Source organism: Candidatus Kryptoniota bacterium (assembly GCA_036567965.1).
Classification (GTDB): domain Bacteria; phylum Bacteroidota; class Ignavibacteria; order Kryptoniales; family JAKASW01; genus JAKASW01.
Genome location: DATCTN010000017.1, coordinates 115,343 through 173,013, shown reverse-complemented (window position 1 = coordinate 173,013; position 57,671 = coordinate 115,343). Strand labels below are relative to the sequence as shown.

The window sequence follows — 57,671 nt, the reverse complement described above, 5'->3', positions numbered from 1 at the left end:
TTTGTAGTCATGCACAAAACAATTTCCGCTAACGTCTCGCGGGACAAAGTCGTGCCGCGCTCCTCGCAGCCTATGATCTGTGCGCCGTGAAGCCTGTCCGCCGTCCCGCAAGGCGGGACTTGCGGAAGGCGGGCGAGTTCCATTTATACGAATGACAAGCGTCTTTGTCCGGCTTGTTGGGCGCCAGCAGCCACCTTGTCCTAGTTGGCAGAAGTCCTGCTCGATTTTCCACTCGATAAAAGATTTGTTGAATCGCCGTGCGGCATCAGGTCATATCTAAGTACTTACAGATTCGTTTCACCATTTTAGGGTAGCAGCTAAGTTAATTATTTTCCAGGGTTCGCACGTAACGTCATTTGTGAAGAGAACAAATCCGAGATGTTCATCTGGATACAATTGAATTTTCGTAGAAAAGCCTGGGCCGCCGCCGTCATGTGTAAGAACCCATCGCCCGGATTTACCATAGATTTGCCAACCGATTCCCTGCCTGCGGTAATTTAGCGAATCATCATTCTTTGACCCTATTTGCCACCGATACGTCATTGTTGCTATTGATTCCTGCGAAAGTATTCGTCGGCCATCCAGCACTCCGCCATTCAGATATGCAGCGACCAGTCTGGCTGCGTCTGTCGCGGACCCAATGAGACCCGTGGGTGGGGTTTGGTCTGTATAAACTCGTTTCATCCAGAGATGGCTCCAATGGGTTTCCCGAATATATGATGGCGCCATGATATAAAGTAACGGAGTCATCAAATTAAATGTCGGATGACTGCCTGCCGCTTCATCCGATTCTGTTTTTTTCATGTAAAGAAAATCTGTGTGATTCATTCCAAGAGGTTGAAGAATATTTTGACGAATATAATCTTCATACGCCATGGCAGTTACTTTTTCAATAATGGCACCCAACACCATATAACCGATGTTGGAATATTCAGAATGGTCTCCAGGCTCAAACTTCAGCTTAGAGTAATCCGGAAGCTCTTTCATTATGAAATCAGTTTGATTAACAGGAGGATCTTCGTCGTGATGAACCCAGCGAACGAATGTAAACGCGGACGGGTCCGGTAATCCTGAAGTATGGTTGAGGAGATTCAGAATGGTTACCCGCTTGCTGGTGTCGGAAGGATACTTTACTTTGAAGAATGGAAGATACCGCACGACCGAATCATTTAAAGAGAGCTTTCCCTTTTCCTGAAGTTGGAGGATGGCAATTGCGGTAGCAATTTTTGTGCATGACCACCAGTGATACACTGTCGTTGGCGTAGCGTGGATTTTCCGTGGTTCGTCAGCCCAGCCGAAACCTTTGGCATAAACAATACTGTCGTTCTTCACCACCACTAAAGACATCCCGGGAGGAGCACCGGATTCTACTAATTTGTTCATGTAATCCTCAAATTCCAAAATATTTTCGACTTTGTCGGGTAGTTTAGGAATGGAAGCGCAGGAACTGAACAGAGCAATAACTATTGCGAATGAAATGCGTGATAAGAATTGATTCCTCATGTTAACACGTACCCTCATAGATTTCATAATCGATGAACAGTAGTATACTCATTGTGATGGTCCTGGTTGAATAGCTGCTGGCGCCTAACGCGTGCCGCATCACGCAGTGGCGCCGTTCCATGAAATATTAAATGACGGCGGCATGGAGCAAGAACTATATATAAAATTGACCTGCCCCCGACTAATGTACCAATTTGAAATTAGTGATCCGGTCAGGCATTGGCAACCTGACGCGGATAAAAAGCTTGTGGAGCTGGTGGTCAGTAACCAAGTGAACTGTGTGGTCTGACGGTGTTGTAATGACACGCTTTCGCAACTCGACTTATAGATATGGGAGTGGACGTGTTGACCGTCAGTAAGATTCTTGGTCACTCTGACATAAACACAACCATGATCTACGCAAAAGTCAGAGTCGAAGCGCTAAGGAACGCAGCAATAATGTTTGAGAAAAAGGAACTACCGGTTAGGAAATGGTACATAGGAAATGGAAACAAGGATGGAAAAGTAGAGAGTGCTTAGAGAAACCCACAGATCCGTTCAAATTTTCGTGCCCGGGACAGGACTCGAACCTGCACAACCTTGCGGCCACTAGACCCTGAATCTAGCGCGTCTGCCAATTTCGCCACCCGGGCTTCAAGCATAAAAAGAAAACTTCCGACCATATGTTGCTGTGCTCGGAAATTGTTTCGTAATATAGCCCTCCCGTGCCCTTCAATCAATATGGTTCTGCTCCCCCTTGATTTGAACGAACGCGACTTATTAAACTCTTTTGTTCCAAAACATCTCAAAGTAGAGTTGGTCGCCCGAACAGAATTTCATTTTATCCTAATGAACAGGAGAGTTTTGATGCATCGTTTGAGATTCGTTTTCATCCTCTTGCCAGTGGTACTGGCTTACTCATTGACCGGCTGCACAAGCATGCTCCTCGTAAAGAGCGCGTGGAACAGCAACCAGATCGTCGTCGACGGGAAGGACAACGACTGGGGAGACACGATGTTTTATATTTCCGATGCGCAGATGACAGCCGGGGTTCGCAACGACAGCAACTACCTTTACGTGATCCTGAAGGCAACAAACCGTCAGCAGTCATTCCAGATAATGGGACTCGGACTGACCGTCTGGCTTGACCCTTCGGGCGGCTCTCACCAAAAATTCGGCATCCACTTTCCCATCGGGCGGCGTGAAGGCGGAAATTACACTCCACCTCCGAATAATGGTCAGGAAAACGGCCAGGAAAATTCGGGCGGGTTCATGGAAAGCTCACCCAACGAATTTGAAGTCTTAGGTGTAAATGAAAATGGTCCCGTCAGGCTCAGTATCGCCGACGCCAAAGGTATCGCGCTTCAGATCGGCAACAACCGCGACGGGCTGACGTACGAACTCCAGGTCCCCTTGCACTCCTCACCCGAACATCCATATGCAATCAATGCCGATGGCTCGCAGGTTGGAATTGGCATAGAAGGCGGCAAGTTTGAACAGCGATCCGGAGGTGAACGAACGGGACGCGGCCGCGGAAATGAAGGAGGAGAAGGTGGTGAGGGAGGCGAAGGTGGAGGAGAAGGAATGCCCGGCAATGAAGGCGGCGGTGGAATGAGGGGCGGGCGCGGAGGATATGGCCGCGGGAACAGTCAGACGGAAAGACCGAAACAAATAGACTTCTGGCTCAAAGTTAACCTGGCGCATCAATAGCGGCTCGCGGAATCAGAATCGTCCGGAAATTTTCTGTACCACTTCGCGATAGATTGGATTCTTAGAGACCGTCTCATTCGCTGGCATCTTCTCTTTTTCTTGATACTCGATCGCCCGAGCGCGAACCAGTTAGTCGGCATTTCTGGAAATTACGTTCCATGTACCTGTTTTCTTTAAACATTCGATTTGTTATTTTCATGAAGTGAACAGAGTCGGTCCAAACCAAACGACAGCAATTTCGGCTGTTTATGATTCATACGGGTCCTTGGTGTCTTTCCACAAAGGAAACATCTAGTGGTTTCTATTTACGACCGCCTCCGCCTGAACATTCTCCTTGAAAACCTGACGGACGAACAATTCCAGGCTGTTAAGCCGCGACTTCAGGAGAGACATTATCTGGCGGGCGAAGTAATACTCGAGGACGAAAGCGAGGGAAGCGAACTTCATCTTATCGCTGAAGGCCGGGTGAAGGTAACTAGGCGAACGAGGTTCGGAGATGAATTCCGGCTTGCCCTCCTCCACAGCGGAGACTTCTTCGGCGAAATCTCCCTCATCGACGGCCGGCCTCGCACCGGAAAAGTTTCGGCGATCGACGACTGCACGACTTTTGTTCTCGGGAAAAGAGATTTCGACTGGCTCCTCGATTCAAGTCACCCGTTTGCGCTCAGGCTCCTTCTGATCACTTCGATAAGGATGAGATCGCAGAACAATCATTTCATCCAGGAGCTTGAGAGGAGCACCCGCCATCTCGTTACCGACGTCAGGAGACTCGAACGAATCATAGAAGCTTCAAAGCTGATCAACTCTGCTCTCGATCTTGACGAGCTCCTGAAGATTATCCTCGAGACTGCTCTAAAGATTGTGGATGGAGACGGCGGCACTGTATATCTTGTCGACGAGAAAAGACAGGAGCTCTGGTCAAAGGTTCTCGAGGCATCGAAGCCCGTCCACATCCGGCTTCCTATCGGCAAAGGGATTGCCGGTTTCGTCGCAGCTACCGGCGACACGCTGAACATTCCTGATGCGTACCTCGACGCGCGCTTCAACCCGGAAGTCGACAAGAAGACGGGTTATCACACCAAGACTATCCTTTGCATGCCTATGAGGAACAAAGACGGAAAGATAGTCGGGATTTTTCAACTTTTGAACAAACGTGACGGGACATTCACAGCCGAAGACGAAAACGCGATCAACGCCCTTTCCGCGCACGCTGCGATCGCGATCGAGAAGGCACGACTGTACGAAGAGGAGAGAAACAAGCTCGCACTCGAGAAAGAGCTCAACGCTGCTCATGCGGTTCAGGTGGGACTCCTCCCCAAGGAGCTTCCGATCCTTGAAGGCTACGAGTTTGCGGCCAGATCAATTCCCGCTAAAACAGTTGCCGGTGACCTTTACGATTTCATCCCTCTCGAAGACGGCTCTCTCGCGATTTCGCTCGGTGACGTTTCAGGAAAAGGAATGCCCGCGTCCCTCCTCATGGCGAACGTCCAGGCGACAGTCCGGGCGTATTCCAGAGTAAACACGACGGCAAACAATTGTGTGAAGCACGCGAACAATCTCCTTTTTAAATCGACTGCGTCGGACAAGTTCGCCACACTTTTCTACGGCATCATCGACGCCGGCAAAAATACTCTTCGCTACACGAATGCCGGCCACGAAGAGCCTTTCTTCCTGAGAAAGGCGCACGACACGGTGCGTCTGACGGCTGGCGGAGTGCCGTTGGGTATTGTCGACCATTTCCCGTACGAAGAGGAGACGGTCCACTTCAAAGAGGGCGATGTGCTGATCATTTATTCGGATGGGGTTCAGGACGCGACCAATTCGAAGGATGAGCGGTTCGGGCAGGAACAGATCGAGACGCTGGCAAGAAACTCTTTGGGTCTTTCCGCCGGCAAAATCTTGGAAGAGATTCTAAATGGCGTGAACATCCACGTCGCAGATACTCCCCAGTTCGACGACATGACGCTCCTCGTTGTGAAAAGGAAGAAGTAATTCCCCTTACATCAGGAAAATTGCTGTCACGGAATCTTTCCGGGATCAATCATCCGTCTGAAATGTCAGTTAAATGCTCACCCTTGCAAGTCGCATTTAGATTGTTGCTATCACCGTTCTAATCGAGGTCCGATGAAGTCGTTACTTCGCCGCAACTCTCTCTTTTAATGCGACATAATCGTAAGCAGGTTTAATCCGTTTATCGAGAATGAAAAAGACTGTGGCGGCGATCAGCACTACGGTTGTGCCGACACCAGCTTCTGGTCCATATCGCCCACCTGTAAACCAATCGGGACCGAAGTCAGTGGGAACGAATATCGTCCTGTTCGTCAGGAGACCGCTGACAGGCAGCGAAAGGAAAAAGCTCTGCACTAAATTCCATGCGAAGTGGGCACCGAATGGGAAATAAAGAGTCCGTGTTTTCAAATACGCGACGCTCAGCCAGACGCCCGCCAGAATTGTGTTCGCGGTCGAGAACACGGTGGCTTCCGGATTTCCCGAATGGAGGAGCCCGAATATCACGCTCATAAAGATTATCGCGCCGACATTTCCCATCCCTTCGATCAATGCCTGGAATGGGTATCCTCTGAACAACAGCTCCTCACCGAGGGCGAAAAATCCGAAGAAGAGAAAGCTGAGACCGAAATTTCTCACGAGGAGGATGATGCTCAAATTGGATCGGAGACTCAGCTTCACTGCCCCAAAAGCAATCTCAAATCCGCCCACGAGGCAAATCATGACCGTTCCGATCAGGAAGCCCAATCCGATCTCGCGGAATATCGCACCATGATACGGGAATCCTACAGACACAAACCGGCGGCTGTCGATATACTTTATCATAACGACGGTCGAGACGAGAACGGCAATGTAAAAAAGGAAAAGGATCGATGGTTCCGGGACAACACGCGACAATCTTGCGAGCGATACGAGCAGAGAGTTAACGACAAGTGAAATCACAAGAAAAATAATTACCCGCCATCCACTTCGAAGATGGCGGTCAGGATTAAGAAGAAGATTATTCCCCGGTGCCAGCTCGTCGGGTAATTTCTTCATGAGGAGGAGCGCGCTAATCGCGAAAATTCCAAAAATAATCCCGAGTAAAAACCAGTTGCCCTGGTCTCTCTGCTTTGTCCGCGCGATCACAGCGGATACCAAAGCGGAAATTATGCTATAAGAAACCGCGATATACCAGAACCATTGTGAAAAATCAGATTGGTGCATAATTAATTCCGCTTTTGATTGTCGATCTCGCTGAGGTGTTGAATTAACCGGCTCCTTGCGCTCGCGATCCGGAATTGCACGTCTTCAACCAAGGAAATTGGGTTACACGCAACGACTTCGAGCATCGGGATTAAAGGGCGAATTCAGATTTTCCTGTCTTTACCGGGCGAACCGCGAGACGATTCTCCGGAACCGCCGCGCCCTGACTGTGTCTTGGGTGATACTTCGCTGACGCCAGCCCCGCGCCCTTCTTTCGCTGAGAGTATTCTTCTGGCCTCCTTCAAGATCTCCTCCTGCCGGCGGTCATCTTCCCGATCGTTACGGTACTCGCGGTAAACGGCAACACTCCCGATAAACCAGATCGCAAGAGGAAGAGCAGTGAGGATTATTTTTGCTTCGAGGGGTATCTCGCTCCTGAAGAGGACATAAAATGCTATCGCCATGAAGACTGCTGGCGAAAACCAGGCGAGAATTATGATTCGGTTCATCTTATCCCGGGGGCCATTTCATCTGCCGGCCTCCGATAAGGTGCAGGTGGATGTGGTCCACCGTCTGGCCTCCCTCTGCGCGGCAATTCCAGACCAGTCTGAATCCACGGCCGGAAATATTCACTTTTTTCGCGACGATGACGGCTGTGGAAATCATTTTTGAGATCAACTCTGAGTCGCCATCAACATCGACTAAAGACGGTATATGCTTTTTGGGTATGACAAGAATGTGGACGGGTGCAACAGGATGCGCGTCGCGGATAGCGACAACTTCATTGTCTTTGATTACGAAATCGGCGGGCGATTTCCCTTCTGCAATATCACAGAAGACACATCTCATTTTCAGTCTTCAGGTTGAAACTTCCCGACTTCTTCGACCACGGCGTCGACAATCTCTTCTTCTTTCACGCGGCGGACGACTTCGCCTTTTCTATAGAGGATTCCGACTCCCTTGCCGCAAGCTACACCGATATCTGCCTCGCTCGCTTCACCGGGCCCGTTCACGACGCATCCGAGTAGCGCGATCTTAACAGGCTTCTTCATCCCGGACAGCCGGTCTTCAAGCTGTTTCGTAATCGAAAAAAGATCAACATCCAAGCGGCCGCAGGTCGGACAGGCGATCAACTCTATATTCCTGGTCGCCAATCCGAGAGAACGCAGGATTTCTTTTCCCACTTCAACTTCTCTTACGGGATCGTCAGTTAATGAAACTCTTATTGTGTCGCCAATCCCTTCGGCGAGCAGTGTCCCGATCCCGACCGATGATTTTATGGTCCCGACTCGCGTTGGTCCCGCTTCCGTCACGCCGAGGTGTAGCGGGTAATCGGTCCTCTGTGCGATTAAGCGGTACGCTTCGATCATCAATCTCACATCCGTCGACTTCACGGAAATGATCACGTCATGAAAATCATTTTCCTCGCAAATTCCAGCATGCCTCATCGCGCTCTCGTAAAGAGCTTCCGCAGTAGGATATCCGTGTTTCTCAAGAATATCCTTTTCGAGTGAACCCGAGTTCACACCGATCCTGATCGGTACTTTTCGTTCCTTGGCAAGATTCAGCACCTGGCGGATCCTGTCGACACTGCCGATGTTCCCCGGGTTGAGACGGACTTTCGCGACTCCGCCTTCCAGCGCCCTGAGCGCAAATACATGATTGAAATGGATGTCCGCGACGACAGGGATAGGCGACTGTTTCACGATCTCGCCGATCGCTTCGGCTGCCTCTTTGTCGTTAACAGTAACACGTACGATGTCGCATCCAGCCTCGGCAGATTCGACAATCTGTTTCACCGTCGCGTCGATGTCGGAAGTTTTTGTCTTCGTCATCGTCTGGACAGAGATCGGAGCACCTCCTCCGACCGGTACGTTTCCAATATGAACACGCCTCGACTTGCGGAGGGGAAACTTCTGTTGAACCTCGTAGACTTCGTGTGATTTATCTGAAATGACAGGCAGATCTATCATCATATCCTCTTCCCTCTATGGTGCTTCAATTTAGTTTCTTGCTCGCCTTAAACAAAATATTCTTTTCCTCTTCCGAAAGCGAGTCGTAACCAGACGCGCTGATCTTGTCGAGTATCTCGTCCAGTCTGGATTGATCCACATCCTTATCAGGTTTGCGTCGCTGGCCCACATCCCGGTACCTGACATCTGAAATTACCGTTTTGTCGCCGTAAGTCTTCCCCTGCCTCTTGAAGCTGTTTCCGAGATTCCTACCCGATCGCTTCAGGAAATCGGAGAGCCTGTCGAACGCCGGAATCGATCTGCGATAAACCAGAAGATAGATGAATCCGACAAGGGCCCCTCCCAGGTGAGCAAAGTGAGCAATACCGCCCTGCGCACCGGTTACCCCGGTCCACAATTCTATCGCGATGAAAATCGAAACAAAATATTTTGCTTTTATCGGGAAGAGGAAATAGACAAAGACCGGTGCGTCGGGAAAGAGCATGCCAAACGCGAGGAGTACCCCGTATATCGCTCCTGAAGCTCCGATTGTGGGCTCGGGCGTAGTGAACAACGGCGTGATCACCAGGTTCGAAATACCTGCACCGACACCGCAAAGAAAATAGTACGTAAGAAATCTCTTTGTGCCCCATATATTTTCAAGCTCGACGCCGAAAAACCACAAGGCGAGCATGTTGAAGAAAATGTGGAAGAAACCGCCGTGGAGGAACATATAAGTGACGAGCTGCCATACAAGAAACCCATTGCCCAGCGGGTACAGCGCGAAAACTCTGAAGAAGAAATCATAGAGGACAAAGTCACCAATCCGAAATCCGAGTTCCAGGAAAAGTTGAAACAGGAATATGACGACATTCGACACGAGGAGGAACTTCATCCCTTTCGGGAAAAATCTGAAACTGGACGGAGGCGTGTAATAGCCCGAATAATTCGTGTTATAACTCATATTTCCTTCACGTTAGTAAACAATATCGCGTCTCCATCCGTTTCAAACCAATTACTTATTGTCAAGTGCCGCGACTCCCGGAAGAATTTTTCCTTCGAGGAATTCGAGTGACGCTCCGCCGCCCGTGGAAACGTGAGAGACCTTGCTCTCGAGACCGAACTTCGCGATCGCAGCTGCGGAATCTCCACCTCCGACTATTGTTGATGCGCCTTTCCTGGTCGCTTCGGCCATCGCTTCCGCTACCGCTCTAGTCCCGGCCTCGAAGTTCGACATCTCGAATACTCCCATCGGGCCGTTCCAGACCACGGTCTTCGCTTTCACAATTTCGGCCCTGAATGTCTCGATGCTCTTCGGTCCGATGTCCATTCCGAACCAACCTTGTGGAATCGAGTCGACGCTGACCGTTTTCTTCGCTGCGCCGTTCTCGAACTTCTCGGCAACGACACAGTCGGTCGGGAATAAAAGCTTCGCGCCGCCTGATTTCGTCTTGGCGATCAGTTCCTTTGCAAGATCGACCTTGTCTGCTTCGAGAATCGAATTGCCGATCTCTTTCCCCATAGCTTTGTAAAATGTGAACATCATTCCGCCGCCGATGATAAGGGAGTCCACTTTTGAAAGGAGGTTGTTAATGACGTCTATCTTCCCGGATATCTTCGCTCCGCCGATGATCGCGACATACGGCCGTCCGGGATTTCCAACCGCCTGGGAGAGATAACGTAGCTCCTTCTCCATCAAATATCCGGCGACTGCGGGCTTCAGGAATTTAGTTATTCCTTCCGTGGAAGCGTGAGCGCGATGGGCACTTCCAAAGGCGTCGTTCACGTAAATGTCGCCGAGTGACGCAAGTTCTTTGGAGAAATTCTCGTCGTTTGCCTCTTCTTCGGCATGAAACCGCAGATTTTCAAGAAGCACAACATCTCCCGGTCTGGCGGACGATACCACTTTCTTCGTCTCCGGTCCTACGCAATCAGGAGCCATCGTGACCTTCATGGATAGAAGCTCACCGAGTTTCTTCGCAACCGGAGCAAGCGAGAATTCAGGTTTCGGTTTTCCTTTCGGCCGTCCGAGATGGCTCATCAGGATAGCAATTCCGCCGTCCTTGAGGATTTTCTTGATCGTCGGAAGTGATTCCACGATACGCTTGTCATCCGTAATGTTTTTGTTTTCGTCGAGCGGCACATTGAAATCCACTCTGACAAGAACTTTTTTGCCCTTCACGTTCACATCGTCGATAGTCTTTTTGTTAAATGTCGTATTCATTTTCTTCACTCCAGGTTGAAGTCTGTTTGTTCAATTACGATTTTTATTGTCCCGATTTTCAGAAACAGAAATTTCGGCATCGTCTGGATTTCGCTCCTGACAAGTACCGGTATTCCCCCCTGCAATTCCGCAAAGTCGCTGAACGACCTTACTTCTGCGATCCCGCGTGTCCCGCTGACTGAAAAATCGTGATACGTTCTGACCGGAAACAGCGTGGCAGCGTCTATCCAGATAATTCCCTCACCTTCCGCGCTAAGCGAGTCTCCTTCAGCATCGAGCTCGAAATGGATCTCGTAGCATCTCTTCCCGGCCATCATGGAAGTGTCCGATACGATTTCTGCGGTGAATGTTTTCTTTTCATTTGCCCGGGCGAGATATCGTTCCCAGGGGTAAGCTGATTCAAATGTGCGGAAGGCAGGTTTGTCCAGTCTGCGCTCAGACTCGCGCGCGAGGAATTTTGTAAATGACGAATCTTTGTCATCGCTCTTCTCGATGAGTTCGTTCCTCGAGTCCATCCCGTCGGTAACGGTGATCCTGTAGACGGCTGAACCACTGGAGTGCCTTCCTATGACACTCGAAGCGAGGTTCATTGAGGTCTTCAACGTACCGTTCAGGTTCCAGGATTTCTTGTCGCTTTTTTGCGTGAGAACTTCCGACCGTGCGATTATGTCATTCGCCGGAAGAGATTGGGCAACTCCCTCAAAACTGATTGAAAGTCCCGTAAGGAGAGCGAGAAGAGTTTTCACAGCTGTCTCAGATCGCCGTTCTTGATTGTGATCAACGCGATCTGACCTTTGAGGAAGAGAAATCTCGCGTAGACATGCATGACAATATTTTCCGGAAAGTAGACGCCGAGCTTGCTGTCGTACGAGACGTCCACGATATCGCGGAACTCAACTCCGAGCGGGAGTCCGGTGAGTTTTTCCTCGATGTGCTGAGGGGCGTAAGTGTACGCATTGACCGACGCATAAACGGTACTGAGCGGATCATCGGAATCGGACGACTTCGAAAAGCTGAAGTTGAGCCCGTAACACTCGTTGCAAACGGGTTTGTCGAGCTCACACGACGATAGGACCTTGTCGCCTTTGGAGAAATACTGGGACAGCAGAAACATCTTGTCGAATGCCTCATAGCCGCCGTTGAATCTGTCGCCGTTGGCCACGTCGCTTGACACCAGTTCCCTTTCGAAGGCTCCGTGTCTTATCGTAACCTTGAACACGAAAGTGTTTTTGTCGCCGCTCCTCGATTCGAAAATCATATTCTGTGTAAACTGGAGATCCCTGCCGGTAAGAACGCTGTCGTTCTCCGCGGCGCGCGATATGCATTTATCGAAGACTTCGCGTGCAGTATACGTTTTGCCGCCGGAATTGATGTGGGGAGCGAGGAAAAGCGACGCAACCAGAATGAAGTTCAATCTGCCCTTTCCCGATGGATGCTTGAGAAATGATGCATCCGTCCCGGGAATAACCCGGGACGGGATACATTAGATTAGTTGAGTTTCGATCCGACTTTCTTGACGAGGTCGACTACGCGATTGGAATAGCCCCACTCGTTGTCGTACCAGGAAATGACCTTGACCATGTTGTCTATTACCATCGTGCTGAGTGCATCCACGATTGACGATCTCGGGTCTCCCCTGTAGTCGATCGAGACAAGTGGCTCTTCGCTGTAGCCGAGGATTCCCTTCAGTGGTCCGTCGGCCGCTGCCTTGAGGGCTTTGTTGACGTCATCCTTAGTCGTCGGCTTTTCAGTTTCGACGACCACGTCCACGACGCTGACGTTCGGGGTCGGCACTCGCATGGAGAAGCCGTCAAGTTTGCCTTTGAGGTCCGGCATGACTAGACCGATCGCCTTTGCTGCTCCGGTTGAAGTGGGAATCATTGAAAGCGCCGCCGCGCGTGCCCGGCGTAGATCGGAGTGCGGCATATCGAGGATTCGCTGATCATTCGTGTATGAATGTATCGTGGTCATCAGACCCTTCTTGATACCAAACGAATCGCGCAGAACCTTTATGACGGGAGCGAGACAGTTCGTCGTGCAGCTCGCATTTGAAATGACATTGTGTTTCTGAGCGTCGTACAATTGATCGTTCACCCCGAGGACAATGGTGATGTCGAATACCTTTGCCGGCGCAGTAATGATGACTTTCTTCGCCCCGTTGGCAAGATGTGTCTTAGCTTCGTCACCGGCAGTGAATTGCTTCAGCCCGGTCGACTCGACGACCACATCGACGCCGAGATCCTTCCAGTGAAGGTTATGATGATCTTTTTCGGAAAAAACCTTAAAGCTCTTTCCGTCGACTGAAATTTCATTTTCTTTTGCTGCCACATTTCCCGCAAATATCCCGAGTATCGAGTCGTACTTCAAAAGATGTGCAAGTGTCTTCGCATCAGTGATGTCATTTACCGCGACAACATTGATGTCTTTGCTCTTGTAAGCAGCCCTGAAAAAGTTTCTTCCAATTCGTCCGAAACCATTAATACCGACATTAATTGCCATGTAAATCCTCCAGATTTTTCAATAGAATTTAGCCAGCTACGGCGTAATATTCAATCTGCGCCCGATTCATGAGAACTGGAGTTCAGGAAGACAGGTTTCGATCCGGATGATCAACTCAGGTATCGTGTTACAAAATCAGATAGAATGCTAATAGAAATCTAACCTGAGATCCTCAGGCTAGTGTCGAGAGTACTTTTTCAATTCCATCCCTCGCTGAACACTCAAGTGTGTTTACTGCTGTACCCCTATGGAAGTTGCGGGCATTGAATTGCTGCAGTTTCGGTTCTATATTTTTAAACACAACAGAGGTCATTCCCGATGCGTGAAATTGAATTTGTCCGCTCAACCAAGAAGCAGTACCTTGAGTATCTCAGGTCAAAATTCCCGATATTCCATCTTTCCAACGTTTTTTACCGCGATCTCCGGTACGGGCTGAAGTATTACCTTAAAGAAAACGGATTTTCGATTTCGGATGCGGAACTTGAAAACACACTGAATGCGTTAGTATTTGAAATGGTAAAAGATTCAATTCTGAAGCCGGTTTCATCGGGTGTATGGACGGTTAATTATCCGGAATTCAAGACAAAGACGAGCGGGAAACCGGTATCATCATAATGGATTTGTCTACATATAAATCATCAGGAGGAAAAAATGGCTGAGGTCGAAACAGCCCAGTTCGAAATAAACATTTCAGATAGAGCGGCACAGGAAATAAAGAAAGTGATGGCAGAGAACAATGTACCCGACACTTTCGGATTGAGAATGGGAGTGAAAGGCGGAGGGTGCAGCGGATTCTCATACGTCCTCGGCTTCGACGAGAAGGCAGCCGAGACAGACAAGGTCATCGACACTAAAGGAGTCAGAGTGTTCGTGGATGAGAGAAGCCTTCCCTACCTGTCCGGAATCAATCTCGACTACCAGGACGGGTTGAGCGGAAAAGGATTTACATTTGAAAACCCGAACGCGACAAGGACCTGCGGCTGCGGCCATTCGTTCAGTGCATAGTCTTCGTTCCGTGCGGACATCGGTGAGCACACGCGAGAAAGGGAAAAGAGCGCGCAATTTCTTTTTCGTTAGATGTCAACGGTCCAATATTTAAAAGAGAAAGGAAAAGAGAATGGCATACCAGGCCAAGAGTTACAATCACCTGATCGGGATGGAAGGATTCTCGAAACAGCTTCTCGAAAACCACTTCACCCTGTATAATGGTTACGTGACAAACACGAATAAGCTTGCGGACATACTTTCGCAAATGTTGAAGGACGGAAAGACCGGAACGCCGGAGTACGCGGAGTTGAAGAGAAGGTTCGGCTGGGAATTCAACGGGATGAGGCTTCACGAGTTTTATTTCGACAACCTTGGAGGGAAGGAGCCCATAGCCGGTAAATCGGCTCTCAATGCCGCGCTCGAAAAACAATATGGAAGTTATGCAAACTGGGAAACCGATTTCAAGGCGGCCGGGAGCATGAGAGGAATCGGCTGGACTCTTCTTTATCTGGACACGACAAACGGCGCGCTCTACAACGACTGGATTAACGAGCACGACATGGGACATCTCGCCGGCTGCACGCCGATCGTTGTGCTTGATGTATTTGAACACGCTTTCATGATCGATTACGGATTGAAACGGGCCGATTACATCGCAGCGTTCATGAAGAACATAAACTGGAAAGAAGCGGCGGCCCGCTACGATAAGGCGCACTAATAGGAATCAAACCAAACCGGAGGAAACGATGAGATATATAAAAGTGGCAATGTTCGTCTTTGCGGCAGTGCTCGCGACCGCCACACTGAGCAGAGCGCAGGACATGAAGGACATGAAAGACATGCACATGTCGAAGGACAAGACTGCCAAGACAACTATCCAGGGCGAGGTCATTGACATGGCATGCTACATGACCAAAGGCGAAAAAGGCGCGGCTCATGCCGATTGCGCTCAGATGTGTATAAACAACGGCTTGCCAGTAGGTGTCCTCGATGCCAAAGGTCACGTGTACCTCTGCATGACGTCGACTCACAAGCCCGCCAATTCCCTTCTCGTGCAATACGCGGCGAAGCAGGTGAAGATCACCGGAACAGTCTACCAAAAAGGCGGAATGGATCTTCTTGCGGTAGACACAGTAGAGCCGGTTGGAGGCGATACGAAGTAAGCGAAAGGAATCCTATTTTAAGAAGAGGCGGCTTATCGGCCGCCTTTTTTATTGGGCGAACAAATTACATGGTGAGAGGGACAGGGAGTAATCTCAAGGAGATTTGCGATTGGGAAATTATCTATCCGGTGTTCCGCATCCCTGCGGCAATCCCGTTGACTGTTGATCTGAGGAGGTCCAGAATTGACTGCTGACTTTCGCCGTCAGTTCCCTTTTCACGGAATTTTTCGAGAAACCTGATCTGCACCAGACTGATCGGGTCTATATACGGATTTCTCAACCTCAACGAGCGCTGAAGAGATGCGTTGGAGTCCAGCAGGTTGGTCTCGCCGGTCACTTTCAACACTGCCTCGGTGGTTTTCGCAAATTCCTTTTCGATAGATTCAAAGATCTTCTCCGCATTTTTCTTTCTACTGCAAAGGCGCAGATACTCTCTCGCGATCGTCATGTCCGCTTTCACGAGGACCATCTCGACGTTATCGGTGAGGGCTTTGAAAAATTCCCACTCTTTGTACATCTTCCGGAGATTCTCCCATGAAACGATCTTACGGCGCACGGCTTCTTCCAGCGCACTCCCGTATCCGTACCAGCCGGAGATCAGCTGCCTGTTTTGGGTCCAGGAGAAAACCCAGGGTATAGACCGGAGATTTTTGAGATCAGAACCCTGGCTTCGCGAGGGTGGCCGCGAGCCGATCTCGATCCTTTCGATCACGTCGATCGGGCTCACGCGCCGGAAATATTCTAGAAATGAGGGCTGAGCAACGAGCCTTCGATAGTGCTCCATGGCAATGTCGGAAATCTTGCCGAACTCCCTAAGGTACCTGTCACTGTAGTTTTTTTCGCCGGATTTATATCGTGCCGTCGACATCATGACCGCCGAAGTCATAAGCTCGACATTCCTAATCGCGAGTTCCGGCATCGAGTATTTCATGAAGATCATTTCGCCCTGCTCGGTGATCTTTATTTTGCCTTCGATTGTCCCGGTAGGTTGAGAAAGTATTGCCTGGTTCAAGGGGCCGCCTCCGCGAGACACGCTTCCTCCGCGCCCGTGGAAAAGGATCAGCTTCACACCATATTTATCACAGATTTTCTTGAGATTTATCTGCGTTTTGATCAGCTCGAAACTTGACGTGACAATCCCGCCGTCCTTGTTGCTATCTGAATACCCGAGCATAATTTTCTGAGTCGATGCGCGCAGCTTCAAGTGCTGGGAGTATGCTTGGTTTCTAAAAAGCTCCTCGAGAACGAGATGAGCCCGTCTCAAGTCTTCAATGGTCTCGAAGAGAGGAAGGATGTCGACTCTCGTGCTGGTGATCGCCCCATCTTTGACCTTCACGAGACCAGCCTCTTTCGCGAAAAGGAGAGAGGTCAGCACATTGCTCGCCACAGAGCTCATGCTAATGATATAATCCTCCGATGCCTCCTCTCCTGCCTCTTCTTTACCGAACCTCATCGCTTCAAATTCCGATAAGACTTCGTCTGTAACATGGTGATGAACCATATCGGAGTTCACCAGCGGTCTGACCTTGAGCAGCTCCGCCGTCAACAGGCGAGTCTTGGCATCCTCACTCCGCTTTCCGAAATCACCATCGACTTCCGCAGACCTGAGAAGTTCTGTCACGGCTGTCAGGAGCACCGACGCATCCTGGCGAACATCGAGAGAGGCGAGGTGAAATCCGAACGTCTTCACCTTATAGATAAACGGAAGGATCTGCGCCTCCGCGATCACTTCGCCTTTATTCTCGACAAGGCTATCGTACATCATTTGTAAATCGCGAAGCAGCTCGTCCGCTGATTCATATCCGGACTTCTTTCCTTCTAACGCGTTCTTCAGTTTGTTGTAGATCAGGAACACCTTCACCCTGTAGATTTCCGATTGATCCTTCAGGTCGCTCTCTTTAACCTGCGCGGAGAGTTCCTCGATGTCGGCCTTTACGGAGTCCGACAGCTCGCGGGAAGCGCCTACGAGCCTGGTTGAAGTGCTCATGGTATCGTACAGCGCGTCTGTGTCTTTGCTATACAACGAGAGTATTTGCCTCTTATGAAGAAGGAAAGTGTTTCTCGTAACTTCAGCCGTGACAAAAGGATGGCCGTCACGGTCGCCGCCGATCCACGATCCGAATTTGAAAACCACCGGCGCTGCCAGCTTCGAGCCGAACACGCTTTCAATCGTCCTATTCAGGCGGTCGTAGAAGACGGGGATCGAATCATATATGACCTCCCTGAAGAAGAACAATCCGCGCCGAATTTCATCGTTCACTGTGACTTTGTTCTGCCTGATTTCATTCGTCTGCCACAAAGTCGTGATCTCAGTGTGGAGTTGTCTCCTCAGGTCGGCGAGCTCGTCAGGCGTGAGCGCCACCGTTTCGCGGCGTAGAAGCAGCGTGCTTATGTTGAGGATTTTCTTCAGTATGGTCTGGCGAGTCGCTTCAGTCGGATGTGCCGTGAACACGGGCACTACATTCATATCGGTCAACAGCTGTTTCACGAAATCGAAGGAGTGCCCTTCCCGTGACAGGTTAGTTATCGCTTCATCCATGGAGCCCCGTTGAGCCGTACCGTCGGTCAACGCATGGGCGCGCTGTCGCCGTATCTTGTGCACTTCGTCAGCCGTATTGCTAAGGAGAAAATAGAACAGAAAGGCGCGAACTATCTTGCTTGCCTTCTCAATGTCCAGCGAGTTGATGAGAGAGTCGATCTCGAGTTTAGTCTCGAGCGAATGCTTTGACCGGAGCGACTTGGTAAGGGCCCGAAGTTCCTCTTCAAGGTCGAAGAACTCTTTCCCCTCCTGCTCAATCAGTACTTTTCCGAGGATCGCGCCCAGTTCCCTTATGTCCCGATGAAGAGGCGCGTCTTTCGCCGCGTCATCGACACCCCCGACGGCTCGTTTAGTTTCCTCTGATGTTTTCAAATATGTTTGTCTCAATTCTTCCTGCATTTCCGCCATCGGGTCAATCAATAATTTTAGAATAGATTTATACTGACTCTGAAGTCATTACTAACGATCACGAACCGGACAAGAGCGATGCGATCTTTATGGCCGCCGTCTCTGATCTCAAACGGGATTTTCCCAATGAAAGTTCTGCATATCCATTTTCCTTGAAGAAGGCTATTTCTTCATCTGTGAACCCGCCCTCGGGCCCGATTAGCGCGACAACGGATGTTTGATTTGCCAACTGTCTTATGAAAGGTTCGGCAGGATCGCGTGATTTTTCATGGAGGACCACTCTTACGTTATACTCCCTGTCCCGTGCGACTAACTGTTCCATGTCATCGATCTTGACAATCGTAGGTATTCGGCTCTGTAGCGATTGTTTCATCGCCGATCTTGCTATTGCATCGAGTCGGGAGAGTCTCGGTCTGACCTTCTCGCTTCTCTTCGAAGGGAATAGCAGGAATCCGGCAGCTCCGATCTCGGTACATTTCTCTACAGCCGACTCAATCTTGGAGACGGGTTTTAGCATAGAAAGACCGATCCAGAATTTTCTCGCGGGCGAGTTCAGGTCCTGATACTCCTCTTCAATTTCACAAAGAGTATTCTCCCTGTTTATCTTCCGGATCGTACAGAGACAAGTGGTCCCATTTCCATCGGTCGCCAGGACGTGGTTGCCCGGCTTAACCCGCAGGACTCGTGATAAATGAAAATGCTCTTCGCCTTCGAGCACGATCGTCCCTTTTCCGGGTGGACCTGGAGAGCGATTTTCTATTCGATAGATGAACTCTTCCATCAGCTTGCGTTCAGAGGTCCTTGAGGGAACTTCTCCCCTGCTTCACCTGGAATGGCAGGGTGGCTTCGAAGACTGGCGCGACACATATGGATCGATCTCAGCACGCCGGCTTTTGACAATTTCGATTTGGATTTCGCTGAAGCCGTCACGAGAGTCTTCAGCGTAGAGACCAAGCACGCAACTAAGACGGCGGTCGTCTCGGTCATGATCAGAGTATGGGGATCTTGATTACCGCCTTTGTCCCTGCGCCATCTGAGGAGGACAATTCCAGCTCACAGTGATTGATTTCGGCGAGACCTTTGGCAATATAGAGGCCGAGTCCCGCGCCCTGCTGCTGCTGCTTTTCTTTATTCACCTGGTAAAATTTATTGAAAGCCTTGGGCAACTCCGTCTGCGGAATCCCACACCCGGTGTCAAAGACCTCGACCGTAGCAAGATCCTGTTCGCGCAAAGCACGGACCGAGACCTTGCCGGTTTGCGTGAACTTCACGGCGTTGGAGAGGAGCCTCCCGATCATATCGCGGACGAGCGTGCACGAAGCTGTCACGTACAGTTCGTTCGGGAGTTCCATTTCAAACCCGAGCTTCTTTGCTGCTGCCTCCGGCGCATATTCATTCTTGAGCGACACGAGGGTGTCTCGCAGGTTAAATGTCTTCTTGTCCGAGTCGTAAAACATTCGCGTATGTCCAGAATCTATTTGTATGGTCTCCAGAAAGTCGTCCATAAGATTCTTGAGCCGGTCGCCGCCATGGTGGATCAGGTTCGCGAATTCCTTGAGCTCACTTGTTGTAATCTGGGATGCGTCGCTTCCGATGATTTCCGAGAAACCAATTATATACGTCAACGGCGTATTGAGCTCGTGCGAAAGAGTTGAGAGAATCTGTTCCCTCAAAGTATCGAACTCGTTCTCCATTGCGCTTCGAAGCGATGCGGCGCGCTTGAGCTTGCCGCGTACGGTTGTGACAAGCTCATCGATATCAATCGGCTTTGTCAAATAATCGTCGGCCCCGAGCTCCTTTCCGACACGTACGTGATCACGGTCTGCCAGTGCGCTGAGGAAAATGAACGGGACCGTCCTAAGATCTCCCATCGCCTGTACCCGTTCGTAGAATTCGAACCCGCCCATCTGGGGCATATATATATCGCTTATAATGAGATCGGGTTTATTCGATTCGAGGAGTTCCAGCGCTTCCACGGCGTTCTTTGCAGCAAGAGTGCGGTATCCTTCGTTCTCAAGGATCGTGCAAAACAATTCGAGGTTTGCTTGCTCGTCATCGACGAGCAAAATGAGAGCAGACTTAGGCATCTCTTTAGGTTCGCTCTACTTCTGCGGCTGGGACTGATCCGGCATCTGCGGAACCTGCTGGGTCGGAAGGTTCTGCGAGCCCTGCTGTTGAAGCATGCTCTTCTGCTGGTTCGAGACTTTGTTCGGAAGGAAAAACAAGTTTATCAGAAACGCGAGCCCGATGAAAACAGATGCGAGGATTGTCGTCATTCGGGAAAGTATGTCCGCGGTCTTCCTGACGCCGAACATGTTTCCGAAACCCGCGCTAGCGCCGCCGAATGTACCTGCAAGGCCTCCTCCTTTACTGGACTGCATAAGCACCACTACCATCAGGAGAATGGCCACCATAAGATCAACAACTACAAGGAAAGTGTACAAACGTTCACCTCAGTTTTGCATAAAATTTATCGTTTGCGTGGAAAAAATGCAACGGCCAGTCGCTCACGAGCACAATCCGAAACGGCTTGTCATCCCTTTCCGGGACGATTAGCCATTAAATCTTCGGACGATCGACCGCGGGGTTCCCTGCTCCAGACAAGCGGGTTGAAGTTCGTATCCCGATCATAATAATCAGAGTTTTCGTTTCTTTTCAGAAAATTCACAATCCCATAAGTCAGCGGTGTGGCTGCGGCCTCGTAAAATGATTTTACGAGCCACTGGGACACAATGAGGTCCAATACTGCTCCCGCCGGCACTATTCCTGCAAATGCGAGCGAGACGAATAATGCGGAGTCGGCGAACTGGCCTACAAGCGTAGATCCTATCGTGCGAGTCCAGAGGTACCTGCCGCGAGTCGCGATCTTCATTTTCGCTAGGACAATGGAATTGAGAAATTCGCCGAAGAGGTACGCTACGAATGAGGCGGCGAGTAGCCGGGGAGTGAATCCGAAAATGGCAGAGTAAGCTTTCTGAGAAGATTCGGATGAACCGAGGACGTTCCATATTGGAGCGGCGGGCAGATATATGGAAATGCATATTGCGACGACCGCGAGAAGATTACAGCCGAAGCCGATCCAGATGACTTGTCTCGCCCGCGAGTAACCATACACTTCGGTAAGCACATCCCCGAAGATGTAAGAGACTGGAAATAGAATGACGCCTGCGGGAAGGAAGACGGGGCCGACGGAAAAGAGCTTGACCGCAATGATGTTCGAAATGACAAGAGTAGTCACAAACACCGCGGCGATTGCGGGAAGCCAGCGCTCTGTTCCCGTCCTATTCATCGCTTGCCGTGTTCCGCCACAACGCTGATCGCGATTCCGCCACGGACCGCGAAGTCGGCAGTCAGTTTGCACCAACGCGGTGAAAGCGCGTCGACGAGGTCATCCAGTATGACGTTCGCGAGATGCTCGTTAAAGACACCCTCGTTACGGAACGACCAGAAATAAAGCTTGAGCGACTTTGATTCTACTATCTTCCTGTCGGGAATGTATTCGATCTTTATCTTCGCAAAGTCGGGCTGCCCTGTCGCGGGACAGACGCACGTAAACTCGTCCGTCGTCAGGGTGACCACATAATCCCGGGTGGGATGGTGATTGGGAAATGTCTCCAGTTTCCTCTCAGGAACTCCCTTCTTTCCGAGCAACGTCAGATCCGCAAGGTCGGTCGGTTTAGTCATTCCCGCGATCCGTGTGTTACCCTTTTGTTTCTTTTCCGCCATATTGATCCTATTCTTTTCGATAAAAGTATCCACCGTCGAGGACGGCACTCGAAATTTAAGACCGTTCCCAGATAGAAGCCAGATTAGATAGAGTAAAACGCGTGGGTGCTCGGAGAAGGAGACGTGGTGAGGGGCTTTTGATAAGGTGGATTAATTCAAGGGACTCGTACCTTCACCACAACCTTGACGACTTCCCTTGGAGAATCGAGAGCAATTCCCGGCATGTGGCATTCACCTGGATGGAACACCGCAAATGTTCCTTCCTTGAGCATCAAGAAATCTCCGTCACCTTTCAAAGTGACGATGTCTTTTTCTTCGTTATATTCTTCCGCGATGGTAAGTCTTTCCGCCGGTGCCGACCCGATCTTTTCTATACCGCTCGCCACATAGTGCACGTCCGTAAATTTGCGATGTGATTCCCAGAGACTTTTGCCGCGCGGTTTACTCGAATACCGACCCACGACGGCATATATGTCCTTCCCTCGAATTTCATAGTTCCCATCCTGAACTTTAGAGAAATCAGTTCTCCTCAAATATTCGAGAGCGGTCCTCAGGTCCTCATTGATGCAAAAGTATCTCTCACAGCATTTCAGACTATCCATAATCATATCGGTTCTCCTTTTCTCCGGTTCGGCATTTGACAAAACCTCAGGATCATCCTCTCAACGAAGCACGCAGGAGCCGGCAGATCGGAACGCCCGGCTCCTTCTCACGAGGGTGATAACGCTGTCACCAGCCTTTTACAATTTGAGAAAAGCATTCGAGGCCGCTGGAGATTACACTTCCATATCCATGGCCGGGACGAGTCCAGGCACCCGCGAGAAAGAGATTTTTGATTGGTGTGTCGTGCGGCAGCCTGTTGTTCCCGGAGTTATCTACCGTCTGGTCCCACCCATAAATTGCTCCGCGATAATTCCTCGTATAGCGCACATTCGTCAGCGGCGTTCCGATTTCTTTCACCTCGATCGCGGCAGATAAACCGGGAAGCAATGTCTTTTCTGCCTTCTCAATCAGGATGTCAGCAATTCTCTCTTTTTCTTTCCGGTACTCAGTTTTATTACCGTTGAAATAATCCGATTCGTACGGTTTCCAGTGCTCGTATCCCTCGATTGTCAGGATGTTCAGAGTATTTTTCCCCTCAGGTGAATAGCCTTTGTAAATGTTGTCATAAAGAGAAACCGCGAAACCGGGATTATCCATGTTGCAGTTGACAGCCGACAGATAATCTCCTTCGATGTCGTACGATGGGTTGAAGAATATTTCCGAATCTTTCACGCCCGACCTACCGACAACATCATCTTTGAGTCCGAGAAAGATTTGAAAGCTCGAGAGACTGACGCTATACTTATCGAGTTTCTCCAAATATTCTTTGAGATACACCTCTTCATTCATCATTTTTCTGAACGTTTCATACGGGCTTGCATTTGAGACAACAACCTTTGACATGAATTTCTCGCCGGTCTGAGCCGTAACTCCGCATGCCGCATGATCCTTCAGGACGATATTCTCGATGCGCGTACTCAGCATTACCTTTCCGCCGTGAGCATCGATGTAACGAGCGAGAGCGTCGCTGATTTTCTGAGACCTTCCAATCGGATAATAGCCGCCCTGTGTCAAATAACCGATCGCAGGGAGAGCGTAGTAAAAACTCACGAGCTTCGACGGGGGGAGTCCATAATATCCCCATTGCGCGGACACAATCGCTTTCAGTTTTTCATCTTTCAACCTCGCGTCGACCATATTCTTCCAGGTCTTATTGTAGAACGCGAAGAGGTACGGAAAATCGGTCGGGAATCTACTCATGTCGATTTGGCCGTGCGCATTAGAAAGCTTCACGATATCGTTAGTCAAACCCTCCATGTCTTTGAACAATTCCCTGATCCCGTCTTTTTCCTGCGGGTAATAATTCTGGAGCATCTTGATATAGGCTTCGATGTCTTTTTGCGGGACTCTGATATCGTGTTCCGGGAAGATCACCCTGTACAGATTAGGATGCTGGACGAATTCCACATCAGTGATTTCTGGAAATCCCGAAATGAGATTGTACACTCCATTTCTTTCACCGACGCTCGTCGAATGTAGAGAAACGTCGAATGTAAATCCGCCAGGGCGCTGGAATGTTGTCGCGTAGCCGCCTGGACGATCATGCTGTTCAACAACGAGCACTTTATATCCCTGTCTCGCGAATGCGGCGCCACAGCTGAGTCCCCCGAGTCCTGACCCGATGATTATCGCGTCATACTCGTCTTCCTTCAGGAATGCTCCCGTGGCCCTGGGGAGAGAACTCCAATCGAGCGCCATGAGGGACGCGCCCCCGATAACATATTTCAGGAAATCTCTGCGATCGACTTTGCCACTTCCCACTTCACACCTCCTGTTCCCGGTTGATTCAAAAACATACCGCTGACGAAAATCAAATCACGACTCTACTGAGTTTAATAATTTGCAGATCATCTTGCAAATTTGCCGAGCCGGGTAGTGAAGATTAGAAACTGCTTTAGGCAGTTAACAGCGATGCATTCGTGAAGGCTTACAGAAGATTCATTGGTCCTCCAAGAGAAGAATCGGGCGACCTCGAAATGACAAATAAGAAATGAACCTTCATTCCGGGGAGCTGTTCCAGTACCGCCCCGGTGACGACGAGGAATCTTTTAGAGTACTCATCAACCAGTCTTTTCTTGTGTACTATAGAACTCTAATCCACTTTTCTGGCGACCGGATACGTAACATCGGTTCACCTTTTGATTTTATGTCACGGGATTTCTATAATTGACTGCGATGAAGAAAGAAGATCATTCCGTTTTTGAACTCTCGAAAAAGACTTTGAACCGACTGCGGATCGGCACATGCAGCTGGAATTACCCTGAATGGGAAGAAATTGGAATATATTCTCAACAGCAGAAGAGGCACTACGAATATCTGCCCGAATATTCCCAACACTTCAACACAGCCGAAGTAGACCAATGGTTTTGGAGTCTCGACTCACCGGATTCCGTCAGGCTTCCGAGAAAGGACGACGTGGAAGCATATAACGATCTGACGCCGGACGATTTCAAGTTCACTGTCAAGGCGCCGAACGCGGTCACGCTCACTCATTTCTACAAACAGGCCGACAAAAGATATGCGGAGAAACCCAACCCGCATTTCCTCAGCGAAAAAGTGATGGATGCTTTTCTAAAGGCGCTAAGTCCGCTGAAGAAGAAAATCGGGGTGATAATGTTCGAGTTCGAATACCTGAATCGAGAGAAGATGCCATCCATGTCGGCATTCTTCGACCATGTGGGACCTTTCCTCGACAAATTGCCGGATCAATTCAATTACGGCATCGAGACAAGGAATCCGAATTATCTAAAGAATGAATATTTCGAATTTCTAAAATCACATCACACGGGACACGTGTTCGCGGACGGGTACTACATGCCTCCGGTTGCGGCGGTGTTCGAGGAGCATGGCAAGTCGTCGCTCCCGACCAAAACCGTGGTGATCAGACTTCTGGGTGCCGATCGTCAGGGCATCGAGAAAAAGACAAGGAAGAGATGGACGAGGATAGTCGATCCAAGGGATAAGACACTCAAAGAGATTTCAGAATTTGTCGCGAGATTGATACCGGAGAAGTTCGATGTGTACGCCAACTTCAACAATCATCTTGAAGGCTCAGCTCCGCTCTCGATCTCGAAATTCGTCAGCTGGATGAAGAAGTTGGATTTTTAATTCGCATCCAGCAGGAAGTCCCGCCTTAAGAGAAAAACTGTTCCTGCCCGACCAAATCGAAGATTTATTTCTCCATGCCCGCTAGTTCTTGCGGGTGCCGTCCGATTCGGTTTTGAACTGGGCAGTAGTGGCCTGGAGCTCATCGGCCATATGGGCGAGTCCGGAAGCGACCCTTCCCACTTCCTCGGCTTCGTGCGTCGCCCGGTCGGTTTTCTCCGAAATATCGTTTATAGTCGAAGCGTTCTGCTCCGTTATGACTGCGACATTATTTATCATCGCAACCGTGTGGCTCACACTCGCGCTGAGCTCCTCAGTAGAACTCATGTTCTGATCGACAACCGCCGAGATCTTCTGAATCGATTCCAGCAGACGGGACATGATACGTGCTACCGAATTATTAGCGTCGGCCATCTCCGCTATTCGCTTATTCATGTTTTCGGATGAGTTCATCAATTTTCCAATTGCCTCGCCCGACTTATTCGCGAGGACCGTACCCTCGTTGACCTTATCTACTATAAGCTTGATCGATTTGCTGGCGTCCGAAATATCGCTCTGCACTTTGTTTATGAGTCCCGAGGTCTGTTTCGTCGCGGCTGCTGAGCGTTCTGCGAGTCCCCTGACTTCATCAGCAACTACCGCGAAGCCTCTGCCGTGCTCACCTGCTCGCGCAGCCTCGATGGCCGCGTTCAAGGCGAGGAGATTTGTCTGCTCGGCAATCTCTTCAATGTTCTCTATGATTTCCTCGATTTGCTCGGATTGTTTGGCCATGCTCTCGATCTTCGAGGCAAACTCACGGACGGTCTCGTCGATCCGTTTCATCTGCTCCAGGTTCTGCATTACAGTGTCCGCACCTTCCTTTGCGGTCTTGATGGCTTCGGAAGAAGCCGCGACCACGGCGTTGGCGCTCGTGTTGGCGGAATTTGCCGTCTGAGAGATTTCAAAAGCCGATGCTGCCACTTTCTCAACGGCTGCTTTCTGCTCATGAGAATCCCGCGCTATCGTCTCAATGGCAGCGGCGATTTGCTCCATGTTCGTGCTGGCAGTGTTCACGGACGACGCCTCATCGTTGAGGCTTGTCGCCATCTGTTTAATGACATTTGAATTGTAAACAGATGCTTCGACCGACTTGTGCGCGCTGTCTGCAAGGTCGTGACTCAGGTCGAGGAGGTTTCTCGCTCTATTAATGAGTGTCGTGAACATTCCACGCAGGCTGATCGGTTCGCTGTTGAATGTCGCGACAACGACACCTTTCTCAACTGCGCGGTTGATATATGGAACAAGATTCCTGTCGAAGATTCCCGTGCTGATCGCGTCGTAGTTTTGCTCGACGCACTTCTGGATCGTAGGACCGTAAAGCTCTGCGCTCACATTTATCACGCCATTGACGTGTGACCCCTTCGTGATTATCCAGTCGACCGTCCCGTTGAATTTCTTGAGCTCAGCGCCTGCAGCGTCGACACCTTTCTTGAAAGCTGTCCAGAACTTGTCGTCTTCCCGTCCGAGAATTGCGACTCTTACCAGGCGCTCAGACTTCTTCAACGGCTTCGGGCGTCTCGCGGCCGATACGGCGGATTCGATCACCCCCCGCCCCTCCTGCCAGAATTGAGAATAATTTTCTTTCGTCACAAGCTCCATGCTGGTGTATAGTCTCGACTGGCTCGGCTGCCACCCTGCGACGATATTGTTAAAAAGATGAATAACGGGATCGTGTCCTTGCGCGAATGCATCCTGAGACAAAGTTGCTGTTATGATTCCGTCCCTTATGCTCTCTATCGTGGAGTCGGCAAGATCGTGGCACACGATCCTGATCCTTCCTGCGTTACCGGTGTCCGCAACTGCCTTCGCCACTGCACTATCACCATACGTGACATAAATGCCGCTGAGATCAGGATATTTCCTGATAAGACTCTTCATGCGATCGTATGTGATATCAAAGTTCTTGTTAGTCTCCAATGTGTCGATGATAGCGATTGAAGGAAACTGCTCCCTGAGTATCGTTGTGAATCCTTTTCGCCTTAGCTCATGACCGATAATGTCAAGTTTCTCGACAAGTACCAGCACCCGTCCTCTTCCCTGAAGAGCTTTTCCCATCGCTTCGCCGCAGGCCCGTCCTTCCAAGTACGAGTCCGCGCCGACGTAAAACAATCTCTGGCATGGCTTGTCGGTCGCTGAATTGAATTCCTTGCTGGCTTCATCAAGACTATGAATAATTGCGTTCAGGCCTTGCACCATTGCGCCAATCCTGCCGTCGACGGACATCGCAATCTTATTGCTTTCAAGCTTGATCCCCAGTGTCAGATTTCCGCGCCCCATCTCGGTTAAGGCGCGTGAAAGCGATGCGAAGTCGTTCTCTGCCATCACTTTCACTTTACCTGAAAGTATGTCCATAGGCGCGTAGACGGTGAGTCTTTCGACGACGAGCATGAGAAAGACAGTGAGAATGCTCCCGACTAATCCTATTCCCGTGAGTGTCCTCGCATTCTGCAGCGCAACGGTACCCAACTGCCCACCTGAATTATTGAGCCGCAGGAAACCTGAAACTTCGAGGAACAGGAAAGCTAGAAGGATCACCACTCCTAACTGGAACGAATGCCTTATGATAAAACTTCTGATACGGCCAGTCATATTTCCATCCTCTGTTAGAGTAATAGCGACATTGCCGCGGACGATCGAAAAAACATCTGACGCGAAAACAGTCCCTTGGTCACTTTTTATGTCCCGACAGCTCGGTGGGCATCATCCCAATTTCACAACTTTATATCGGATAAAATCACCGATACTTTGGCCCGTCAGCTGCCTCGCCGTATTATAGCTCATGCCAGGAAAACATTCACTAACCCGCAGGGAGGATAACGGATCGATTATTTCTCAAATTCAAACGATTTTCTTTATCTTAAATTGATAAGCTGGAGGAACGATGATTAGAAATGTCGGGACGGCGGACGCGCCGGACATTTGCAGGATCTACAACAAATACGTGCTGGCATCTACGTTTACTTTTGAAGAGGATCCTGTCTCCGAGTCGGAGATGGAGAGCCGGATATCAGAGGTCACAAAAGAATACCCCTGGCTGGTTTTTGAAGCAGATAATAAGGTTGTTGGTTACACGTACGCAAGAAGATGGCGAGATCGAGCAGCATACAAGCACTCTGTCGAAACAGGTACTTACCTTGATGCCAACTATATGGGTAAAGGTATTGGGACTGAGCTGAAGAAAGCGATGATCGACGAATTAAAGAAGCGTTCCTTTCATTCCGTCATAGCAGGCATCGCGCTTCCGAACCCCGCGAGCATCGCGCTATCTGAAAAATTCGGATTCGCAAAAGTAGCTCACTTCAAGGAGGTTGGCTACAAAATGGGAAAATGGATCGATGTGGGATATTGGGAGCTGCTCCTGTGATCTTGTCCCGAAGATTCGGACGGGCTGTCCGGATCGGAGTCACCGCTAATTGTGCGAAATAATTCCGGTTGTCTGACATTCTTAAATGCTCTCATGCAGCCGTCTCAAGCGAACAAAGTCAGGAGGAATAAAATGAAATGCGCCATAATGATATTCGTGATATTTATTAGTATTGCTGGCGCTCAACAAACCAAGATCGAGGTGAGCACTCCGACGGCGCCCGGTGATTCGCTGCCGAACAGTGCCGCCGTTCCGGAAGTGTATGCCGTCGAAAATCATTTTCAGCGAGTTGAGGTGGTTCGCCTGAAATTCGGTTCCGACCTCCTCAAGGGACTGGAAAGGATAGTTGGAGAAGAGAAGATCGTGAACGGCGTGATCCTTTCCGGGATCGGCTCTGTAAGAAGCTATCATTTTCATTGCGTGAGCAACCGTGATTTCCCATCGAGAAATATATGTGTCGATAACCCGGCCTCATCTGCGGATATAGCGTGCATGAACGGGTATGTTATCGGCGGGCGAGTTCACGCGCATATCCTCTTCTCCGATTCCGACAAAGCATTCGGCGGGCATCTTGAACCCGGGACAAGCGTATTCACGTTCGCGATTGTCACGATCGGTGTGTTGAGCGACACCGTCGACTTGAGCCGACTCGACGATAAGACTTACAGGTGAAGCAATTCACGCCGGGTACGCGGTGGGTGAGGACTCCCAGACAGGAGATGATTAGAAAAAGAAGACGGCCACTCCCTCGGTCGCCCATCGCGCCCTGACTTTCACTGTTTCAGGATAGACGGCGAAGGGATCGGCGAATTGATAAGGAAAACTCTTCCCGCTGTAGTGTATCATCTCCGGAGGATGTTGGACATAAGCGCGAACGGAATACTCTGCCGCCGGAAGACGGTTGAGGACGAAGGAGCCGTCAGGTTTTGCGAGTGTGTAAAATCTCTTGCCGCTTCTTTCAATAGCGACAACCACTATGTTCCTGCCTCTCGGCGCATCTGTTACCTTTCCGTCCAGTTCACCGAGAGTAGCAAAGTCGACTGTCCTGAAATGTTTGATGACACTAGAATCTTTTGTTATTCCGGCGGTTGAATACTTGTAGGCCAACTTCAGCGAGTACCATTCGAGAGAATTGAGATCGGAGGTAGTCACAGTATAGATGCTGGGCGCGACATGGTGCACAAATTCGGGATGGCTTTTCCCGAGACTGTCGTTCAGCGTGACTTTTACGCTGAACGAGTCAATGTCGGCGCCTGTAGGCAAGATCTGGCAGAACAGTGTATCATAAGTCAGGACACTGAATGTCGAGTCTTTGAAGTTAAATAAATAACCTGGGACATCGACAGTCGCGCTGTCTGTGGTGAATGAGACGGTATCATTTCTAAGAGACACAGGATTTAATTGAAGGTCTTTCACGCTGTCGACGGCGCTGATCAGGAATGTTCGTCCATTGGGAAGCTTTCTTACCGGAACGAGAACAACCTCTTGCTTTTCAGACTCCATTCTCGTTGCAAATGCAATCGGAACTCTTTTCGTTGTAATCGAATCAGACAGGACAAAATAATCCGGTTTAATCGAGCCTGAGTCGATAGGTTCGCTGAATTTGAGGAGGAGTGATCCGTTCTTCGTGAGGTCCGCGCTGTAAAGCTGAGGAGGGGTAGTATCTTCAGTCGTCGTGATAAAGTTCACCCCATCGATTTCACGCTTCGCCGCGGAAATGGAGATATCTTGTGTCGCCGAGGAGTACATGTCGGCCTGAGGCGCATAAGTAAAATTTCTCATGTCGTCATTGAAACAAATCAGTCTGTATTCCCCATCCGCGAGTCCCTGGAGGAAGTAGCTGCCGCTGTCGTCGGACTGAGTCACATATTGAGCAACCGACAGGAACGGTCGCAGAGTATCGATCTTACTCGTAACGGGAAAAGCTGAAACGGTATACGGCTGCGCTTTATCGGAATATACTTTTCCCGATACGGTTCCTGTGTCTACGTGCGCTCCGGTCGAGAATACAAGATTGAAGGCCCTTCCGAGCGTATTGTTTCGCTGGTCGAGTGCGGGAGCGCCGATAGTCAGTATATATGTCTGGTCTGCGCGCATCTTCTTATTGACCCTGATGATGAAATCTTTTCCGGACCAGTCGAATGAAAGTTCACGTCCACCGAACGGTGGGAAATATGTCGCACTCTCCACGCTTCTGTGATTCATGTATTTATCGAATCTAACCGTGAGCTCGTAAGAATCGAAATTGAGTTGTTTCTGGTGAGGGGAGGAGTAAACGATCTGCGGAGGGTTTTTGTCCACAGGCCCTCCCGAAGGCGGAATCTGGCCCGCGCATCCGATCAGGATAAGCGGGACAAGCATGCAGATTCGCGAAATTACTTTTGCCAAGGTTCGAAAAGTCGTGCTTCAATTCCGAACAGCGACAGGATTCTGCCGGCGATGAAATCGGCGAGGTCTTCGATCGTTGTCGGTTTATGATAGAAAGCCGGCATAGCAGGTAGAATCTGCGCGCCGGCGTCTTCCGCCGCCAGCATATTCTTCAAGTGGATCCTGTTCAACGGAGTCTCGCGCGGGACCAGGACAAGTGTCCTTCCTTCTTTGAGCGTGACATCGGCCGCCCTCTCAATCAGGTTGCTGGAGAATCCCTGAGCGACTCCGGAAAGAGTCTTCATGGAACATGGCACGATGACCATTCCATCGGTCTTGAATGACCCGCTTGAGATAGAGGAGGCAAGATCCTTGTTGCTGTGTTTTACGATTGCACCGTCAAGAACACAGTCGCCGAACTTTTCTCTGAATGCATCGAGGATCGAGGGTTTCTTAATCGGAAAGTCCGTCTCACTTTCGACCACATACAACCCGTAATCGGATATCACCAGATGGACTTCGACGCCGTTTGCCAGGAGCGCACGCACCGTATGGAGGGCGTAGATTGCCCCGCTCGCGCCGGTTATTCCGACCACAATCTTTTTTCTGTCGTCAGACAATCAGTCTAATCCTTCTATTAACGATCCTGCGCGAAAGAGAAACGAGGATCGCCATAAAGATAAACGCAAAAACATTCAGCATCAAAAGACTACCGACCCGGGTGAAAGTGAAAAGGAGGCCTGCACAGACGACGAAGGAATAGCTGAACATGAAAACCAGGTTCACACCCTCCACCGGTCCAACCCTTGAATACGGAACTGAGAACGGGAGACTGCGCTGCATCACCGAGAACCATATTGCGGACGTCTGGGTCAGTGAAAAGAAAGTCAACGCTGCCAGGCACGACACAGTAAGGTTGTTATTAAATGCGACAACAAGGAAAATTAAACAACTCATCGGCAGCTGGACGCATACCAACATCGCCTTTCGGACTCCGGCTACAAAGTTCCCGCTATCGAAAGGGGCGTTGATCCTGATGGACCATGAGGCTTCTGAATTTCTGGAGGTGAGGATGCCCTGCGAGAGAAAATAATGCACCAGGATACCTGAGACGACGACTGACGCGAAGGGGGCGATGAGCTCCGCCTGCATCGGTCCGAAGGACGTCGTGATGTCGACAATTCTTGCATGCCTGACGGACCAATAGACAGCAACCATAACCGGGGTTGACGCGACTGCGATGGTGGAGAGCCGAAAGGAAGAATTGCGAAGGAGATTGGATAGGAGCAAAATGAAGCCCGCACGTTCTTCGTCACCGTGGAGACGGATGATACCGCGAACGTGGTCGCTCAATGAAACCAGATCGAAATTCCGGCGGGAGTCGATCGTGTTGAGATGTTCCTGCAATCTTTCGAAGACCGGGAGACAGAGCGGGATCAGCAGGAGAACGGCGGAAGCAGCGGCGAAAATCCAAATCAGCGTACGACTTTCGTAATTCGACCGCAGGTCGGTTGACAACTGGAACATCCCGACGAGCGCGATGGCCGTGAACACCTGTAACAGAGTGAGTATGAGGTTCATGATTCGCCGCGGGGCCGAGGCAATCACCAGGACGATGATCAGGTAACTCGCGAATGATGTAAGCGCGGCTGCTGCGATCGCCGCCGCCATCTGCCGCGGATGGGAGGCAGCGTACGGATTAATCAGCAGGAAAGGCAATGCCAATGAAAGGATCACTATTACATCCACAACGGCTATTACGACGGCCGAGCTCACCCTGAATGCGACTGTCGGCTGGACGAAATAGAACCGCTCCAGGTCGCCGCTGCTGTAAAAAAATTTCCTTGTCTCCACAATAAGTGTGAAGAGCGCGACTCCCATTGAGACGAGGTACAAGCGACCAAATGAGGTCGCAGACATCACGTCGACTGCGGAGAAAGCAAGAAATGCACCGACGAGGAAATCCGGGGCTAGGAACTTGATAATTCCCCTTATTCCCTCGCCGCCCATCGTTTGCTTGAGTTTGAGCATGATGAAGGAAAGGACCATCACCTCAGCCTATCGGTTCCTCAGGTGTCTTCTGTATGCTCTGACCGCTTTCAAGTGTTCGTCAAATGTCTTGCTGAATTTGTGACCGCCCTTGCCGGTTGCGACAAAATACAAGTAATCCGTATCTGCCGGGTAAAGCGCGGCAAGGATCGCCTTTCTTCCCGGGTTGCAGATCGGCGTAGGTGGAAGCCCGATCCTCTCGTACGTATTGTAAGGTGATTTTATCTGCAAGTCTTTGTAATAGATCCGTTTATGTTCCCCGATAGCGTACTCGATCGTAGGATCGGCCTCAAGGGGAATATTTTTCTTGAGACGATTGTAATAGACGCTCGCTATTATGGAACGCTCTGAGTCGACTCTTGCTTCAGCTTCGACTATCGAAGCGACTCTCATGATCTGCGAAATTGAATAGCCGATTTCCCCCGCCCGAGCCCGGAGCGAGTCGTTAAAGAATTCCCTGTACTCATCGACCATGCGAGTGAGAATCTCGTTCACATCAGTACCATAGTAGAAATCGTAACTCTCCGGAAACAGATAGCCCTCGAGACTACGGGAAGGTATATTCATCGCAGATGCGGCCGAATCGCTGAGCGCGACTTGTGCGAACGCCGCCGGATCGGTTCCGAGTTCTTCATGAAAGATCGGTGCGATCTGCCTGATGGTGAGTCCCTCCGGGATCGTCACTTTTACAAGAAGGTTGCTTTTCCCCGACGCAATCAAATTCATAACCTGCAGGTCGGAAAAATGTCCTGTGAAAAGGTATTTGCCCGCCTTAATTCTGTGATCCACCGAAAAGATCTTCGCGACTATCTTGAAGAACACACGGTTCGTCACAAACCCATCGTCAGCCAGCTGAGAGTAAACTTCGTTGGCGCTCATTCCCCGGTCGATGGTGAGTACTTTGCCTTTTCCCGGAATGTAGTGAAACGGAATCGTGAAGACAGCAAAAAGGACTACGACGACAGAGGCTATAGCGGCTATCAGAATTGCAACTTTACGCCTTACCGATCCCGTTTCAAGATTGTTTAGTCGGAGGAAATCCAGTAACCGGTTCATGCCTTTGTGCCTGTTTTGAAATGAGATCCTTCTTTCTTCTGCGCTCTCACGCTCAAGCCGTCTTGATTCGTCGATGACTCTTTCGTAGACACGCTTGACAGCTTCTGAAGTGAGCGGTCCCGGATTTTCGCGGCTGACATTCTCGATGACCTGTTTCTCACGTTCAGGTGAATATACCTCGAGTCCTTCTTTTTCCTTTATCTTTCCGATATCGTCCGCGTATTTCGCACGCCTGTTGAGAAGCTTGACGATCCGCTTGTCGAGCCGATCGATCTTCTTCCTCAGCGATTTCATGTCTTTCATCTGTCAATCGCCGCTCGAAGTGTCCCGAGAAATCTAAAGGCGTAATCAGCTTCTTCTCCAGCCGGCGCATCGAGAATCTGCTGGACAAGTGCAGATCCCACAACTACGCCATCTGAATGTTTTGAGATTTTCGCGGCGGCCTCAGGAGTCGAAATTCCAAATCCGACCACAAATGGTTTTACGGAATTCTTCCTTACACGATCCAGAAATTGAACGACTTCATCACTTACAAGATTATTTCTCACACCCGTCACGCCGGTGACCGAAACGCAATAACTAAAGTATGAAGAGGACTCGCTGATCTTTCTTATCCGATCATCCGTTGAGGTCGGCGCCATCAGGAAAGTGATGCTTAACCCGGCGGACTCGATCTTGTTCTTGACTTGTCCCGATTCTTCGAGCGGCAGGTCCGGTATTATCAAGCCGTCGGCACCCGCGTCCCGGATCTCCTGCGCAAAATTATCGCCAATGCCGTTAATGAACGAATTGAAATATCCCATTAAAATGATAGGCAGTTCTGACCTGCGGCGGATTTCTCTTAGCGTTCGAAGTATCGATAACGCGTTGGTTCCGTTCGCGATCGATACTTGAGATGCTCTCTGGATAACCGGCCCGTCTGCCAACGGATCACTAAATGGGACACCGAGTTCGACAAGATCGACTCCTGCTCTTTCCGCCGCGGCAAGCATCCCGACAGTGACACCGGCATTGGGGAATCCGGGAATGATGTAGGCACTCAACACTTTCTTCCGCAGGGTGCCAGCACCGTTCCCCGCGAAGAGTCGTGATATTCTATTCAAACTGCATTTCCAGGGGTAAATTCGGCACCGGCTTCAGACTCAGGTCCGTGATCATCCCGTACTTCCTGTACTTGAAGTCGGCGGCAATACCGATCATCGCGGCGTTGTCCGTGCAATAAAGTGGTCTGGGAAAATATGCTTTTGCGCCGATGGATTCGGCGCGCGAGACGAGCGTACTTCTTAATTCCCGATTGGCCGCGACTCCGCCCGCCACTGAAATCGAGTTCACGCCATAAAGTCGGGCGGCACTTATGGTTTTCTCGACGAGGACTTCAACGACCGCCCGCTGGAATGAGGCACAAATATCTTTGACGAGCTTCTCGTTTTTATTAGGTGGATCGTACCTGAGTTCTCGAAGCAGGTACAGGACACTTGTCTTTATTCCTGAGAAACTGAATTCGAACGAATCTCCGTTCATAAACGAGCGCGGGAATTTAAAGGCGGTTGGGTTTCCCTCTTTGGCCAGTTTATCGATTATCGGACCGCCGGGATATCCGAGTCCAAGCAGTTTAGCGACCTTGTCGAATGCCTCGCCCGCCGCATCGTCTCGTGTCTGACCTAGAAGCTCGTGAACGTACGGTTCTCTAACATGAATGAGCATAGTGTGTCCGCCGCTGACGATCAGTGCGACGAAAGGGAATTGCGGCTTGTCGTCTTCAAGGAAGCTCGAGTAGAGATGACCCTCCATATGATTTACACCCACCACAGGAATGTCGCGTGAGGCGGCGAACGCTTTAGCAAAACTCAATCCCACTATGAGCGAGCCGGCAAGACCCGGGCCATAAGTTACCGCAATACCCTGCACCTCTTCTTTCGGGATAGCCGACTTCCTGAGTGCTTCTTCGACCACAGGGACTATCAATTCTACATGAGCGCGAGAAGCGAGCTCGGGCACAACGCCGCCGTATTCGGTGTGAACCAATTGAGATGAAATGACAACGGACTTCAGCACGCCGTCCTGAAGTACTGCGGCAGAACATTCGTCGCACGATGTCTCAATGGCCAGTATATTCACGTTTAAATAATAAACTTAAGAATAAACATTTACAAGCTTGAATATATGACGTGTTAGCAGATTTGATCGCATAATGATCCATGACAGTCGCTGTTCAGTTGTGCGCCACATTGAATCGCCAGCATTTATCCCGCAGTATTCTTTTTGAATCTGACCACAGAGCCACGAAGGCCAGTGAGACACACAGACGAATTGATATCTTCGTCGTGTCTACGCATTCTGTGAGACTTCGACTGGTAATGCAATCGGTCTATCGCGGTTCAATTCCGAAGTCGGAAGAAACCAGGAACCATAAGATTGAGAATGGCCCGGTATCCGCGATTTGATTTTCCAATCATCATTAATAATTATTTATATTCTCCGGAGATCGATCTTTTGTTAAACTCGATGCGTTATCTTTTTGTCCATAATTTCAAATGACGGACAAACAAAATCGATAAAGTCCGAAGAAAGGAGCACCATCATGAAGAGATCGATATTAATCTTGGCTACCTGCCTTGCGTTAGGAGCGGCAGGAGTCGCGAAAGCCCAGGATCAACCTGGACAGCAACCGGCGAAAAAACCGGGAGAAGTTACGAAGCGTCAGATAAATCAGCAAAGACGAATCAAGCAAGGCGTTAAGAGCGGACAGCTCACCCCGCGAGAAACCCGGAACCTTGAACGTCAGCGGGGGCGCATACAGCGGAGAAAGATGGTCGACAAGGCGAAAAACGGCGGGACGCTGACGAAGAAAGACAAGGCGCAGCTGAACCGGATGGAAAATCGCTCAAGTCGAAACATCTATCGGAAGAAGCACAATGCGAGGATTCAACACTAAGGCAATCCAAGATCGCGCGTTTTTTCTCCACTCACGGGATAAAATCTGGGGACGGTTCCTACTTCAGCAGCATCATTGCCCTGCTGCTCTGGAAGCTGCCCGCGGTCATGCGGACATAGTAGACTCCGCTAGAAAGTCTTGACGCATCAAATGCCACTTCGTGTCGTCCGGCGTCTAGCACAGCGTCCACCAGAATCGAAACGCGCCTTCCAACCGAATCGAATATAACAAGAGAGACTTTCTCACGCGATGGTATACTGAACCCGATCCTCGTTCCCGGATTGAACGGGTTCGGGAAATTCTGCTCGAGCCGGTATCCGGTCGGTTGGCCCGGAGAATTTTCCACGCCGGTCACTTCGACGCTGTCGAGAACGACCACGTAACCTCTGTCTGTGTTTCCGGAAAATTTTGTGCAGAGGATTTCGGCACCCGGGTCGTAATAAAAGCCTGAGCTTTCGGCTTCGAGCGAATCGTAGGTCGGAAACTGCTGCATCGCGACGCTTCCGAGCAAGACCTCGGCAGGAAGATACGACACTTTGTGGATCTCGCAGAGATAGACGCGGTTAAAAGATTTTCCGCTGTAAGTTCCGACCGCGGGCCCGATCGAGATACTGAATTCCTCTGCGTTTGAAGTACCGCTCCACGTGCCCTCAAACTCTGTCGTGGAGAAGTAGCCGGCCTGATAAAGAGGCGAGCTTCCATCATCTTCGTAGAGCTCGAATGAAGAAGCGACGGTGGGATCGGGATAAATCGCGAGCAACAGAGTGTCGGCGGAATACTCTCCGATATAATCAGGAACGGGTTGCATCGGGATTATGCTTCCCGATTTTACAAGAAGCGGCACCTGGTCGATTGGGGCAGGGACAGTGACAGTGGTGCCTCCACTGTAAACCTTGTCACTCCAGTAATCGATCCACTTCCCGGCGGGCAGATAAAAACTCTGGCTCGTCTGACCTGACTGCACGACGGGCGATACTATGAAGTCATCCCCCCACATGTAGGCTGAACTTTCGTTGTAAACATTCTGATCGTCTGGAAATTCGAGTGCAAGCGGTCTCGCCAATGGCATCCCGGCGAGATAAGTTTGGTGAGCCGAAGTGTAGTTGTAGGGAAACAGCGCATAACGCAATCTGATCAGCTCTCTGACTATGTTTTCAGTCGCCGCGCCGAAGGTCCACGGCTCGGTCCCGTTGTCGCCGTCGTACCCGTGTGCGCGCATCACTGGACAGAACGCGCCGAATTCCATCCATCTCGTGTAGAGTTCTGCCGAGGTCGAACCCGCATCGAACCCGCCGATGTCCGAGTTCTGGTATGCAATTCCCGACATACCCATGTTCAGAAGGAAGGGCAGCTGCACAGCGAGACCTCCGAATGTTTTCGAAACGTCACCCGACCAGGTAACCGTGTTGAACCGCTGGATTCCAGCGTAACCCGACCGGGTGAGGTTGAAAAGTCTGCGGCTCGGGTAATCAGCGTTAAATCCATCAAAGAGAGTTTTCGCCCAGAGAAAATCGTAAATGTTGTGAATTGCCGTATCGGATCCCAAGCTGAAATGCATGTCGGAATAATCGCGTTCAGGTTCTCCGAGGTCCGTCCACAAGCCGGTAACTCCGGTTGAGAAGATCGACTCATACTTGCTCCACCACCACGCCCTCGCGCTGTCATTTGTAATGTCGAGCAGACCGGCGTTGCATCCGCACGACCACCAGCCGCCAAGAACATAACTCTGGCCCGAACCGTTCTTCGCAAGATAACCGCCGGCGTCGGCAGCGGAATAATTTGCGGAACTCTGGATGATGTATGGTTCAGTTATGACGATGGTTTTGAATCCCTGGCTGAGAAAATTCGACGTTATCAGCGACGGATCTGGCCATAGCGAAGTGTTCCATGAAAGATCGCCCATATTTTGGAACCAGTACAGATCGAGTATGATCGCATCGCACGGGATACTATCTGTCCTCATATGCTGGATCATTGCTTCCGCATCGGACTCGTTCCTGTAGCCGAACTTCGATTGAATGTATCCGTATGCCCACGCAGGAAGAAGCGGTGCCCTTCCTGTGAGCCATGTGTATCCTGCCAGGACCTCCGCCATCGACATTCCGTGAATGAAATAATATGAGAGCTCGCCGCCCGACGAGGTGTACGTAAGGACGTTCGGCAATGATTTGCCGATATCGAAATGTCCTCTGTATGTATTATCGAAATAAACCCCATAATCGTCCGTCGATACGACGAACGGGACATTGACGTTCATTGTTGACGGAGGCGGCGAGCTGTAACCGCCAACCTGCGTGTTATAGCTGTCGAACGCCAGTCCGCGTAAGTCCAGACGGATCCCGCGTTCACCCGTGCCGTAAAAGTGATCTGTCGACTGGAATGAAAAATTTGCGAGCCTTGAAGCCGATGCATTTCCAACTCCCCCGCCGGACGGTTCGAACAGGAGAAGCTTGTTGGTCACTTCATAGAACGAGACCCTTACCGGATATTTCGCGACGACCACTCTCAGCGCCGCGGTCGTCATTGTCACGCTCGAGTCGCCTTCAGAAATGTAAAGGGACACGTAAGTCGACGTATCGCGGATAACAATGAGCGACGAGTCGATCTTCGTGGAAAGAGTCGGGAGGTAATCGACCCGCACTATGTCCGAAGTGTAAAAGGTTAATCTCAACGCTGATGGTCCAGCCTGCACGGTTATCGCCTTCCCGGCCGCCGTAAAAGAAGTGAAGTTGCTCAAGTATGTTTGCGCCTTAAGGCCGGTCGATGACAATAGTAGTGCTGCCCCAACAAACGCCATCGCCGCGAATATCTTCTTTAACATTCGCCCTGCCCTGCTGATAGATTCCCATTCGAGATCCGTTTCATGTTCTAAAATATAGTCATTAACCTGACATGATTAGAGTCCCCGGTGAAATGGAATTATATCCGATGTTTCTTATTTTGTCGTCGTTAAGGAATGTCGAATCAAGCTCTTTTCCGAAAAAGGTGAATAAATGAGGATCAAATCCACTTCCAGGAATTTTGCAGCATTTCTTGAGCTGATATCGTTTCTCGTCGTGGCCCCGATAATTTTCGCAGCCATGTCGCCGGCAGTAGCTGTATCCGGATCGCCTCAAGGAAACAAAGCACTCGTACTGATGTGTCTGTCGGCCCACCCGGACGATGAGGACGGCGCGACATTGGCATACTACTCGCGCATCCGTCACATAAAAGCTTACAGCATATTCTATACGAGAGGCGAAGGCGGCCAGAACGTTACTGGACCGGAACTCTACAACGAGCTCGCTGAACTTCGTACTGAGGAAACGATGAGCGCAGCAAATATACTCGGGACACAAATTTATTTTCTGGGCTTCTCGGATTTCGGATTTTCAAAGACTGCTAGAGAGACTTTCAGAATGTGGGGCGGCAAGGACAGCGTGCTTTCGAGAATCGTTTATATGATTCGCGCCTTGAAACCCGATGTCATCATAACCAATCACGATACAATCACGACACTGCCAAACCGACAGCACGGCAACCACCAGGCTGTCGGCATTACAGCATTCGAAGCATTCGACAAAGCTGCAGACCCGACCTATCATCCTGAACAGCTCGGTCGTGGAATCACACCCTGGCAGGTGAAGAAACTTTATTTCAGAGTCCTGAACGAATCGAAATTGAAAGACGATTCACTTGTCGGAATAGATACCGACAAACGTGTCGGATCGCGAACAGTCCAGCAGATTGCCTGGGACGCACTCAAGCAGCACAAGACCCAGGGAATGGATCTACTCGACTTTAAAGATCTTCCGGATGTATTTCGTCGGCCCGTTTACAAGCTTGTCAGGCAGGATATGAACTATCCATACGATGCCCATGATTTGTTTTCAGGTCTGCATCCCACGGCTCATCCCCCGGCCGAGCTCCCCGCGAGATACTCAGTCGTGCTGAATCCGTTTTCCATTTTTGTTTCTCCGAAATATTCCTTGATCCGTAAACAGGATACAACCGGCGGTGGGTATGAGTTAAAGTTTCATCTGGATACTTTCAACCACACTGGAAAGTATCTCGAGTTCAGTCTCATCATAATCTGGAGCAGGCAAAGACTTTACGTCGAGCACCAGGTTCTGGGAACACAAGTGCGAGACGGCCTGTCAGTAACCGTAGACTTGCCTGCTGCTGTAGCCGACAACGACTCATTAGTTTTCAATGCTGTTCCGCACCTGAAGGAGGCAATACCCGGTTTGACTACGATGAGCGATGTCGCCTATCTGAAGACTGTCAGCGCAAAATTCGATTCGAGCGACTACATCGGGTTGGTTGGCACATACGACAACACGCTTCAAAATGTCCTCGAGGAATTCGGAGTGAAGCACGAGATGATCGACTCATCGACACTCGCTACGGGCGACCTCGGCAAATTCACCACGATCGTGCTCGACATAAGAGGATATCTCTACAGGTCCGACCTTGTTAAATACAATTCCAGACTCCTTGATTACGTTAGCAACGGTGGAAATGTAGTCTGCTTTTATAACAGACCACCCGAATGGGACGGACACAACTATGCGCCTTACCCGATTGGCGTCACGGAGGAGCGTGTAACTGAAGAAGACAGACCGGTGACAATACTCGATCCGACTAATCAGCTGTTCCACTACCCGAATGAAATTTCAGCTTCAGATTGGGACGGGTGGGTGCAGGAACGGAGCATATACCTCCCGAGCGGCGACACTGCGCTCACTTCAGCCAAATATGAGAGACTTCTCGCGATGAGCGACGAGGGTGAGACGGAGCCCTCGACTTCTCTTTTGTGGGCAAGATATGGCAAGGGGAGCTACGTCTATACATCACTCGCATTATACCGGCAAATCAAGGACTTGAACAACGGAGGCGTAAGAATGCTTTTTAATCTGATATCTGAAAAGAAAAGATGAAGAGGCAAAAGTAGCAAAGGATGAGAGACCGGTTTAGATCTCGCTCATTGATATGGTGCCGTTGATTCCGCGGACACTTTCTTTGAATTTCAAACACATGCGCATAACTTCATCGTAGATTGGGTTCGAATACGAGCAAAGATTCCGCGTCGTCTCCACAACTCATTCGCGGCCTGACGCTCTCAGGTGCGGTTTCGCTGAACATGATCGACATGATTGGTGTCGGTCCATTCATCACTATACCACTAATAATTTCGGCGATGGGCGGCCCCCAGGCGATGCTCGGCTGGATATTCGGGGCAGTGATCGCGTTGAGTGACGGACTCGTGTGGGCCGAACTCGGCGCTGCGATGCCCGGGTCGGGTGGGACATACCGGTATCTACGTGAGCTCTACGGTAAGAACGGGACCGGCAAAATGATGTCCTTCCTTTTCATCTGGCAGCTCATATTCAGCGCACCACTCTCGATCGCGTCGGGGTGTATCGGCCTTTCCGAATATGCTTCTTACTTCTTTCCTTCGCTCCGGGCCGCTTTCCTTCACGTGGATATCCCACTCGGCGGGCACGCCGCGATAAGTGCGACCGGCTTGACAATCATCGCCATGGTTGCATGCCTCGTAGCGGTCATCTTGCTATACAGGAAGATCGCAATAATAAACAAGCTCGCGCGGTATCTCTGGATTGTCGTAATGGCGACGGTAGGCTGGGTAATATTCGCGGGTGTGACCCATTTTAACGCGAGCATCGCGTTCGATTTTCCAGTCGGCGCATTCAATCTTTCTAAAGAATTCTTCCTCGGACTCGGCTCGGCGATGCTGATCTCCGCCTACGATTACTGGGGATATTATAATGTTTGCTTCCTCGGAGGCGAGGTGAAGGAACCGGAGAAGACTATTCCGAGGACGATAATTATCTCGATCCTTCTCGTCGGCGTCATCTATGTTGTAATGAACATTAGCATTATCGGTGTGGTCCCATGGCAGGAACTCGTGAGCGGTGGAGGATACGGCGAGAACCGCTACCTCATCTCTGCGCTGATGCAAAAATTATATGGAAGCTGGGGCGGATCCCTCGCGACGATACTTATTATGTGGACTGCTTTCGCCTCCGTTTTCTCGCTTCTCCTGGGGTATTCGAGAATACCATATGCCGCGGCTCTGGATGGAAATTTCTTCAAGATATTCGGACGCGTCCATGACAGACACAAGATCCCGTATGTTTCACTCTTGACGCTCGGATTCGTCGCAATTCTATTCTGTTTCCTCAGCCTTGCCCAGGTTATCGCCGCGCTCGTGGTAATCAGGATAATCATTCAATTCATTTCTCAAACTGTTGGGCTGGTCGTCTGGCGCGCATCCCACCCGGAGGCTCCACGCCCATTCAAAATGTGGCTCTATCCTCTCCCCGCAATTATTTCACTCGCCGGATTTCTCTTCATACTTTTTTCACGGAATAATTTTTTGGTCGAGATACGCTACGCCGCGATTATAATTGCCGCGGGAGTTGCAGTGTATTTTGGTAGAGAACGATTGCTCAAGGCACGCGAAGCTTAGCGCGTCCAATCGCGCAAATGGTTAGTTGCCCATGAGCTCCGGGCCACCACCTGACAAAGAGGCCGATCCATCAACGCCGCCCTGACTCAGATCCTGCGTCTTTCATATTGACTCTTCACGAGACCATTTGAATACACTTCCGTTCGCAGATGTATGAAACGCAGGCCTTGCTCGAGATCGCCGAAGAGAGGGATGCCTTCTCCCAGGAGAAGAGGTACTTTGGTAATGATCATCTCGTCGATCAGATCTTCCCTCAGAAAACTCTGTATGACTCTTCCTCCATCAACATAAACACGAGAGAAACCCTTCGCGGAAAGATGGTCGAGTACTTCCTTTGGATTCATGGATAGAAGCGACGCCTTCTTCTTGAATTTTTCAGGCAACTCCTTGATGGTTGTACTCAACACGAAAACCTTTCTGTCATAAGGCCATGTAGGGTACGCGAGTACGGTCTCGTATGTCCCCCTTCCGATCACGATAGCGTCAATGCCATTGATGAACTCGGCGTACGACCGGAACACCTCCTTGCTCTCGAACTCAGATAGCCACGCAATGTCGCCATCCTTCCCGGCTATGTAACCGTCAAGACTGGTGCCGACGTAAACTGTCGTCCTCATTCAGGCGCCAGTCCAGGCAATCCGAACCCATATCGAGACTTCGATTGTGCGGACCGCGATTTCATTTTGCCGAGCTGTCCGCTTGAAAGACACCGAATGTGTTATCTTCCGTGTCGATGAAATAACCTTGCCAGCAGACTCCGGTGACAGCGAACTTTTCGAGCGCGACCTTTCCTCCTTCTTTCGCGATTGTCCGGGCGGTGGCATCGAAATTCTCCACCTCCACGGAACACACGAAAGCGTTCGTTCCGCTACCGAGTGACGGTGCCTTTGCAGGCCGTTTCAGAAGTCCGCCCATCGTACCACCCGTTTGTATCCGCCAATACTCGATCGGGATACCGGGATCTCTTTGAAATTTCCAGCCAAAAACCTTCGCGTAGAAATTCGCCGCGCGTTGCAAGTCGTCCGCCTGTATTTCAAAATATATGTGGCCGTTCATGTTCGATTCCTGTTATCGTGATTCAGTTTGATAGGTCTGAAAATCGTCAGGTTCAATTGGTGTGAATGCGCGCGTGGTCGTGGAGGCTGAATCTTTGAGCCGAGCAGACATCAACTAATCGGTTGTCTGAACCGAATCGTATTTCCATCGGGATCGTCTACGTAGAACTCTCTCATTCCCCAGGTCTGGCGCACCGGTCGACGATGTACCGGAGAATCTTCTCTATCGGTTGTGACCAATCCTCTCGCGATAATCTCCCTGTACACCGCATCGACATCGTCTACAAGGACATTCACTGCGGTCCCGAATTCGCCGTCACCGTCAAGAGTAGAAAGTTGAATTTCAGATTCGCCATTGACTATGTCGATGACTGGAGGATGAGCTTCTGGGTACTTCGGGATAAATCCAAGCACTCGCGTGTAAAACTCGAGCGACTTCTGCATGTTCCTGCATTTGATGATCGGAGTTATCTTCACGATACGTACATTAACCGGCTTAGTTCGAGACGCATTAACCTGACAATATTTCGCGAAGAAAAGTTCCGAACGAGTTTCGTTCACGTTTGAGTACCAATTCCTACTTATGACCCCGGCGCGGAGGAGAGGGCGTAAACAAACTCAAGACTCAGTTTCTCATGCGTTCATGGATTTATTGTTGTGCGCAGAATCATCTATACAAATCTCCATCGAGATACTTTAATCCTGAATCACAAATGATTGTGACTATTTTCTTTTCCGGCCCAATGATTCTTGCTCTTTGAATCGCGGCCCAGACATTGGCACCGGATGTCGTTCCTCCGAATATCCCTTCCATTCTGGCAAGCTTTCTCGCGGTTTCGTATGCGTCTTTGTCCGACACAGCCATAATTTCATCGGCCAAATCCAGTCTGCATATTGCCGGCACGAACCCGGCCCCGATACCTTCAAGCTTGTGTGTTCCCGATGTATCACCGCCTGAGAGCGAGCGGACGTTCAACGGTTCGATAGGAATGCACCGGATGCCGGGTACCTCATTCTTAAACACTTCTGAATTTCCGGAGAAACATCCGCCCGTGCCGACTCCCGCTATGAACTCATCAATGTTCTTTCCGAGAACGGCGATGATCTCCCTTGCCATCTCGTGATATGCATTCCTATTATCGACATTGTTGAATTGATCTGTCCAAAAAGTATTCGGGCGCTTACTCAATTCTCTCGCGCGCTCCACCAGAGAGTTAATCAACTTTGCCGTGATCAAACCATTTTCACTTGGAATTATGTCAAGCTCTGCACCAAATGCGCGCATAGTCCGGAGTTTCTCTGCCGCAAAAGCATCAGAGCTTACAAAGTGGGCGCGGTAGCCCTTAGTCGCACACACCATCGCGAGAGAACTTCCCGTGCTTCCACCGGTGTACTCGACGACCGTCCCACCGGGTTTGAGCTCACCTCTCCTTTCAGCACCTTCGATCATTGAGAGTGCCATCCGGTCTTTCATGCTGCCGGTAGGATTGGCGCCTTCATACTTGACAAATATTTCCGCGCAACCGCGTTCGGCAAGACGCTCCAGCTTAACAAGCGGGGTTTTTCCTATTGCGTTCATTCAATCTCCTGTTCCGTAATTTAGTCAAGCGACACTTGACATCGATTATCAAGGAGATCGCGTTATCTCCGGGGATCGAAATATTCCGATCTCTTTCCCGAATCGCGCAGCGGATATGCTCCTGCGAGAGCCCAATTCAGAAATGCCAGCCTGGACTTGCTACCGGAACCACACGGTGAATCCGGCGGAGATGGAGAGCCTATTCTCTCCGCTGTGACTAGTGGCTCCGCTCGGACTCAGGTAATTTTGCAGGCCCGGCGACATTTCCAAGGTAACCAATCGCATTTTACTTCCTACGGAATTCGTACTGTCCGGATGGATCGTGTTGTATCATCGAAATTACTTTTCCGTTCTGGAGAGCGAACTCCATTATATAATCGGAATATCCCTTCAGCTGGAATTTGCGCGCTCTGTAAGGAATAAGCTGGTACGACGGCTGGCCCGGGATATTGAGGTACAGGAATCCGTCATTCTTCAACACGACCTCGGCCGATGCTCCGCTAAGATCGTATTTCCCGGTGTAAAGTCCTAAAGTTTCAGGATCACTCAACGACGCGTCCGGCCTGCGGACGAATGTGACTTCCGACTCGTCCAATGAAGTTTTTATCCTGTCAATTTCACCCTGCGGGTTGGTCGAGTAATTCAGCGACCACAACCCGTATTGCTCATCGTTCGGAGAATCGAACCGATCGTAATGAAAATGTTTGAGTGGCAGCTCGATGTGGTGGAAGCTCATCTCAAGCGCGGTATCCTTCAACGTTACTTTGAGAACGCCGTATGCAGGATTCTCGAATTCGCCGGCATAATCCTCCAGATTGTGGGACGGCTTGGTATCGGCAACCCGTTCTTCACCCGCCTTGCCTCTACCTTCTTTGTCGCGCTTCCTCGACGCGTCCCTTTGCTCCAGTCTTCGCTTGCTCCATGGTGTCTGATCGAGACCGAGCAGCCGCTCGTAGACATTGTACGAAATAACATTATACAATGGAGCACTCTGGTCGCCGATCACGAAGACTATGACGCCGATGCTATCGTAAGGCATGCACGAAATCTGCGAATGTATCCCGTCGAGATCGCCGCCATGATACGCGAGGTAATGTCCCCTGTATGACGCAAACCATCTCCCCATTCCATAGACGGAATTAAAGATCTCGGTGTATCCCGCGTCCTCGAGTTGAATGTTTGGAAGCGCGATTGAAGGTGTTAATGTCGCGCGGACGACGTCCGGAGGAATAACTTGTTTCCCGTCATATGCTCCGCCGTTCATGAGAGCGATGAGCCACTTGGACAGGTCGTTGATGTTCGAGATGATCGACCCGGCGGGACCGATTCCCTGAGCCTCTTCGTAGTAGGGAATCCTGTAGAGCGTTGTTGTGTCGCGTCTTTCGTTGTAAGGGACAAAGCAATCGGGCTGCTTGGTCATCTCGTCGATACTGAAGATCGAGTTGTTCATGTCCAACGGCTTGAAGATTCTCGCGCGCACAAAGTCTTCCCACGTTTCGTGGGAAAGATACTCAACGATATATCCGCTTGCTGCGAGCATCATGTTGTTGTAAAGAAATCCCTGGCGAACCGGTTGACTCGGCTCGAGATATTTCAAGCGGTCGAACAATTCTTTGCGGGTGAAGTCCGACTTGTACCAGATAAGATCGTGACGCGAGATGCCGGTCCGGTGAGACAGCATGTCACGAATGGTAACACTATTGTTGAGATCTTCGGTCGCGAATTGAATAATGGGGACAAACTGACGAATCGGCTTATCCCAGTCCAGTTTCCCTTCCGCAACGAGCATCCCAATTGATACCGAAGTGAAAAGCTTCGTATTGGATGCAATTTGAAAGAGAGTGTTAGGAGTGACGGGGAGTTTCTTTTCATAATCTCGATAGCCATAACCCTTCGCGAACACCAGGCGGCCCTTCACGACGATACCCACACCTGCCCCCGGCGTGTTCCAATCTTTGAGAGTTTGTTCCATGTACTTATCGAAGTCCCCCAGTTTCTTTTGAACATCGACGTCCTGTGCATGGATTCTCGGGGCAAGAATCACGAATACCAGGATGAAGAGCAAATGCTTCAGTAGAGATTTCATGGCTTCTCCTTTATTAACGGTTAACGATCTGGCTAAAACAGTTATTCCATGTCGTACGAACATATCGCCCGTGATTCAGGATAATGATCATTCGCTGCGGATTTCATTGCGCCCTCTGATTCAATTCAGTTCAATTGTCTGCCGGCTAACGTCCACGTGAATTATGGCGCGCCACGCTTCTTCGTAATATAATGTGCACGGCGGCTCAAGATGTTCTCGTCCGATGATACTCAGACTCCCTTCGATCCCTTGACGCCAAGGGTCAACAAAATAAAACGTGTGAAAGTGCCATGCTGCACCTTAACCCGCAAGCCTGTTTCACTTAAGAGTTGACTCACCGCTGCGGGGCTTTTTATCTTGGAATGTCGAAAGAGTTTCGTGAGCCACGCTGGCATGGATATGTCAGCCAAGCAGAAGCAGCCTCCCGGGCGAAGAACGCGACTTATCTCTCGGAGCGCTGCAAGTTGGTCACTCCAGTGATGAAATGAGATACTGCTTAGCACGACATCGACGGAGGAATCAGCTAGCGGCAGCGACTCTGCCGCGGCCAAATAAATCGTGGCAGATGGTATTTGGCTGCGTGCGACTTCGACCATGCCGTCCGCGGGGTCAATGCCAAACAGTTGCGCCGACGGGTAGAGCGCACGCCCTTTGCGCAGCAACCGCCCTGTCCCGCATCCGACATCAAGGACAATATTTGGCGCGGCATTTTCATTGGTGACCACATTGAGCATTTCCACGTGCACTCGATCGGCGTATCGTCGAATCCATGAATCGTCGTACGAGTGAGACCAGCGGTTGAAAGGCTCAACATCCTTTCTGCTATCGTTGGTAACCATATGTTACAGACCCTTACTATGTTAAGATTAGAAGATCAACAGCCATTTGCCGCGGCCGTCGATGACGAATAACGTTTACGGCAATCACGCCTGCGTGCTGAAGCCTGCGTACGCGAAACGCTTCGTGGCAGGTAGGCGCTTCGGTCCGCAAGTTCGTGCCGCGCTCCGTGAAGCCTGCGATGTGCGCGGCATGTCTCAAGGACCCCTTCGGGGAAGCGATCCATAAATAGCCTGCCTGCGGGCTGAAGTGCCCTTCGGCACGCAAGCCTGCCCCGAGGCCGCTTCACGGCATCCCGACATATAAATAATTTGGACGGGACATGCTCTTGGTCGGGAGCTTGTCGACCGAAGTCGCGATGCTCTCCATGGTGACGCAGGTCGGCGTCTTTGTCCCGCATGGTATGCGTCCGTTGTTTTGCGATTTCAGTCGCGAATAATTCTCGATTGGCACATCGAATTGTTGCCAGGCCAGATTCATCAAAACCTCATCCCGCGCCCCATTGTCACAATGAACGCGACTAACAACAATGCTACAAAGACCACCCAACTAAGCTTTCGTGTGACTGGGGTGTACTTGAATTGATCCTTTGTTTTTCGTTGAGCAAGCCGACGTGCAACGATCAAGAATCCTATAGAAGCACAGAAGGTTTCAAGCGCTCCATCTTTTATAGCTAAAAGAGACCCCTGACGATCGAAAGATGCAGCAAGACATTCCGCCAGTCCAGCTGCAACGTAAGGGATCATAAAAATCACTCTTATCCTGCGAGATTTCTCTCCTTCACTGACGGCGACGAGTGTCCATAAGCCGTTTGCGAGGGCGCGCATCGACAAGTAATATAGTGTAACACCGAGAAGCAATAGGAGGAATCTCCAAAACCAAACCGGCTGCAAGCCTTCAACCACATATGCCCAATCCCCAATATTAGTGATGCCGGAATATATGAGATAACCCGATCCCCAAAAGAAGTTGAAGCTCATAGTGGACGCTACAAACACACGTGTGTGTATCGAAATGTTTTTCCAAAAGCGAGGAATCGCCCAGAAAAGACCGCCAAACAAGAGATTTGCCAGAGGACCAGCGGCATCAATAATCTTGCTATTTAGATTGCAGCGGAAGTAGACAGAAGTTAAAAGTGTTATGGTTCCTCCACTTGCCAAGCACGCACCGCCGTGTCCAATCACTTCATGCACCAGATCCGCAAATATGAAAGCGCCGATGCCAAGGGCGCTTAGTGTGAGGTTGTCGTCAGGCCGGTAAGCATTGCTGCTCTCCACTAGTGGCGGATCCATTGCAACCTCATGAATCTTCTGTCTAGTGTTATCGTTGTCCATTGCTCTTAACGATAGTGAGATGCTCCATCAACTCAATGGTCGAAAACAGATAGCAAAACAGTGTCGCCCAACGTTTAGGCAACACGCCGCTGCGAGCCGCCACTATGAGTGATCTAATTTCGTGGCGGCGAGCAATGGAGCGAGCACTTTACATTTAGCCAAATCTTGTTTCAACTTCGCCTATCCAGCGTGCGAGCGCCGTGTTGCCGTTTGTTAGGCGCCGCACAGCCCACAACCCTTGCGAGAGCCACCAGATCATCAAGTTGTCCTCGATACAGCTGCATTCTGGTCGCCTGCTTTCCAAGCCTTGACGAAAGAGCGTCCCTTCGCTGTAAATGAGATATGATAGGTCACGTCGAGTTCGCGAATACCCTCCTGAACGATTTGCTCCACGGTTATCATATCTGAAGCGACTAGTGATGAGCACGTCAGGACGCCTTCACCGGAAACAAACAACCCATCTTCGATTTTGTCAAGAGCAAGAAGAAAATCGAGTGAACGCTTATCGAACGCTTCATTCAAACTAAGAAGGAGCATCTTCCAAGATCGGAGAGAGTCCTTGGAAATGACACCTTGCTGCTCGAGCGCATGACAATTCGGACAAAGGGGCAACAAGTTTGAGGCGTCATTAGAGCCCCGTTCAGAGACGTACTCGAGATGATGGATCTCGAGTGTGAGGATCGTCCGGCAAACTGGCACGGCACATCGATAGCCTGATTCATGAAGGACAAGGCGTCTCGTTGCAAGGGGGATAGCTTTTCGTGTTGTGCTCATGGTCGAACTCGATTGATGATTGAATTATGATGAGGGTGCGTGGCGCCTAACGTGTTGCCGGACAAAGTCGTGGCGCGCTCCATGGGGTACATAATGTGCGCGCCATGAAGCCTGTCCGCCGTCCCGCAAGGCGGGATTTGCGGAAGGCGGGCGAGAACCATGCTAAACAATAATCGAGAGTCGATGATTCGCGTTGTTAGGCTCAGTTTCACGGTCAATCGATAAGCTCCACTCTAACATTTTTGAAGTGTGATTCTTCATCACCAAAGCATCGAAAGCCGACTCTACCCATTGGGTTTGTTGTGAAGTTGTCCTCATGGAAGACCAGCGAGCCATTGATGTAAACCTCAATGGATGATCCACGTACCCTCACCTTTACATTGAACCAGTCATCAAGATGAAGATTGTGAGTTACGGTTGGAAGGACCCTCCAGCCAACCTGGTAACTAGTGATTACGAAAGCAGGACTTCCTTGAGGTTGCGGATTCGGAGCCTGCTGAAAAAGAGGCTGTACCAGCTTTTGATGTGGGACGAGTATATCTCTTTGACACTGTATCATTACATAACTGTTAAGATCTTGAGCCCGCACAATCCATCCCGAACATTTATTTACAATCTTAGCTTGGAAAGAAAAATCATAGTTTTCCCAAAGCGCCCCAACTTTCGTAATTCCACCTTCGTCGGATGCACGAACACAGAGTGTGTCCTCGTCTTGAACCGTCCATTCACCCTTGTATTCCCAGTTGCGATGAGGGTTCCCTTTGAAATTATCCCGAAAGCCAATGGTAAGGCGCCGCTTCAGTCTGCGATAAACTAAGTACAGGTAAAGCAATGCAAAGAGAATAAACAACGAGTATATCGTGTTTATATACTGTTGAAGGAAAATACTTAGCTGATGAAGATATGAGGGAACTGGTAATTTTGCGATCAGGTAACTGAGAATACTTAGCAGAAACGCCAGTAACGTTGCAATGCTAGCGAGGCGGTTCACTGCCTCAGAATTGATGAATCGTTGCAGTTTCTTCATAAAGCTTCGCTGTGCTGAGTAAAATTGCGCATAGCGTCCAAGAGAAAAGAGTCGTGGCGCGCTCCTTCTTCATAAAATGTCCGCGCCATGCCCGAAGGACCCCTTCGGGGAAGCGGGATTCCATTTGAGCCTGACCCGATGCCGCTTCACGGCATCCCGACATATAAATAATTTGGACGGGACATGCTCTTTGTCGGGGAGCTTGTCGACCGAAGTCGCAATGCTCTCCATCGCGACGCAGGTCGGCGTCTTTGTCCCGTTTGTTAGGCGTTCGTTGTGTTGCGTGACTCCGTCAACTTTTCTTGAAGCCATGATAAATCCAACCTATTCCATAACCGAGTAGATAGATCGACACGACAAAGCTGAGCCAGGCAACGTATCCGTACAGTATCAACCTGACATTCGATTGCCTGCCTTTGTTATTTTCATTTCTCGCTTGTGTGACTTGCTTTCTGTTTCGCTCCACAATTAAACCTGCGGCACGAATACGAATGGTATCCAGATTATCGTATTTCCTAATAAAGTCTTGGACGTCATTGTTACTCATATCATTGGGAAATTCAACCGTATCGATAACGGCAAGACGTAACTTCTGTAAATAAGCGTCGGGGTCAAATTCATTTGCTGTCTTTTTACTGTTAGATCGTCCGACAAACTGGTCAAATGGATTCATTTCTTTCACAAAGATTTTTTCCTGAGCCTGATATTTCGTCCATGGCTCCTTATGTGATGTGTCACTACTGGAAAGAAAAGTAATTCGGAATTTCTTGACCTCATCTGCATTGAGCTTCGTTATAATAGCTTCATCTTCCACAGCGTTGGTTTTCCTCTGTCCAACCACGACAAAGATTGTGGTCAGAATAAAACAAATGATAGTAAAGACAAACCAAAGCCTCTGCCAACCATTCAATCTAGATAATAAGTTAGACATGCAAGCTCCGATTAAATTAACCTCTGTCCTCGACTAATTGCTGACTCCCTGACTATCCATTGTCAGAACAGCCGCGAGATAATCTTGAAGATCACACTATTATTCCTTTTGATTTGACTGCATCGATGATTGATTTAACATCTTCGCCAGAGTAAACCGGTTGTCCAAACTTGCGTTCATGATGACTTTCGTAAAGAGAATTCAGCGCAGTCCAGAGCTTGTCCATCACGACGTTGAAGGAATCGCCCGTTATGTTCGCGTCGGCCCACACAGCTTTTGGATTGAAGAGGGCTTTCCTATCAATATGAAATTGGTCTTTATCTCGTATTGCCTTGAGTTTGGTTGAAAGAGCCTCAGCATCCTCATACCTAAGGCCCACCTTGTCAAGCTCGGTTTGGATAAGAGTTGGGTTGCATTTATAAAGGTAGAAGAACGAAGCTGAGTCCTTGTGTTTGTCTAGAACCTTCATCGCGTGGTCAAACATACCATTGTACAGGGCCAGCGATGCATACGAGAAGAATGACCAATCGGTAACGGGGGCAGCTTCACAGAGGCTGTTATATGCGTTGCGGTATGAAAGACAACGGAGAAGCTCATGCAGGTTACGCAAAAGTGCCCGCTCATACCTGTGATTTGTGCGATTCATCTAAAGTCCTACGGCCAAACGGGTTTTGGGCAAGGGCATTCGGAAAATCCGAGCGTGCCGCTTGCGCATAACGTTTGCGGGATTCACGCCGAGCCCCGCACCTTCTTCCTGGAATGTGCGCGGCGTGGAGCCTGTCCGCCGTCCCGCAAGGCGGGACTTGCGGAAGGCGGGCGAGCACCATGATACACAATCATCGAGCGTCGTTGATTCCCGTTATTACCCGCCGTTTTCTAAACTCCTTTCATTGACGAGTGATCACAATATTCCGGTAGCGATGGTAAGCTTTGTCGTCTTGTGTTAGAGTCAACTTGTTTCCATCCACTGCCCCGTGAAACGATCCATTAAGTATAAGTGTCCAGTCAAAGATAGCAAGGTGGGCCACCATATCTTGCAAATACAATGAGTCGCCAGTGACATTGTACTTCCCTCCGCCTGTCGGGACGAGTCCACCTCCGCAAGTGTACCATCCAGTATCTGAGAAAGCAAAAGTTGCTTGGGTTTGTTGCGTTGAGGCACTATCAGTTCCCACATAATTCGTGATAGAGAAAGTGCCAGTGTAGGTCCCTGACTGAATTGAAAGATTCGATGACGGACCCGTGGTAGTGCAAGCGACAAACAGCAGAGAGCAAAGAAGCATCCAATACCTTTTCATACTTCAACCTCCTTTTTAAAAATGGCGCCTAACTACTGCAATCACGTCATATGTCGTTTATGCTGCCCGTATAGGATGAAATACGCCATATGGCGGTTATTTTCTTTTTGTCTGCTAAACGCAACCAAATGGACTATCTATTTTCCCTGACGATTCTTCATCCACATAAATGCGGATCCTACTTATCGTGGAGATAACAAACTAGCTTTGATTACATCCAGTTTCACTTTCCCGCATCCCTATGCTTGCAAAAATGTATCTTGTTCGCCCGCAATTGTCAATATCATCGGGCGCATGGCCATGACTCTACCCGTTACACTTTGTAATGTCACCAGCAGATCATCCTTGATCTTGCGGCTGCCGGGATCCTCGATCCGTTTGTGGTTCGCCGTATCTTGAGATTAGCAGGTTGGAGTAAGTTTGCCCAACAGCCCTTAGCCCTTTTTCTTCGATGACTTCGCCCTCCTGTTGAAATCTAGGGCGAGTCCTACCCAATACTCGAGCTCTTTCTTAGTTTGAATTGCGTCCTCGCTGACAAATACCCACCCTCTTAGTTCCTTCCCTTTCATCCTCATGGCACGGCAACCTTCCTTACTGATCGCTTCTTCATGTAGCGCAGGATCGATCCTGCACAATATCCTCTCGTGACTTGTGCTCACACACATCTTGCCGTTCACCATGAAGGTCACTCCACTGAACATCTTTTTCTCTTTGACGCTGCGCTGGCCTGCTAACAAAGATCTTATACGCACCATCAATTCTTCGTTGTATGCCATGATCTCCGCTTCGCTTGAAGATGCAGACGGTTCATTTGCCCCATCGAACATCGACATTCAAAAAATAATGGTTTTACAAAAGCTATTTATGAACAATCTCATCCGTGGGAATCCGTCTCATCCGTGTCTAACTTCTTTCACCGAGCACCATCTTCACTTTAACATTATCATCTTTGTTATATCGGATCGGCCATCTGCAGTCAGGCAACAAATGTAAACCCCGCCCGCCAGACTCGTCCCGTCGAATCTGACCATATGGCTCCCCGCCGGCTGACGCGCCTCGACGATTGTCTCAACTTCCCTTCCAAGTATGTCGTAGACTCGCAAGCTGACGTAGCTGTTAGCTGACAGCTGATAGCTGATCACCGTACTCGGATTAAATGGGTTCGGAAAATTCTGGTTCAAATAATATCCCGTCGACTTCGGCGATGTTTTCTTCACACCTGCCGGCAACGGCGGATAAAATAACTCGAGAGCGTTTTTTATATGCGCGCGCCAGTTCGCCCAGCTGTGACCTTCATTGTACTCGTGATATTCGTATTCATATCCCTTGTCTTTTACAATCTGGAGGAAACTGTGCACCATCGGTATGAGACTCGTGATATCATATGTGCCGAGGTCCATGTACAATTTCAAATCGAGCTTGCTTCCGCTCTGAAATGTCGACGAGATGGTCGGATCCACATAACTCGATTGCGCGCCGATGTTTCCAAATACACTCGGATAAGTCATGCCGAGCCAAAGCGAAATGTTGCCGCCATACGAAGCTCCGATTACACCCCTGTCGTGCGAACTCTTGAGTGTGCGGAATCTCGAATCCACAAATGGAACGAGCTCGTTAACGAAAAAATTCATATATGAAGTAACCTGGTTGCCGGCATATTCCGGTGTCCTGTTGACATAAGACACGAACACCGCGATGATCGGTCGAATCATCTTATGAGCGGTAAGATAGTCGATCACATTCTCGCCATTTTCAAGAGAGACAGCTTCGGATCCATCCTGAAAATATATCACGGGGAAACTGTCGGACGAAGTGCTGTAACCGGCCGGGAGATAGATCTCAATCTTCCTTGAGTTGGAAAGATTTGTGCTGTACCACGTCGTGTCGACTGAAGTACCGTGCGGAATATCGGGGTAGTATGTTATTTCAGGCGGCGAAACATATGCCGGCATTCTCAGTTCAGAGTTGGGCCCAAAACCTTCCATGACCTGGTTGGGATTTCGCGGATCTAAAATCCAATTCGAGCCGTTGATCACGTATTTATACTCGAGCCGTGCGTCCGTGGGATATACCTGGTCGACGTGCCAGAAATTTGTGCCGCCTACGTGTATCATGCTTAACGCGGTCACCGACCAATTATTTACGTCTCCGGCGAGTGTTAACGTGCTCGCCGACCCGCGGTAGACAAAGTGCACGACGGTGTCCTGCTCGATGAGCGGAACTGTCGTCACCGCGTTCATTAGACTGTCAGTGACCGTTTGCCGGAGAGAATCGGGTAAAGAATTGACTCGATCCAAAAAGTGTTGAAAGTCCTGGCCGAACGACATCACAGGAAATGAGAAGAGGAGAATCAAAATTGGAATGAGGCTTCTTTTTACGCACGACTTCATTTTCTGATCCCTGGCTGGTTATGATAAGTGTCTATGTCTGAAAGTATTCTAATTCCCGCGCTATGCCAGAATCAAGACCGACGATTGAAACTGCAATCACGCACCCTTTGGGATAGATCAAGCTCTGGTTCCTCGCATGTGCACGAATCGCATAGCCGATAGGTCATTTCGAAAATATTAAAACTCACTTGGCTCCGGCAAGTTGGAAATAATCACAAGAGTGAAGAATAGACGGCGCCCAGAGCGAGGCCCAGGATGTACAGCCACCCGAACCTCTTGTTGTGCACCAGACTGAACCGATGATACCACAATGGCCAGCCGACATAACCTTCAGGAGGAGAATCGGGACGTGCCTTCGAGAATACTCCCATCGCCTTCCAGCCGCGCGGGAAATTGAGGAAGACGATAAGCGCGAACGGGGTGAGATACCTGAACACGACAAGGACGACCACTACGAAGTACATCAGGAAAATCGAGGTCTGGTTAAA

At 50.0% G+C, this 57,671-nt stretch carries 55 protein-coding genes, 1 tRNA gene and 1 pseudogene (1 of these 57 cut by a window edge); 13 read left to right on the top strand and 44 right to left on the bottom strand.

Features of this window, described 5'->3' with window-relative positions; all coding sequences use genetic code 11:
• Nucleotides 1-297 precede the first annotated feature (297 nt).
• A complete protein-coding gene (locus VIS48_07140; protein ID HEY9165920.1) occupies nucleotides 298-1,383 on the bottom strand; it encodes a serine hydrolase domain-containing protein in 1,086 nt (361 codons plus the stop codon).
• 435 nt (nucleotides 1,384-1,818) lie between these two features.
• Between VIS48_07140 and VIS48_07135 the strand changes: the two are divergent.
• Nucleotides 1,819-2,022 (top strand): annotated as a pseudogene (locus VIS48_07135) (tyrosine-type recombinase/integrase).
• A 29-nt stretch (nucleotides 2,023-2,051) separates the two neighbouring features.
• Here the strand turns inward: VIS48_07135 and VIS48_07130 are convergent.
• Nucleotides 2,052-2,135 (bottom strand) — tRNA-Leu (locus VIS48_07130).
• A gap of 214 nt (nucleotides 2,136-2,349) precedes the next feature.
• Here VIS48_07130 and VIS48_07125 point away from each other — a divergent pair.
• Complete coding sequence (locus VIS48_07125) at nucleotides 2,350-3,192, top strand: hypothetical protein (GenBank protein ID HEY9165919.1); 843 nt, start codon at nucleotides 2,350-2,352, stop codon at nucleotides 3,190-3,192.
• A gap of 294 nt (nucleotides 3,193-3,486) precedes the next feature.
• Nucleotides 3,487-5,184, top strand: a complete 1,698-nt coding sequence (locus VIS48_07120) for a SpoIIE family protein phosphatase (GenBank protein ID HEY9165918.1) — start codon at nucleotides 3,487-3,489, stop codon at nucleotides 5,182-5,184.
• A gap of 141 nt (nucleotides 5,185-5,325) precedes the next feature.
• Here the strand turns inward: VIS48_07120 and VIS48_07115 are convergent, their stop codons facing one another.
• The 9 genes from VIS48_07115 to gap all read right to left on the bottom strand — a co-directional run bounded on the left by VIS48_07115 (nucleotide 5,326) and on the right by gap (nucleotide 13,059).
• On the bottom strand, nucleotides 5,326-6,405 hold the full coding sequence (locus VIS48_07115) for a type II CAAX endopeptidase family protein (protein HEY9165917.1): 1,080 nt from the start codon (nucleotides 6,403-6,405) through the stop codon (nucleotides 5,326-5,328).
• A 143-nt stretch (nucleotides 6,406-6,548) separates the two neighbouring features.
• Nucleotides 6,549-6,893 (bottom strand): hypothetical protein, encoded by a 345-nt coding sequence (locus VIS48_07110; protein ID HEY9165916.1) that lies wholly within the window; start codon nucleotides 6,891-6,893, stop codon nucleotides 6,549-6,551.
• Between the two features lies 1 nt (nucleotide 6,894).
• Complete coding sequence (locus tag VIS48_07105) at nucleotides 6,895-7,233, bottom strand: HIT domain-containing protein (GenBank protein ID HEY9165915.1); 339 nt, start codon at nucleotides 7,231-7,233, stop codon at nucleotides 6,895-6,897.
• A 2-nt stretch (nucleotides 7,234-7,235) separates the two neighbouring features.
• Nucleotides 7,236-8,360 (bottom strand): flavodoxin-dependent (E)-4-hydroxy-3-methylbut-2-enyl-diphosphate synthase, encoded by a 1,125-nt coding sequence (gene ispG, locus VIS48_07100; protein ID HEY9165914.1) that lies wholly within the window; start codon nucleotides 8,358-8,360, stop codon nucleotides 7,236-7,238.
• Between the two features lie 22 nt (nucleotides 8,361-8,382).
• Nucleotides 8,383-9,300: a rhomboid family intramembrane serine protease gene (locus tag VIS48_07095; protein ID HEY9165913.1), complete on the bottom strand. Its 918-nt coding sequence runs from the start codon at nucleotides 9,298-9,300 to the stop codon at nucleotides 8,383-8,385.
• A gap of 51 nt (nucleotides 9,301-9,351) precedes the next feature.
• Nucleotides 9,352-10,560, bottom strand: coding sequence for a phosphoglycerate kinase (locus tag VIS48_07090; protein ID HEY9165912.1), 1,209 nt, complete (start codon nucleotides 10,558-10,560; stop codon nucleotides 9,352-9,354).
• Nucleotides 10,561-10,565: 5 nt separating this feature from the next.
• Nucleotides 10,566-11,306, bottom strand: coding sequence for a hypothetical protein (locus tag VIS48_07085; protein HEY9165911.1), 741 nt, complete (start codon nucleotides 11,304-11,306; stop codon nucleotides 10,566-10,568).
• Nucleotides 11,303-11,974 (bottom strand): hypothetical protein, encoded by a 672-nt coding sequence (locus tag VIS48_07080; protein ID HEY9165910.1) that lies wholly within the window; start codon nucleotides 11,972-11,974, stop codon nucleotides 11,303-11,305. Before VIS48_07080 ends, VIS48_07085 begins: the two co-directional genes overlap by 4 nt.
• Nucleotides 11,975-12,048: 74 nt before the next feature.
• Nucleotides 12,049-13,059 carry a type I glyceraldehyde-3-phosphate dehydrogenase gene (gene gap, locus VIS48_07075; GenBank protein HEY9165909.1) on the bottom strand — a complete coding sequence of 337 codons (1,011 nt, stop codon included), beginning with the start codon at nucleotides 13,057-13,059 and terminating at the stop codon, nucleotides 12,049-12,051.
• A 318-nt stretch (nucleotides 13,060-13,377) separates the two neighbouring features.
• Here gap and VIS48_07070 point away from each other — a divergent pair, with 318 nt between their 5' ends.
• The 4 genes from VIS48_07070 to VIS48_07055 all read left to right on the top strand — a co-directional run bounded on the left by VIS48_07070 (nucleotide 13,378) and on the right by VIS48_07055 (nucleotide 15,209).
• Complete coding sequence (locus VIS48_07070) at nucleotides 13,378-13,674, top strand: hypothetical protein (GenBank protein HEY9165908.1); 297 nt, start codon at nucleotides 13,378-13,380, stop codon at nucleotides 13,672-13,674.
• A gap of 36 nt (nucleotides 13,675-13,710) precedes the next feature.
• Nucleotides 13,711-14,064 (top strand): iron-sulfur cluster insertion protein ErpA, encoded by a 354-nt coding sequence (erpA, locus tag VIS48_07065; protein ID HEY9165907.1) that lies wholly within the window; start codon nucleotides 13,711-13,713, stop codon nucleotides 14,062-14,064.
• Between the two features lie 112 nt (nucleotides 14,065-14,176).
• Nucleotides 14,177-14,764, top strand: a complete 588-nt coding sequence (locus tag VIS48_07060; protein ID HEY9165906.1) for a Fe-Mn family superoxide dismutase — start codon at nucleotides 14,177-14,179, stop codon at nucleotides 14,762-14,764.
• A 28-nt stretch (nucleotides 14,765-14,792) separates the two neighbouring features.
• Nucleotides 14,793-15,209, top strand: a complete 417-nt coding sequence (locus VIS48_07055) for a hypothetical protein (protein HEY9165905.1) — start codon at nucleotides 14,793-14,795, stop codon at nucleotides 15,207-15,209.
• Nucleotides 15,210-15,330: 121 nt separating this feature from the next.
• Here VIS48_07055 and ppc read toward each other — a convergent pair whose 3' ends face one another.
• From ppc to VIS48_07015, 8 genes are all read right to left on the bottom strand, one after another.
• A complete protein-coding gene (gene ppc, locus VIS48_07050) occupies nucleotides 15,331-18,120 on the bottom strand; it encodes a phosphoenolpyruvate carboxylase (GenBank protein HEY9165904.1) in 2,790 nt (929 codons plus the stop codon).
• A 94-nt stretch (nucleotides 18,121-18,214) separates the two neighbouring features.
• On the bottom strand, nucleotides 18,215-18,937 hold the full coding sequence (locus VIS48_07045) for an RsmE family RNA methyltransferase (protein ID HEY9165903.1): 723 nt from the start codon (nucleotides 18,935-18,937) through the stop codon (nucleotides 18,215-18,217).
• A gap of 208 nt (nucleotides 18,938-19,145) precedes the next feature.
• On the bottom strand, nucleotides 19,146-20,243 hold the full coding sequence (locus VIS48_07040; protein HEY9165902.1) for a response regulator: 1,098 nt from the start codon (nucleotides 20,241-20,243) through the stop codon (nucleotides 19,146-19,148).
• Between the two features lie 15 nt (nucleotides 20,244-20,258).
• Nucleotides 20,259-20,600 carry a preprotein translocase subunit SecG gene (secG, locus tag VIS48_07035; protein ID HEY9165901.1) on the bottom strand — a complete coding sequence of 114 codons (342 nt, stop codon included), beginning with the start codon at nucleotides 20,598-20,600 and terminating at the stop codon, nucleotides 20,259-20,261.
• Between the two features lie 89 nt (nucleotides 20,601-20,689).
• Nucleotides 20,690-21,445 (bottom strand): queuosine precursor transporter, encoded by a 756-nt coding sequence (locus VIS48_07030; GenBank protein HEY9165900.1) that lies wholly within the window; start codon nucleotides 21,443-21,445, stop codon nucleotides 20,690-20,692.
• The gene (queF, locus tag VIS48_07025; protein HEY9165899.1) at nucleotides 21,442-21,840 is read right to left on the bottom strand and encodes a preQ(1) synthase; all 399 of its coding nucleotides are present in this window, start codon (nucleotides 21,838-21,840) and stop codon (nucleotides 21,442-21,444) included. Before queF ends, VIS48_07030 begins: the two co-directional genes overlap by 4 nt.
• Nucleotides 21,841-22,037: 197 nt before the next feature.
• On the bottom strand, nucleotides 22,038-22,490 hold the full coding sequence (locus tag VIS48_07020) for a YhcH/YjgK/YiaL family protein (protein ID HEY9165898.1): 453 nt from the start codon (nucleotides 22,488-22,490) through the stop codon (nucleotides 22,038-22,040).
• Between the two features lie 121 nt (nucleotides 22,491-22,611).
• Entirely contained in the window at nucleotides 22,612-24,246 is a 1,635-nt protein-coding gene (locus tag VIS48_07015) for an NAD(P)/FAD-dependent oxidoreductase (protein HEY9165897.1), read from the bottom strand.
• 414 nt (nucleotides 24,247-24,660) lie between these two features.
• Here VIS48_07015 and VIS48_07010 point away from each other — a divergent pair, with 414 nt between their 5' ends.
• Nucleotides 24,661-25,593 (top strand): DUF72 domain-containing protein, encoded by a 933-nt coding sequence (locus tag VIS48_07010; protein HEY9165896.1) that lies wholly within the window; start codon nucleotides 24,661-24,663, stop codon nucleotides 25,591-25,593.
• A gap of 81 nt (nucleotides 25,594-25,674) precedes the next feature.
• Here the strand turns inward: VIS48_07010 and VIS48_07005 are convergent, their stop codons facing one another.
• Complete coding sequence (locus VIS48_07005; GenBank protein ID HEY9165895.1) at nucleotides 25,675-28,218, bottom strand: methyl-accepting chemotaxis protein; 2,544 nt, start codon at nucleotides 28,216-28,218, stop codon at nucleotides 25,675-25,677.
• A gap of 292 nt (nucleotides 28,219-28,510) precedes the next feature.
• Here VIS48_07005 and VIS48_07000 point away from each other — a divergent pair, with 292 nt between their 5' ends.
• Nucleotides 28,511-28,993: an arsinothricin resistance N-acetyltransferase ArsN1 family B gene (locus tag VIS48_07000; GenBank protein HEY9165894.1), complete on the top strand. Its 483-nt coding sequence runs from the start codon at nucleotides 28,511-28,513 to the stop codon at nucleotides 28,991-28,993.
• 132 nt (nucleotides 28,994-29,125) lie between these two features.
• Entirely contained in the window at nucleotides 29,126-29,665 is a 540-nt protein-coding gene (locus VIS48_06995) for a PPC domain-containing DNA-binding protein (GenBank protein ID HEY9165893.1), read from the top strand.
• Nucleotides 29,666-29,716: 51 nt separating this feature from the next.
• On the opposite strand, the gene VIS48_06990 is transcribed toward VIS48_06995, so the two are convergent.
• The 6 genes from VIS48_06990 to tsaD all read right to left on the bottom strand — a co-directional run bounded on the left by VIS48_06990 (nucleotide 29,717) and on the right by tsaD (nucleotide 36,583).
• Complete coding sequence (locus VIS48_06990; GenBank protein HEY9165892.1) at nucleotides 29,717-31,294, bottom strand: Ig-like domain-containing protein; 1,578 nt, start codon at nucleotides 31,292-31,294, stop codon at nucleotides 29,717-29,719.
• Between the two features lie 74 nt (nucleotides 31,295-31,368).
• On the bottom strand, nucleotides 31,369-31,980 hold the full coding sequence (locus tag VIS48_06985) for a UbiX family flavin prenyltransferase (GenBank protein ID HEY9165891.1): 612 nt from the start codon (nucleotides 31,978-31,980) through the stop codon (nucleotides 31,369-31,371).
• Complete coding sequence (locus VIS48_06980; GenBank protein HEY9165890.1) at nucleotides 31,973-33,409, bottom strand: hypothetical protein; 1,437 nt, start codon at nucleotides 33,407-33,409, stop codon at nucleotides 31,973-31,975. Before VIS48_06980 ends, VIS48_06985 begins: the two co-directional genes overlap by 8 nt.
• 9 nt (nucleotides 33,410-33,418) lie before the next feature.
• Complete coding sequence (mltG, locus tag VIS48_06975) at nucleotides 33,419-34,768, bottom strand: endolytic transglycosylase MltG (GenBank protein HEY9165889.1); 1,350 nt, start codon at nucleotides 34,766-34,768, stop codon at nucleotides 33,419-33,421.
• Entirely contained in the window at nucleotides 34,765-35,568 is an 804-nt protein-coding gene (trpA, locus tag VIS48_06970) for a tryptophan synthase subunit alpha (protein ID HEY9165888.1), read from the bottom strand. The genes mltG and trpA overlap by 4 nt, the downstream gene beginning before the upstream one ends.
• On the bottom strand, nucleotides 35,561-36,583 hold the full coding sequence (tsaD, locus tag VIS48_06965; protein HEY9165887.1) for a tRNA (adenosine(37)-N6)-threonylcarbamoyltransferase complex transferase subunit TsaD: 1,023 nt from the start codon (nucleotides 36,581-36,583) through the stop codon (nucleotides 35,561-35,563). The genes trpA and tsaD overlap by 8 nt, the downstream gene beginning before the upstream one ends.
• 463 nt (nucleotides 36,584-37,046) lie before the next feature.
• Here tsaD and VIS48_06960 point away from each other — a divergent pair, with 463 nt between their 5' ends.
• A complete protein-coding gene (locus VIS48_06960; protein ID HEY9165886.1) occupies nucleotides 37,047-37,400 on the top strand; it encodes a hypothetical protein in 354 nt (117 codons plus the stop codon).
• 58 nt (nucleotides 37,401-37,458) lie between these two features.
• Here VIS48_06960 and VIS48_06955 read toward each other — a convergent pair whose 3' ends face one another.
• On the bottom strand, nucleotides 37,459-40,221 hold the full coding sequence (locus VIS48_06955; GenBank protein HEY9165885.1) for a TIM-barrel domain-containing protein: 2,763 nt from the start codon (nucleotides 40,219-40,221) through the stop codon (nucleotides 37,459-37,461).
• Between the two features lie 172 nt (nucleotides 40,222-40,393).
• Here VIS48_06955 and VIS48_06950 point away from each other — a divergent pair, with 172 nt between their 5' ends.
• Both VIS48_06950 and VIS48_06945 read left to right on the top strand, forming a co-directional pair.
• Nucleotides 40,394-42,319 carry a PIG-L family deacetylase gene (locus tag VIS48_06950; protein HEY9165884.1) on the top strand — a complete coding sequence of 642 codons (1,926 nt, stop codon included), beginning with the start codon at nucleotides 40,394-40,396 and terminating at the stop codon, nucleotides 42,317-42,319.
• Nucleotides 42,320-42,438: 119 nt separating this feature from the next.
• A complete protein-coding gene (locus tag VIS48_06945; protein HEY9165883.1) occupies nucleotides 42,439-43,872 on the top strand; it encodes an APC family permease in 1,434 nt (477 codons plus the stop codon).
• Nucleotides 43,873-43,958: 86 nt separating this feature from the next.
• On the opposite strand, the gene VIS48_06940 is transcribed toward VIS48_06945, so the two are convergent.
• The 17 genes from VIS48_06940 to VIS48_06860 form a co-directional block, all read right to left on the bottom strand.
• Nucleotides 43,959-44,489: a dihydrofolate reductase family protein gene (locus VIS48_06940; protein HEY9165882.1), complete on the bottom strand. Its 531-nt coding sequence runs from the start codon at nucleotides 44,487-44,489 to the stop codon at nucleotides 43,959-43,961.
• A gap of 61 nt (nucleotides 44,490-44,550) precedes the next feature.
• Entirely contained in the window at nucleotides 44,551-44,928 is a 378-nt protein-coding gene (locus VIS48_06935; protein ID HEY9165881.1) for a VOC family protein, read from the bottom strand.
• Nucleotides 44,929-45,038: 110 nt separating this feature from the next.
• Nucleotides 45,039-45,404, bottom strand: a complete 366-nt coding sequence (locus VIS48_06930; protein ID HEY9165880.1) for a VOC family protein — start codon at nucleotides 45,402-45,404, stop codon at nucleotides 45,039-45,041.
• Nucleotides 45,405-45,594: 190 nt separating this feature from the next.
• On the bottom strand, nucleotides 45,595-46,506 hold the full coding sequence (locus VIS48_06925; protein HEY9165879.1) for a cysteine synthase family protein: 912 nt from the start codon (nucleotides 46,504-46,506) through the stop codon (nucleotides 45,595-45,597).
• Nucleotides 46,507-46,792: 286 nt separating this feature from the next.
• Nucleotides 46,793-48,592, bottom strand: coding sequence for a serine hydrolase (locus VIS48_06920; GenBank protein HEY9165878.1), 1,800 nt, complete (start codon nucleotides 48,590-48,592; stop codon nucleotides 46,793-46,795).
• 230 nt (nucleotides 48,593-48,822) lie between these two features.
• On the bottom strand, nucleotides 48,823-49,431 hold the full coding sequence (locus VIS48_06915; protein HEY9165877.1) for a methyltransferase domain-containing protein: 609 nt from the start codon (nucleotides 49,429-49,431) through the stop codon (nucleotides 48,823-48,825).
• 283 nt (nucleotides 49,432-49,714) lie between these two features.
• A complete protein-coding gene (locus VIS48_06910; protein HEY9165876.1) occupies nucleotides 49,715-49,909 on the bottom strand; it encodes a hypothetical protein in 195 nt (64 codons plus the stop codon).
• Entirely contained in the window at nucleotides 49,909-50,721 is an 813-nt protein-coding gene (locus VIS48_06905) for a hypothetical protein (protein HEY9165875.1), read from the bottom strand. The genes VIS48_06910 and VIS48_06905 overlap by 1 nt, the downstream gene beginning before the upstream one ends.
• A gap of 300 nt (nucleotides 50,722-51,021) precedes the next feature.
• Nucleotides 51,022-51,537 (bottom strand): HNH endonuclease signature motif containing protein, encoded by a 516-nt coding sequence (locus VIS48_06900; protein ID HEY9165874.1) that lies wholly within the window; start codon nucleotides 51,535-51,537, stop codon nucleotides 51,022-51,024.
• A 214-nt stretch (nucleotides 51,538-51,751) separates the two neighbouring features.
• Complete coding sequence (locus VIS48_06895; GenBank protein HEY9165873.1) at nucleotides 51,752-52,564, bottom strand: family 16 glycoside hydrolase; 813 nt, start codon at nucleotides 52,562-52,564, stop codon at nucleotides 51,752-51,754.
• Between the two features lie 69 nt (nucleotides 52,565-52,633).
• The gene (locus VIS48_06890) at nucleotides 52,634-52,876 is read right to left on the bottom strand and encodes a hypothetical protein (protein ID HEY9165872.1); all 243 of its coding nucleotides are present in this window, start codon (nucleotides 52,874-52,876) and stop codon (nucleotides 52,634-52,636) included.
• Nucleotides 52,857-53,495, bottom strand: coding sequence for a hypothetical protein (locus tag VIS48_06885; GenBank protein HEY9165871.1), 639 nt, complete (start codon nucleotides 53,493-53,495; stop codon nucleotides 52,857-52,859). The genes VIS48_06890 and VIS48_06885 overlap by 20 nt, the downstream gene beginning before the upstream one ends.
• A gap of 91 nt (nucleotides 53,496-53,586) precedes the next feature.
• On the bottom strand, nucleotides 53,587-54,141 hold the full coding sequence (locus VIS48_06880; GenBank protein ID HEY9165870.1) for a hypothetical protein: 555 nt from the start codon (nucleotides 54,139-54,141) through the stop codon (nucleotides 53,587-53,589).
• A gap of 241 nt (nucleotides 54,142-54,382) precedes the next feature.
• Nucleotides 54,383-54,793 (bottom strand): hypothetical protein, encoded by a 411-nt coding sequence (locus VIS48_06875; GenBank protein ID HEY9165869.1) that lies wholly within the window; start codon nucleotides 54,791-54,793, stop codon nucleotides 54,383-54,385.
• A gap of 434 nt (nucleotides 54,794-55,227) precedes the next feature.
• Nucleotides 55,228-55,569, bottom strand: coding sequence for a TfoX/Sxy family protein (locus VIS48_06870; protein HEY9165868.1), 342 nt, complete (start codon nucleotides 55,567-55,569; stop codon nucleotides 55,228-55,230).
• Nucleotides 55,570-55,722: 153 nt separating this feature from the next.
• Complete coding sequence (locus tag VIS48_06865) at nucleotides 55,723-57,183, bottom strand: alpha/beta hydrolase-fold protein (protein HEY9165867.1); 1,461 nt, start codon at nucleotides 57,181-57,183, stop codon at nucleotides 55,723-55,725.
• 212 nt (nucleotides 57,184-57,395) lie between these two features.
• A protein-coding gene (locus tag VIS48_06860) for a prenyltransferase (protein HEY9165866.1) crosses the window boundary here: on the bottom strand, nucleotides 57,396-57,671 show its 3' portion. It continues 741 nt past the right edge of the window; the window shows 276 of its 1,017 coding nt (coding positions 742-1,017); the start codon falls outside the window, past its right edge; its stop codon occupies nucleotides 57,396-57,398.

Bases quoted from the DNA above. Each gene is read 5' to 3' on its own strand.
- VIS48_07140 (HEY9165920.1), bottom strand. From the start codon at position 1,383: ATGAACAAATTAGTAGAATCCGGTGCTCCTCCCGGGATGTCTTTAGTG.
- VIS48_07125 (HEY9165919.1), top strand. From the start codon at position 2,350: ATGCATCGTTTGAGATTCGTTTTCATCCTCTTGCCAGTGGTACTGGCT.
- VIS48_07115 (HEY9165917.1), bottom strand. From the start codon at position 6,405: ATGCACCAATCTGATTTTTCACAATGGTTCTGGTATATCGCGGTTTCT.
- VIS48_07110 (HEY9165916.1), bottom strand. From the start codon at position 6,893: ATGAACCGAATCATAATTCTCGCCTGGTTTTCGCCAGCAGTCTTCATG.
- VIS48_07105 (HEY9165915.1), bottom strand. From the start codon at position 7,233: ATGAGATGTGTCTTCTGTGATATTGCAGAAGGGAAATCGCCCGCCGAT.
- ispG (HEY9165914.1), bottom strand. From the start codon at position 8,360: ATGATGATAGATCTGCCTGTCATTTCAGATAAATCACACGAAGTCTAC.
- VIS48_07095 (HEY9165913.1), bottom strand. From the start codon at position 9,300: ATGAGTTATAACACGAATTATTCGGGCTATTACACGCCTCCGTCCAGT.
- VIS48_07090 (HEY9165912.1), bottom strand. From the start codon at position 10,560: ATGAATACGACATTTAACAAAAAGACTATCGACGATGTGAACGTGAAG.
- gap (HEY9165909.1), bottom strand. From the start codon at position 13,059: ATGGCAATTAATGTCGGTATTAATGGTTTCGGACGAATTGGAAGAAAC.
- VIS48_07070 (HEY9165908.1), top strand. From the start codon at position 13,378: ATGCGTGAAATTGAATTTGTCCGCTCAACCAAGAAGCAGTACCTTGAG.
- erpA (HEY9165907.1), top strand. From the start codon at position 13,711: ATGGCTGAGGTCGAAACAGCCCAGTTCGAAATAAACATTTCAGATAGA.
- VIS48_07060 (HEY9165906.1), top strand. From the start codon at position 14,177: ATGGCATACCAGGCCAAGAGTTACAATCACCTGATCGGGATGGAAGGA.
- VIS48_07055 (HEY9165905.1), top strand. From the start codon at position 14,793: ATGAGATATATAAAAGTGGCAATGTTCGTCTTTGCGGCAGTGCTCGCG.
- VIS48_07045 (HEY9165903.1), bottom strand. From the start codon at position 18,937: ATGGAAGAGTTCATCTATCGAATAGAAAATCGCTCTCCAGGTCCACCC.
- VIS48_07040 (HEY9165902.1), bottom strand. From the start codon at position 20,243: ATGCCTAAGTCTGCTCTCATTTTGCTCGTCGATGACGAGCAAGCAAAC.
- VIS48_07030 (HEY9165900.1), bottom strand. From the start codon at position 21,445: ATGAATAGGACGGGAACAGAGCGCTGGCTTCCCGCAATCGCCGCGGTG.
- queF (HEY9165899.1), bottom strand. From the start codon at position 21,840: ATGACTAAACCGACCGACCTTGCGGATCTGACGTTGCTCGGAAAGAAG.
- VIS48_07020 (HEY9165898.1), bottom strand. From the start codon at position 22,490: ATGATTATGGATAGTCTGAAATGCTGTGAGAGATACTTTTGCATCAAT.
- VIS48_07010 (HEY9165896.1), top strand. From the start codon at position 24,661: ATGAAGAAAGAAGATCATTCCGTTTTTGAACTCTCGAAAAAGACTTTG.
- VIS48_07005 (HEY9165895.1), bottom strand. From the start codon at position 28,218: ATGACTGGCCGTATCAGAAGTTTTATCATAAGGCATTCGTTCCAGTTA.
- VIS48_07000 (HEY9165894.1), top strand. From the start codon at position 28,511: ATGATTAGAAATGTCGGGACGGCGGACGCGCCGGACATTTGCAGGATC.
- VIS48_06995 (HEY9165893.1), top strand. From the start codon at position 29,126: ATGAAATGCGCCATAATGATATTCGTGATATTTATTAGTATTGCTGGC.
- VIS48_06980 (HEY9165890.1), bottom strand. From the start codon at position 33,409: ATGGTCCTTTCCTTCATCATGCTCAAACTCAAGCAAACGATGGGCGGC.
- mltG (HEY9165889.1), bottom strand. From the start codon at position 34,768: ATGAAAGACATGAAATCGCTGAGGAAGAAGATCGATCGGCTCGACAAG.
- VIS48_06960 (HEY9165886.1), top strand. From the start codon at position 37,047: ATGAAGAGATCGATATTAATCTTGGCTACCTGCCTTGCGTTAGGAGCG.
- VIS48_06955 (HEY9165885.1), bottom strand. From the start codon at position 40,221: ATGTTAAAGAAGATATTCGCGGCGATGGCGTTTGTTGGGGCAGCACTA.
- VIS48_06950 (HEY9165884.1), top strand. From the start codon at position 40,394: ATGAGGATCAAATCCACTTCCAGGAATTTTGCAGCATTTCTTGAGCTG.
- VIS48_06940 (HEY9165882.1), bottom strand. From the start codon at position 44,489: ATGAGGACGACAGTTTACGTCGGCACCAGTCTTGACGGTTACATAGCC.
- VIS48_06935 (HEY9165881.1), bottom strand. From the start codon at position 44,928: ATGAACGGCCACATATATTTTGAAATACAGGCGGACGACTTGCAACGC.
- VIS48_06925 (HEY9165879.1), bottom strand. From the start codon at position 46,506: ATGAACGCAATAGGAAAAACCCCGCTTGTTAAGCTGGAGCGTCTTGCC.
- VIS48_06920 (HEY9165878.1), bottom strand. From the start codon at position 48,592: ATGAAATCTCTACTGAAGCATTTGCTCTTCATCCTGGTATTCGTGATT.
- VIS48_06915 (HEY9165877.1), bottom strand. From the start codon at position 49,431: ATGGTTACCAACGATAGCAGAAAGGATGTTGAGCCTTTCAACCGCTGG.
- VIS48_06910 (HEY9165876.1), bottom strand. From the start codon at position 49,909: ATGAATCTGGCCTGGCAACAATTCGATGTGCCAATCGAGAATTATTCG.
- VIS48_06905 (HEY9165875.1), bottom strand. From the start codon at position 50,721: ATGGATCCGCCACTAGTGGAGAGCAGCAATGCTTACCGGCCTGACGAC.
- VIS48_06900 (HEY9165874.1), bottom strand. From the start codon at position 51,537: ATGAGCACAACACGAAAAGCTATCCCCCTTGCAACGAGACGCCTTGTC.
- VIS48_06895 (HEY9165873.1), bottom strand. From the start codon at position 52,564: ATGAAGAAACTGCAACGATTCATCAATTCTGAGGCAGTGAACCGCCTC.
- VIS48_06890 (HEY9165872.1), bottom strand. From the start codon at position 52,876: ATGGCTTCAAGAAAAGTTGACGGAGTCACGCAACACAACGAACGCCTA.
- VIS48_06885 (HEY9165871.1), bottom strand. From the start codon at position 53,495: ATGTCTAACTTATTATCTAGATTGAATGGTTGGCAGAGGCTTTGGTTT.
- VIS48_06880 (HEY9165870.1), bottom strand. From the start codon at position 54,141: ATGAATCGCACAAATCACAGGTATGAGCGGGCACTTTTGCGTAACCTG.
- VIS48_06875 (HEY9165869.1), bottom strand. From the start codon at position 54,793: ATGAAAAGGTATTGGATGCTTCTTTGCTCTCTGCTGTTTGTCGCTTGC.
- VIS48_06870 (HEY9165868.1), bottom strand. From the start codon at position 55,569: ATGGCATACAACGAAGAATTGATGGTGCGTATAAGATCTTTGTTAGCA.
- VIS48_06865 (HEY9165867.1), bottom strand. From the start codon at position 57,183: ATGAAGTCGTGCGTAAAAAGAAGCCTCATTCCAATTTTGATTCTCCTC.